This window comes from Foliimonas ilicis (assembly GCF_039939195.1).
Taxonomy (GTDB): domain Bacteria; phylum Pseudomonadota; class Alphaproteobacteria; order Rhizobiales; family Rhizobiaceae; genus Foliimonas; species Foliimonas ilicis.
In genome coordinates this window covers 337,559-395,229 of the sequence record NZ_JBDUUH010000004.1, presented here as the reverse complement: position 1 = coordinate 395,229, position 57,671 = coordinate 337,559, and the positions used below count along the sequence as shown (strand labels likewise).

At 59.5% G+C, this 57,671-nt stretch carries 42 protein-coding genes and 2 pseudogenes (2 of these 44 running past the window's edge); 28 read left to right on the top strand and 16 right to left on the bottom strand.

What is annotated here, in order from left to right:
* Positions 1 to 1,254, bottom strand: the 5' portion of a protein-coding gene (gene lpdA, locus ABFT80_RS12220) for a dihydrolipoyl dehydrogenase (RefSeq protein ID WP_347972179.1). It extends 144 nt beyond the left edge of the window; the window shows 1,254 of its 1,398 coding nt (coding positions 1-1,254); it begins with the start codon at positions 1,252 to 1,254; its stop codon lies beyond the left edge, outside the window.
* A 42-nt stretch (positions 1,255 to 1,296) separates the two neighbouring features.
* On the opposite strand from lpdA, the pseudogene ABFT80_RS28070 reads away from it, so the two are divergent.
* A pseudogene (locus tag ABFT80_RS28070) lies at positions 1,297 to 1,419 on the top strand (propionyl-coenzyme A carboxylase alpha polypeptide); the annotation flags it as partial.
* Positions 1,420 to 1,439: 20 nt separating this feature from the next.
* Here the strand turns inward: ABFT80_RS28070 and ABFT80_RS12215 are convergent.
* From ABFT80_RS12215 to ABFT80_RS12205, 3 genes are all read right to left on the bottom strand, one after another.
* Positions 1,440 to 2,738 carry a dihydrolipoamide acetyltransferase family protein gene (locus ABFT80_RS12215; protein WP_347972178.1) on the bottom strand — a complete coding sequence of 433 codons (1,299 nt, stop codon included), beginning with the start codon at positions 2,736 to 2,738 and terminating at the stop codon, positions 1,440 to 1,442.
* 2 nt (positions 2,739 to 2,740) lie between these two features.
* Positions 2,741 to 3,754: an alpha-ketoacid dehydrogenase subunit beta gene (locus ABFT80_RS12210; RefSeq protein WP_347972177.1), complete on the bottom strand. Its 1,014-nt coding sequence runs from the start codon at positions 3,752 to 3,754 to the stop codon at positions 2,741 to 2,743.
* 181 nt (positions 3,755 to 3,935) lie between these two features.
* Positions 3,936 to 5,168, bottom strand: a complete 1,233-nt coding sequence (locus tag ABFT80_RS12205) for a 3-methyl-2-oxobutanoate dehydrogenase (2-methylpropanoyl-transferring) subunit alpha (protein ID WP_347972176.1) — start codon at positions 5,166 to 5,168, stop codon at positions 3,936 to 3,938.
* Between the two features lie 300 nt (positions 5,169 to 5,468).
* Here ABFT80_RS12205 and ABFT80_RS12200 point away from each other — a divergent pair, with 300 nt between their 5' ends.
* From ABFT80_RS12200 to ABFT80_RS12190, 3 genes are all read left to right on the top strand, one after another.
* Positions 5,469 to 5,795, top strand: a complete 327-nt coding sequence (locus tag ABFT80_RS12200; protein ID WP_347972175.1) for a BRA0787 family protein — start codon at positions 5,469 to 5,471, stop codon at positions 5,793 to 5,795.
* 147 nt (positions 5,796 to 5,942) lie between these two features.
* Positions 5,943 to 6,092, top strand: a complete 150-nt coding sequence (locus ABFT80_RS12195) for a hypothetical protein (RefSeq protein ID WP_347972174.1) — start codon at positions 5,943 to 5,945, stop codon at positions 6,090 to 6,092.
* Between the two features lie 106 nt (positions 6,093 to 6,198).
* Positions 6,199 to 7,170 carry an LLM class flavin-dependent oxidoreductase gene (locus tag ABFT80_RS12190; protein WP_347972173.1) on the top strand — a complete coding sequence of 324 codons (972 nt, stop codon included), beginning with the start codon at positions 6,199 to 6,201 and terminating at the stop codon, positions 7,168 to 7,170.
* Here the strand turns inward: ABFT80_RS12190 and ABFT80_RS12185 are convergent.
* From ABFT80_RS12185 to ABFT80_RS12165, 5 genes are all read right to left on the bottom strand, one after another.
* Positions 7,120 to 7,620, bottom strand: a complete 501-nt coding sequence (locus ABFT80_RS12185) for an RrF2 family transcriptional regulator (protein WP_347972172.1) — start codon at positions 7,618 to 7,620, stop codon at positions 7,120 to 7,122. The genes ABFT80_RS12190 and ABFT80_RS12185 overlap by 51 nt on opposite strands.
* 163 nt (positions 7,621 to 7,783) lie before the next feature.
* On the bottom strand, positions 7,784 to 8,806 hold the full coding sequence (locus ABFT80_RS12180; RefSeq protein ID WP_347972171.1) for a sulfate/molybdate ABC transporter ATP-binding protein: 1,023 nt from the start codon (positions 8,804 to 8,806) through the stop codon (positions 7,784 to 7,786).
* Complete coding sequence (gene cysW / locus ABFT80_RS12175; protein ID WP_455189921.1) at positions 8,803 to 9,693, bottom strand: sulfate ABC transporter permease subunit CysW; 891 nt, start codon at positions 9,691 to 9,693, stop codon at positions 8,803 to 8,805. Before cysW (ABFT80_RS12175) ends, ABFT80_RS12180 begins: the two co-directional genes overlap by 4 nt.
* Before the next feature lie 2 nt (positions 9,694 to 9,695).
* Positions 9,696 to 10,517 carry a sulfate ABC transporter permease subunit CysT gene (gene cysT, locus ABFT80_RS12170; protein ID WP_347972170.1) on the bottom strand — a complete coding sequence of 274 codons (822 nt, stop codon included), beginning with the start codon at positions 10,515 to 10,517 and terminating at the stop codon, positions 9,696 to 9,698.
* 78 nt (positions 10,518 to 10,595) lie between these two features.
* On the bottom strand, positions 10,596 to 11,582 hold the full coding sequence (locus ABFT80_RS12165) for a sulfate ABC transporter substrate-binding protein (protein WP_347972169.1): 987 nt from the start codon (positions 11,580 to 11,582) through the stop codon (positions 10,596 to 10,598).
* A gap of 340 nt (positions 11,583 to 11,922) precedes the next feature.
* Between ABFT80_RS12165 and ABFT80_RS12160 the strand changes: the two genes are divergently transcribed.
* Positions 11,923 to 12,483: an RBBP9/YdeN family alpha/beta hydrolase gene (locus ABFT80_RS12160; RefSeq protein WP_347972168.1), complete on the top strand. Its 561-nt coding sequence runs from the start codon at positions 11,923 to 11,925 to the stop codon at positions 12,481 to 12,483.
* A 207-nt stretch (positions 12,484 to 12,690) separates the two neighbouring features.
* Here ABFT80_RS12160 and ABFT80_RS12155 read toward each other — a convergent pair whose 3' ends face one another.
* The 6 genes from ABFT80_RS12155 to ABFT80_RS12130 form a co-directional block, all read right to left on the bottom strand.
* Positions 12,691 to 13,734 (bottom strand): sulfate/molybdate ABC transporter ATP-binding protein, encoded by a 1,044-nt coding sequence (locus ABFT80_RS12155; protein ID WP_347972167.1) that lies wholly within the window; start codon positions 13,732 to 13,734, stop codon positions 12,691 to 12,693.
* An 11-nt stretch (positions 13,735 to 13,745) separates the two neighbouring features.
* The gene (gene cysW, locus ABFT80_RS12150) at positions 13,746 to 14,657 is read right to left on the bottom strand and encodes a sulfate ABC transporter permease subunit CysW (protein WP_347972166.1); all 912 of its coding nucleotides are present in this window, start codon (positions 14,655 to 14,657) and stop codon (positions 13,746 to 13,748) included.
* Complete coding sequence (cysT, locus tag ABFT80_RS12145; RefSeq protein WP_347972165.1) at positions 14,647 to 15,507, bottom strand: sulfate ABC transporter permease subunit CysT; 861 nt, start codon at positions 15,505 to 15,507, stop codon at positions 14,647 to 14,649. Before cysT (ABFT80_RS12145) ends, cysW (ABFT80_RS12150) begins: the two co-directional genes overlap by 11 nt.
* A gap of 2 nt (positions 15,508 to 15,509) precedes the next feature.
* Positions 15,510 to 16,538, bottom strand: coding sequence for a sulfate ABC transporter substrate-binding protein (locus ABFT80_RS12140; RefSeq protein ID WP_347972164.1), 1,029 nt, complete (start codon positions 16,536 to 16,538; stop codon positions 15,510 to 15,512).
* Positions 16,539 to 16,719: 181 nt separating this feature from the next.
* Positions 16,720 to 18,801 (bottom strand): penicillin-binding protein 1C, encoded by a 2,082-nt coding sequence (gene pbpC, locus ABFT80_RS12135; protein ID WP_455189920.1) that lies wholly within the window; start codon positions 18,799 to 18,801, stop codon positions 16,720 to 16,722.
* 1 nt (position 18,802) lies between these two features.
* A complete protein-coding gene (locus ABFT80_RS12130) occupies positions 18,803 to 24,268 on the bottom strand; it encodes an alpha-2-macroglobulin family protein (protein WP_347972163.1) in 5,466 nt (1,821 codons plus the stop codon).
* Between the two features lie 279 nt (positions 24,269 to 24,547).
* On the opposite strand from ABFT80_RS12130, the gene ABFT80_RS12125 reads away from it, so the two are divergent.
* From ABFT80_RS12125 to ABFT80_RS12060, 14 genes and pseudogenes are all read left to right on the top strand, one after another.
* Complete coding sequence (locus ABFT80_RS12125; RefSeq protein WP_347972162.1) at positions 24,548 to 26,494, top strand: autotransporter assembly complex protein TamA; 1,947 nt, start codon at positions 24,548 to 24,550, stop codon at positions 26,492 to 26,494.
* A 21-nt stretch (positions 26,495 to 26,515) separates the two neighbouring features.
* Positions 26,516 to 30,709, top strand: a complete 4,194-nt coding sequence (locus ABFT80_RS12120) for a translocation/assembly module TamB domain-containing protein (protein ID WP_347972161.1) — start codon at positions 26,516 to 26,518, stop codon at positions 30,707 to 30,709.
* 387 nt (positions 30,710 to 31,096) lie between these two features.
* Positions 31,097 to 32,752: an ABC transporter substrate-binding protein gene (locus ABFT80_RS12115; protein ID WP_347972160.1), complete on the top strand. Its 1,656-nt coding sequence runs from the start codon at positions 31,097 to 31,099 to the stop codon at positions 32,750 to 32,752.
* Between the two features lie 144 nt (positions 32,753 to 32,896).
* On the top strand, positions 32,897 to 33,934 hold the full coding sequence (locus ABFT80_RS12110) for an ABC transporter permease (RefSeq protein ID WP_347972159.1): 1,038 nt from the start codon (positions 32,897 to 32,899) through the stop codon (positions 33,932 to 33,934).
* Between the two features lie 12 nt (positions 33,935 to 33,946).
* Complete coding sequence (locus ABFT80_RS12105) at positions 33,947 to 35,104, top strand: ABC transporter permease (RefSeq protein ID WP_347972158.1); 1,158 nt, start codon at positions 33,947 to 33,949, stop codon at positions 35,102 to 35,104.
* A gap of 55 nt (positions 35,105 to 35,159) precedes the next feature.
* A pseudogene (locus ABFT80_RS12100) lies at positions 35,160 to 37,301 on the top strand (dipeptide ABC transporter ATP-binding protein); the annotation flags it as partial.
* Between the two features lie 763 nt (positions 37,302 to 38,064).
* The gene (locus ABFT80_RS12095; RefSeq protein ID WP_347972157.1) at positions 38,065 to 39,606 is read left to right on the top strand and encodes a trimethylamine methyltransferase family protein; all 1,542 of its coding nucleotides are present in this window, start codon (positions 38,065 to 38,067) and stop codon (positions 39,604 to 39,606) included.
* 234 nt (positions 39,607 to 39,840) lie between these two features.
* Positions 39,841 to 42,267 carry a GcvT family protein gene (locus tag ABFT80_RS12090; RefSeq protein ID WP_347972156.1) on the top strand — a complete coding sequence of 809 codons (2,427 nt, stop codon included), beginning with the start codon at positions 39,841 to 39,843 and terminating at the stop codon, positions 42,265 to 42,267.
* Between the two features lie 952 nt (positions 42,268 to 43,219).
* The gene (locus ABFT80_RS12085) at positions 43,220 to 44,584 is read left to right on the top strand and encodes an NAD(P)-dependent oxidoreductase (protein WP_347972155.1); all 1,365 of its coding nucleotides are present in this window, start codon (positions 43,220 to 43,222) and stop codon (positions 44,582 to 44,584) included.
* Positions 44,585 to 44,586: 2 nt separating this feature from the next.
* Positions 44,587 to 45,921, top strand: coding sequence for an NAD-dependent dihydropyrimidine dehydrogenase subunit PreA (gene preA, locus ABFT80_RS12080; protein WP_347972154.1), 1,335 nt, complete (start codon positions 44,587 to 44,589; stop codon positions 45,919 to 45,921).
* Between the two features lie 63 nt (positions 45,922 to 45,984).
* On the top strand, positions 45,985 to 46,383 hold the full coding sequence (locus ABFT80_RS12075; RefSeq protein WP_347972153.1) for a PaaI family thioesterase: 399 nt from the start codon (positions 45,985 to 45,987) through the stop codon (positions 46,381 to 46,383).
* Between the two features lie 92 nt (positions 46,384 to 46,475).
* The gene (locus ABFT80_RS12070) at positions 46,476 to 46,973 is read left to right on the top strand and encodes an RrF2 family transcriptional regulator (RefSeq protein ID WP_347972222.1); all 498 of its coding nucleotides are present in this window, start codon (positions 46,476 to 46,478) and stop codon (positions 46,971 to 46,973) included.
* Between the two features lie 28 nt (positions 46,974 to 47,001).
* A complete protein-coding gene (locus ABFT80_RS12065; RefSeq protein ID WP_347972152.1) occupies positions 47,002 to 47,460 on the top strand; it encodes a carboxymuconolactone decarboxylase family protein in 459 nt (152 codons plus the stop codon).
* Positions 47,461 to 47,620: 160 nt separating this feature from the next.
* Positions 47,621 to 47,998: a DoxX family membrane protein gene (locus ABFT80_RS12060; protein ID WP_347972151.1), complete on the top strand. Its 378-nt coding sequence runs from the start codon at positions 47,621 to 47,623 to the stop codon at positions 47,996 to 47,998.
* Positions 47,999 to 48,048: 50 nt separating this feature from the next.
* Here ABFT80_RS12060 and ABFT80_RS12055 read toward each other — a convergent pair whose 3' ends face one another.
* Positions 48,049 to 48,687, bottom strand: a complete 639-nt coding sequence (locus tag ABFT80_RS12055) for a TetR family transcriptional regulator C-terminal domain-containing protein (protein WP_347972150.1) — start codon at positions 48,685 to 48,687, stop codon at positions 48,049 to 48,051.
* Between the two features lie 223 nt (positions 48,688 to 48,910).
* Between ABFT80_RS12055 and ABFT80_RS12050 the strand changes: the two genes are divergently transcribed.
* The 9 genes from ABFT80_RS12050 to ABFT80_RS12010 form a co-directional block, all read left to right on the top strand.
* Entirely contained in the window at positions 48,911 to 50,239 is a 1,329-nt protein-coding gene (locus ABFT80_RS12050; RefSeq protein WP_347972149.1) for an aspartate aminotransferase family protein, read from the top strand.
* Between the two features lie 5 nt (positions 50,240 to 50,244).
* Positions 50,245 to 50,535 (top strand): cupin domain-containing protein, encoded by a 291-nt coding sequence (locus ABFT80_RS12045; protein WP_347972148.1) that lies wholly within the window; start codon positions 50,245 to 50,247, stop codon positions 50,533 to 50,535.
* An 8-nt stretch (positions 50,536 to 50,543) separates the two neighbouring features.
* Positions 50,544 to 51,794, top strand: a complete 1,251-nt coding sequence (locus tag ABFT80_RS12040) for a Zn-dependent hydrolase (RefSeq protein ID WP_347972147.1) — start codon at positions 50,544 to 50,546, stop codon at positions 51,792 to 51,794.
* Between the two features lie 67 nt (positions 51,795 to 51,861).
* Positions 51,862 to 53,313, top strand: coding sequence for a dihydropyrimidinase (gene hydA, locus ABFT80_RS12035; RefSeq protein ID WP_347972146.1), 1,452 nt, complete (start codon positions 51,862 to 51,864; stop codon positions 53,311 to 53,313).
* Between the two features lie 227 nt (positions 53,314 to 53,540).
* Positions 53,541 to 54,341 carry an ABC transporter ATP-binding protein gene (locus tag ABFT80_RS12030; protein WP_347972221.1) on the top strand — a complete coding sequence of 267 codons (801 nt, stop codon included), beginning with the start codon at positions 53,541 to 53,543 and terminating at the stop codon, positions 54,339 to 54,341.
* A gap of 36 nt (positions 54,342 to 54,377) precedes the next feature.
* Positions 54,378 to 55,256, top strand: a complete 879-nt coding sequence (locus ABFT80_RS12025; RefSeq protein WP_347972145.1) for an ABC transporter permease — start codon at positions 54,378 to 54,380, stop codon at positions 55,254 to 55,256.
* Positions 55,253 to 56,389, top strand: a complete 1,137-nt coding sequence (locus ABFT80_RS12020; RefSeq protein WP_347972144.1) for an ABC transporter permease — start codon at positions 55,253 to 55,255, stop codon at positions 56,387 to 56,389. Before ABFT80_RS12025 ends, ABFT80_RS12020 begins: the two co-directional genes overlap by 4 nt.
* A 50-nt stretch (positions 56,390 to 56,439) precedes the next feature.
* Positions 56,440 to 57,405: an ABC transporter substrate-binding protein gene (locus ABFT80_RS12015; protein ID WP_347972143.1), complete on the top strand. Its 966-nt coding sequence runs from the start codon at positions 56,440 to 56,442 to the stop codon at positions 57,403 to 57,405.
* A gap of 162 nt (positions 57,406 to 57,567) precedes the next feature.
* Positions 57,568 to 57,671: the start of a cystathionine gamma-synthase family protein gene (locus ABFT80_RS12010; protein ID WP_347972142.1), read on the top strand. The gene runs 1,180 nt beyond the window's last position; 104 of the gene's 1,284 nt are visible here — the first part of the coding sequence; the start codon lies at positions 57,568 to 57,570; the stop codon falls past the right edge of the window.

Genomic DNA, 57,671 nt, shown 5'->3' with positions numbered 1-57,671 from the left:
CGAAATGCCTTGGCCGACCGCCTGAATGCCAAGCACGAGATGGTTGTCGGCGCGCGCTACCACGCGAACGAAGCCTTCCTCGCCCTGTTTCGTCATGGCGCGGCCATTGGCGGCAAAGGGGAACTGGCCGATCTTGATTTCGCGGCCAGCAGCCCGCGCCTGTTCCGGCGACAGGCCGATGGAGACGATTTCCGGGTCGGTGAAGCAGACCGCAGGAATGCCAGCCTTGTCCCATGAACGCGGATTTCCGGCGACGATCTCGGCCACCATTTCACCTTGCGCCATCGCACAATGCGCAAGCATCGGCTCGCCCGTCACGTCGCCGATTGCATAGATGCCGCGCATCGACGTGCGGCACTGATCGTCGATGCGGATGAATTTGCCGTCCAGTGTGAGGTCCAGTTCCTCCAGCCCCCAGCCTTCCGTTTTGGGGCGGCGACCGACTGTTACCAGCACCTTGTCGGCGGGCAGGCTTTTTTCGACGCCTTGCGCGTCGGTCACGACAAGCGCGTTGCCCTTTGACGACAATCCCTTGGCTTTTGTTTCCAGCAGGATTTCGATGCCGAGTTCGCCGAGGCGTTTCGCAACCGGGCGCGTGAGGTCGGCATCGTAAAGAGGCAGGATGCGGTCCTGCGTTTCAACGACCGTCACCTTCGCGCCCAGCTTGGCGAAAGCGGTGCCGAGTTCGAGGCCGATATAGCCCGCGCCGACAACGACCAGCTTTTCGGGAACGGTGGTGAGCGCCAGCGCCTCGGTCGAGGAAATCACCGTGCCGCCGAAGGGCAGGGAGGGCAGTTCGACCGGTGCAGAACCCGTCGCGATGACAATCGTTTCAGCGCGGATGATCTGGTTGCCGATCTCGGTCGCAACTTCGACGGTCTTGCCGTCACGGAACTTCGCCTTGCCGTTGACGATCTTGACCTTCGACTTTTTCAGAAGCCCGCTGACGCCGCTGGTCAGGCGTCCGACGATGGCGTCTTTCCACGCGATTGTTTTCGCGAGGTCGAGTTTTGGTGCTTCGAGCGATATGCCGAGCGGGCTTTTGCCGCCTGAAAAATGCGAAACCTTTTCATATTCTTCGGCTGCGTGGATCAGCGCTTTCGAGGGGATACAGCCGACCGTCAGACATGTGCCGCCGGGCTTCTTTTCCTCGACGATGACCGTGTCGATGCCCAATTGCCCGGCGCGGATCGCACAGACATAGCCGCCCGGACCCGCACCGATGATGAGGAGCTTGCAGGAAATGTCTTTCATAGAAGGTAGCCCTCTTTTTCAAGGAGGCGCAGGCGCTCGACGTTGCCCCCCTCTGTCCTGCCGGACATCTCCCCCACAGGTGGGGAGATTGGATAATCTCCAAGGTTGAAGCTGCTGATCTCCCCCCTCGTGGGGGAGATGGCTGGCAAGCCAGAGGGGGGCGCGAAGAAACTCGACATTTTTTGTTATCCCTCGATGAAAATCAGCGCAGGCGTTTCCAGCAGCGTCTTTATGCGCTGGATAAACACCGCAGCGTCCCAGCCATCGACCACGCGATGATCGAAGCTGGACGACAGATTCATCATCTTGCGCGGGATGAATTGCGTGCCATCCCATACGGGGCGGGTCATGATCTTGTTGACACCGACGATCGCGACTTCGGGGTGGTTTATGACCGGCGTCGTCACCACGCCACCCATCGCGCCGAGCGAGGTTATGGTGATCGTCGAGCCCGACAATTCCTCGCGTGTCGCGGTGCCGTTTTTCGCGGCTTCCGCCAGCCGGTTGATCTCGGCGGCGCTGTCCCAGATGTCGCGCGCCTCGGCATGGCGCACGACCGGAACCATCAGGCCGGTCGGCGTCTGCGCGGCGATGCCGACATGAACGCCGCCATATTGATGCACGATGCCAGCTTCGTCGTCGAAATTGGCATTCACATTCGGCTGGTCGCCGATCGCCTTCACCATGGCGCGCATAAGGAAGGGCAGCACGGTGAGCTTTGGCCGATCAGTGCGCTTCTGCGCATTCAGCGTCGCGCGCAAATCTTCCAATGCGGTGACGTCGATTTCCTCGACATAGGTGATGTGCGGGATGCGCGATTTCGAAATCGTCATCTTTTCCGCGATCTTGCGGCGCAGTCCGACGATCTTGATATCCTCAACTGCCGTGTTGCGCATCAAGCCCGAAGGCTTCGCGCTCGTCGCACCCGCCGCAGCAAAAGCGTCCAGATCCTCATGGGATATACGCCCGGCTGGGCCGCTGCCTGCCACTTGCCGCAAATCGATGCCCGCTTCCTTCGCGCGCAGCCGTACTGCAGGTGACGCCAGCGGCTTTTCGCCTTCGTGCCGTGGCGCGCCGGTTGAGGCGGCAACGGCCTTTGCGGGCTTCTCCGTAGATTTTGCAGGCTGTGCTTTTACCGGTTCGGGTTTTTCCGGTGGTGGCGGAAGCTTTTCGCCTTCTTCGGCCAAGCCATCCGCGATGGGTGCCTCCGCCTCGCCATCATCCATCGGCGCATCGGAATCGCCCGCAGTCTTCAGCCGGATCAATGGCGAGCCGACGGCGACCACATCGCCGATTTCGGCGCCCAGCCAGATGATTTCGCCATCGACGGGCGAGGGGATTTCGACAGTCGCCTTATCGGTCATGACGGCGGCGAGCAGGGCGTCTTCACGCACCAGATCGCCGATCTTGACGTGCCATTCGACGAGTTCGGCCTCTGCTACGCCTTCGCCGACATCGGGAAGCTTGATGACATGTTCAGACATCTTCACGCCTCCATCGTTTCGCGCAGCGCCTGCGCCAGCCGTGCCGGGCCGGGGAAATAATCCCATTCCTGCGCATGCGGGTAGGGCGTATCCCAACCGGTCACGCGGGCAACTGGTGCTTCAAGATGGAAGAAGCAGTTTTCCTGGACGAGGGCTGCGAGTTCCGCGCCGAAACCTGAGGTAAGCGTTGCCTCATGAACGATCACGCAGCGGCCGGTTTTCTTCACAGAGGCTACGATTGCATCGAGGTCGAGGGGCAGAAGCGTGCGCAGATCGAGGATTTCGGCGTCGATACCGGTTTCCTGAGCTGCGGCTTCGGCAACATAGACCATCGTGCCATAGGCCAGAACGGTGACATCGGCACCTTCGCGGCGAAGGGCTGCCTTGCCGAGCGGCACGGTGAAATGCCCATCCGGCACGTCGCCCAGCTCGTGCTTCGACCAGGGTGTGACCGGCTTGTCGTGATGGCCGTCGAAGGGGCCATTGTAGAGGCGTTTCGGTTCGAGGAAGATCACCGGGTCCGGGTCTTCGATGGATGAAATCAGAAGGCCCTTCGCGTCATACGGATTGGAAGGAACGACGACTTTCAGGCCCGAAACATGGGTGAACAGCGCTTCCGGGCTCTGGCTGTGCGTCTGGCCACCGAAAATACCGCCGCCGGTCGGCATACGTATGACGATGGGGCAGGTGAATTCGCCAGCGGAACGATAGCGCAGGCGTGCGGCTTCCGAGACGATCTGGTCGTAGGCCGGATAGACATAGTCTGCGAATTGCACTTCGACGCAGGGTTTCAGGCCGTAGGCGGCCATGCCGATAGCAGCGCCAACGATGCCCAGTTCGCTGATCGGTGCGTCGAAGCAGCGGGTTTTGCCGTATTTCTGCTGAAGCCCCTGCGTACAGCGAAAAACGCCGCCGAAATAGCCGACATCCTCGCCGAAAACCACGACGTCGTCATCCCTGCCCATGGAGACATCCATGGCGCTGCGGATCGCCTCGATCATCGTCATGCGCGGCATGGGAAAGCTCCTTTATGGGAGACGGGATTTGCCAGGCTGGAGCACCCCTCATCCGACCCTTCGGGCCACCTTCTCCCACAAGGGGAGAAGGAAAGGCGCTCTCCCTTCTCCCCTTGTGGGAGAAGGTGGCCGAGCGAAGCGAGGTCGGATGAGGGGTGTTGGAAGAAATGCGACACAACCATCATACCCCCGCCTTCTGGCGCTGGCGTCTGATATGCGGCGGCATTTCCGCGTAGACGCCTTCGAACATGTCGCGCGCGGAAGGCTTGCCGCCCGCATGAAGCGTGCCGTGTTTTTCGGCTTCCTTCTGGGCGGCGATCACCGTGTCGAGCACTTCGGCCTCGGCCTGCTTATGGCGGTCGTCGGACCACAGGCCGCGCTTGATGAGGTGGTTCTTGAGGCGGATGACCGGATCGCCGAGCGGCCATGCGTCCGATTCCGTCTTGGGCCGATAAGCGGAAGGGTCGTCCGATGTCGAATGCGCGCCGACGCGGTAGGTGACATATTCGACCAGCGTCGGCCCGAGATTGCGCCGCGCGCGTTCGGCTGCCCATTTCGCAACGGCATGAACGGCCAGATAATCATTGCCATCGACGCGCAGGGCCGGAATGCCGAAGCCCAATCCGCGTGCCGCAAAGGTGCCGGAACCGCCGCGCGCTATGCCCTGAAACGTCGAAATCGCCCATTGATTGTTGACGATGTTGAGAATGACCGGCGCGCGATAGGTCGAGGCGAAGACGAGGGCTGCGTGGAAATCGCTTTCCGCTGTCGCGCCGTCGCCTACCCAGGCTGCGGCAATCTTCGTGTCGTTCTTGATCGCGGAGGCCATCGCCCAGCCGACAGCCTGAATATATTGCGTGGTCAAATTGCCGGAGATCGAAAAGAAGCCGTGCTCTTTCGAGGCATACATGACCGGCAATTGCCGTCCTTTAAGCGGATCGCGCTCATTGGAGAAAATCTGGTTCATCATATCGACCATGGGATAGCCGCCCGCAATCAGCAGACCGGCTTGCCGGTAGGTCGGGAAATTCATGTCGCCCTGTTCGAGCGCCTTGCGAAAGGCGCAGCTCACGGCTTCCTCGCCCATATGCTGCATATAGAAGGAGGTCTTGCCCTGCCGCTGCGCCATCTGCATACGTGCATCGAAGGCGCGCAGCGTCATCATGTGGCGCAGGCCGTCCTTCAATTCGTCGTCGGTCAGCGTGCCAGCCCAGGGGCCGACAGCCTCGCCGTCGCGGTTCAGCACGCGGATGATCGAGTAGGCGAGATCGCGAATCGATTTCGGGTCGGCGTCGATCTCCGGGCGCGGCACAGAGCCAGCCTTCGGGATCGGAACATTGGAAAAATCGGGCGTGCCGCCGGGCCGCACCTCCGGTTCCGGCACATGCAGGGTCAGTGGGGTCTTTGAAGTCATTCCGAGGCCTCCCGATCCTGAAAAAACGTTCTGACTGCAATTCATTCCATTGTTGGAAGGGTTGGGCAAGCCCGGCCCGAAGGTGAAGCCGGCAATGCGGCGCAGCGGCCGGAGGCGGCTTTTCGCGCATATGAAATTTTATGATCAAGGGCGATCTTGAAAGGATAATTCCTTTCGTGCTGGACATTTGGAGCGACGTTTCCGATCTTTTGCGTGTATGCTTGTCGAGCGGAAAGAGGTGGAAATTTATTTTTACAGGCCCGCAAAATCGCGAAAACCGGCTCAGGTGAGGAGACACAAATGCCACGTTTGCTGCCCCCCCTTCATGAAGGTCACGCACCTTTCATCTTACACCAGGCGTTCCACGATGCGCTCGACGCTTATGAGGACTGGTCGCTCGCTGCGCCCGAACCGAAGGTCGAGTTCGAAGGCCAGACTGTTGCGATCAGCGCGGTTTTCGGACGTATGCGCACCTGCACGGATGCGCTGCCGCTGCGCACGCTGGAAGCCGTGCGCGATATTGCCGGTTCTGCAGCCGACGAATTGTCGGAAGAGCAGGTCAGTTATGCCCATGCGGCACTTGTTCTGCGCGCGCTTTGCGTGGAAAGGCTGAAAGACGGCGGCTGAAACAGGCGTCCCGATTTCACTGAAATCGGGATCGTTTTTTCGGCGATTTCTCAATCTTGAGATTTTTTTGCCAGAAATTCGACAAAATTAGCAATCGACATTGTCTATAAAATACATAGACTAACTCCCGAAAGAAGGAGATTGTCCTTGTCGAATTCTCACCAGACCGAACAGCGCCGGAACCCGGCGCAACTCATTTCGGACTACATTCCCGGTGTGCGGGCAGCCGTAGAAGGCCTGTTCATCGTGTTGGCATTCGGCTTCACAGCCGCTTTCGTAGTCGGGCTCATTCACTGAGTACGCATCACTCAACGCATATATGACCGCATCAGGTTTCGATTGCATCGAGTAGACGCAACTCCACAAAGGAGTGTGTCTCCGGGAGACGATGGAGGAGATTACCATGCCCCTTACGTTCACTTGCCATGTCGAATCTCAGGATTCGGATTTCGAAGACAGCGAATCGGTCGCCTGTCTCAATGCCCGCCGCCAAACGCATGAACTAATGCGGGCATGTTCAACAGCCGGCATCGATCGCATCCTTGTAGATCGCGACCCCGAGGACCGGCTGGCCTCTTTCGCATTGCGCGATCTGCCGAATGTTTCAGTCATTATTGCGCATAAGGTTGGAACGACCACGCCTGCTTTAGCGGCTCAAAACCTTGCCAGGCTCGATCAGTTCGGAAATGGCCGTCTTTCGATTGCTGTTTCACCGCCGGATGAAGGCTTGAAGGGGCAGGGGTTTAATCACGAGGCCAGTTTTGCGCTTCTCGACGAATATCTCGTTCTGATGAAGCGTCTTTGGGCGAATGATGCGCCTTTCGATCATGAAGGGCCGTTCTACAGTCTCGAATCGGCTTATTGCGAGGCCAAACCCTTCAATGGCCGCAACATTCCGTTGATACTTGGCGGGTTGTCGGGAACAGCCGTGAAAATCGCCGCAAAACATGCGGATGGCTTTTCGCTTGGCGGTTCGGAGAAGGCGCAGGCGCGTCAGACGATCTCGCGGGTTCGGGCGGCTGCGCAATCCTATGGCCGCTTCGACAAGATCCGCTTTTCGATCGACGTGCGCCCGGTTCTCGGTGTCACGCATGCAGACGCGATGCAGAGGGCCAAGCAGATCGACAAGCAGGAGGGCGTCGTCATTCTCGCCGGTACTGCCGAAGAGATCAGCACGGCGCTTCTCGATTATCGCGCGCTCGGCGTTTCCGAGTTCGTGCTGCGCGGCATGAATGATCCGCGCGACATCGAAGCTTTTGGAAAAACGGTCATCGCGTCCTTCAAGCGCTCGTCAGACGCGCAGAACGAGGCTTCGAAATCCGGTTCAGCCTATTTCATGCCGTTCGGTCGTTTTTCTCGCCGCACTCTCCAGTGAGTTCGGGTCCTGCCGGATGCTGTGAAGAATATCGTCATTCGCAGCATCCTGCATCGAGGCGAGGCTGCGATTGTCGAGAACTTCTGAGATTGCGTGGCGGACTTCCAGCATCATCCGGCGGACTTCGCAATTCGTCTCGTCGCAATCCTCGCAGCGCTGATATTGCGTCTGGCTGGCGCAGGAAAGCGGGGCAAGCGGCCCGTCCAGAACGCGCACGACATGGCCGATCTTGATCTCGGAGGCCGGGCGCGCGAGGCGATAACCGCCGTCCTTGCCCTTTCGGCTCTGAACGAAACCGGCGTTTCTGAGTTCGCCGAGAATGGCATCCAGAAATTTTTTCGGAATGTTGTTTGAAACCGCGATCTCATTGACGAAGACGAGTTCACCGACCGGCATTTTGGCAAGATGAACAAGCGCCTTGAGGCCGTATTTCCCCTTTTTCGTCAACATGAACCGCAGAAGTCTCCGATATCGATAACTGCGTTTGAAGGGCTTTTGTGCGGAAATGAAGGCACATTGCGACGCAGTCTTATGAACAGGCTTTAATCTACAGAATTAATCCTGCGAATCTCCCATTTTCGCGACAGATGGCCGGAAAAACTGCGCAAATTGGCTAGTTTTTCGCGAAAATCTGCCCGCGCCGGACGACTATGAAGCCTTTGTCGTTGGCTTTGGCTATAATTTCGGGCGCGACATCGAGTTCGAGCGGCTTGCCTTCGGCCGTCTCGGCAAGGATTCGGCGTCCCTCCGGTCGATCGATAACGCGCAGAATGGTGGCCGGAATGCCGTTTCCATCGTGGCGCCAGTCGAGGTCGCTGGGGCGCACGAAAATCTCGGCATCGCCATCGGCGACATTGGGTGCGGAAATGCGCGCGTCGCCGATTTCCGCAGCGCCGCTTTCGACCTTCACCGGCAGGCGATAGCCGTCGCCGAGAAAGCCCATGACGAAGGGCGAGTTCGGCTTGCGGCAGACTTCCTCGGGTGTCCCCTCCTGAACGATCTTGCCTTCATTCAAGATCACCACGCGGTCGGCGAGATCGAGTGCTTCTTCCTGATCATGCGTCACGAAAATAGTCGTGATGCCGAGTTCTTCATGAATTTCGCGCAGCCAGCGGCGTAGGTCGCGTCGCACATTGGCGTCGAGCGCGCCAAAGGGTTCGTCGAGAAGCAGAACTTTAGGATCGACGGCCAGGGCGCGGGCGAGTGCGACGCGCTGGCGCTGACCGCCGGAAATCTGCGTTGGGAACCGGTTCCCAAGACCTTCCAGCCGGACCAGTCGAAGCAGTTCTTCAACGCGCGTGGCGATCTCCTGTTTCGGTCGTTTGACCTTGGAGACCTTCATGCCGAAGGCGACGTTTTCGGCCACCGTCATATGCGGGAAAAGCGCGTAATGCTGGAAGACAAAACCGACGCCGCGGTCGCGCACGGAAATCGACGTCGCATCGATGTCGCCGAAGTGGATCTGGCCGCTGTCGACGAATTCGAGGCCCGCGACCATACGCAATATTGTCGTTTTGCCGGAGCCAGATGGCCCGAGGAGCGCTACGAGTTCGCCGCTTCCGATTTCCATTGAAACGCCGCGCACGGCACGAAAAGTGTCGAAGGTCTTTTCGACCTGTTCCAGGCGAATTTTCACGATTTCTTCTCCGCAGAAAATGCGACGGGGGCGACAAGGGTAGGGCGTCCGGCGCGGCCAGCGCCTTGGCGCTCAAGCAGAACCTTGGCGATGAGCGTGACGACTGCGAGGGCTGCCAGAATGGATGCGGCCGCGAATGCGCCGACGGTCTGATAGTCGTGGTAAAGCAATTCTATGTGCAGCGGCAGCGTGTTGGTCTGCCCGCGAATATTGCCCGAGACGATGGAGACCGCGCCGAACTCGCCCATGACGCGGGCGTTGCACAGCACCACGCCGTAAAGCATCGCCCAGCGAATATTGGGTAGGGTGACAGACATGAATGTGCGCCAGCCGGAAGCGCCGAGCGATGTGGCGGCCTCTTCCAGATCGCGGCCCTGCGCCTGCATCAGCGGTATCAGTTCGCGGGCGACGAAGGGCGCGGTGACGAACATCGACGCCAGAACGATGCCCGGCAATGCAAACAGGACTTTGATGTCGGCGGATTGCAGCGCGGGGCCAAAAAGCCCCTGCAGGCCATAGACGAACAGATAGGCGACGCCAGCGACGATAGGCGAGATCGAGAAGGGAATTTCGATGATGATCAGAAGGAAGCGTCTGCCCCAAAAATCGAATTTGGTGATTGCCCACGCGGCGGCCACGCCGAACGCCGTATTGATCGGCACGGCAATCAGCGCCGTGATCGCCGTCAGCATGATTGCGTGAAGCGTGTCGGGGTGAGCGATGGCGGTGCCGAAGGCGGCGATGCCGCGCGAGAATGCCTGAAACCCGATCACAGCCAGAGGCGCGACGATGAAGATTGCGGTCACGAAAAGCACGATGCCGATCAGCGTGCGTCTGAAAATCGGCTGGTCGCCTATGCGTGGCGGCTTTTTATGTTTGGCGGTCATGGTCAGTTTCTCGCCGTATAGCGCAGCGCGCGCGCTTGCAGGATGTTCGTCACGGCCAGCATAACGAAGGCGGTAATCAACAGTACCGAGGCGATGGCCGCCGCCGCCTGATAATCATATTCCTCAAGCCGGATGAAGGTCAGGAGCGCGGTGATCTCGGTCTGGAAAGGCTGGTTTCCGGCGATGAAGATGATCGCGCCGAATTCGCCGAGGCTTCGGGCGAAGGACAGGGATACACCGGCCAGAATTGCAGGCGTCAGCAGTGGAAGTACGACGCGGCGGAAAATCGAGATGTCGCTTGCGCCTAGCGATTGCGCGGCTTCTTCAAGCGCAGGATCGAGGTCTTCCAGAACCGGCTGCACCGTGCGCACGATGAAGGGAATGCTGGTGAAGGCCATGGCCACCATGATGCCGAGCGGCGTGTAGGCGACCTTAATTCCGAAGTTGCTGAGGAACGAGCCGAACCATCCGTTTTGTGCGAACAGCGTGGTCAGCGCGATGCCTGCGACCGCGGTCGGCAGGGCAAAGGGCAAATCCACCAGCGCGTCGATGAGGCGCCGTCCGGGGAATTTATAGCGAACCAGAACCCATGCGAGCGCCAGGCCGAAAATCGTATTGAAGATCGTCGCGACCAGCGCGGAAAGCATCGTTACGCGATAGCTGGCGAGCGCGCGGCCAGATGTGACGATGCGCCAATAATCCTCGAAGCCTAGGCTGGCGGCTTTGAAGATCAGCGCGCCGAGCGGCAGGGCAATGATGATCGATACGTAGACGAGGGTTATCCCGAGCGCCAATGGCAAACCCGGCAGGACGCGACGTGCCACGGAAGACCCTTCCAAAAAACTTCAAAGCGGAAAGCTGGTTATCAGCTTTCCGCCTTGAACATCAAAGATTCTATCGGGTCAACGTTCGCCGTAGATCTGGTCGAGTAGGGCGCCGGATGCGAAATGGTCCTTCTGGGTCTTTTCCCAGCCGCCGAACACGTCCTCAACGGTTACGAGACGCACTTCCGGGAAGGAGTCCTTGAACTCGGCCGCAACTGCCTCGTCATGGACGCGGTGGCCGTAATCGGCGGCAATGCGCTGGCCTTCCGGCGTGTAGAGGAAGTCGAGATAGGTCTTGGCCAGATCGCGGGATTCGCGCTTGTCCACCACCTTGTCGACGATCGCGACCGGGAATTCGGCAAGCAGGCTGACCGAAGGTGTCACCAGTTCGAATTTGTCGTCGCCGTAAAGCTTCACCATCGAACGCGTTTCGGATTCGAAGGTGATCAGGACGTCGCCGATTTCGCGCTCAACGAAGGTGGTCGTAGCACCTCGTCCGCCTGTGTCGAAAACCGGCACGTTGTCGAACAGCTTGGTGATGAATTCCTTCACCTTCGCATCGTCATTGTTGAAGGCTTCCTTGGCGTAGGCGGTCGCTGCCAGATAGGTGTAGCGCGCATTGCCGGAGGTCTTCGGGTTCGGGAAGATGACCTTCACGTCATGGCGAACCAGATCGCCCCAATCCTTGACGTTTTTAGGGTTTCCGGCGCGCACGAGGAACGAAGGCAGGGAATAGAAAGGCGATGATTCATTGGCGAAATCGCTCTTCCAATCTTCGGAAACGAAGCCGTTCTGCACCAGAAAATCGATGTCGGTGACCTGGTTGAAGGTCACGACGTCGGCTTCAAGACCCTCGACGATTGCACGGGCCTGCTTCGACGTGCCGGCATGCGACTGGTCGACGGACTTGCCCGGATTGGCCTTCACGAACGCTTCGTTGACGGCCGTGAACAGCTCGCGGGCAACGTCATAAGAGGCGTTCAGGATCTTGTCGGCTGCGGATGCAGAGACAGGTGCGGCGAGAAGGCTGGCGAGTGCCACGCCGACAAGCAAAAGACGTTTCATGAGAAGGCTCCATTCCGGAAGTTGTCTGAGACTGACAGTGACAATATCCAGCGGCTTTCATGCAGGCGAGGCAAAGCCCTTCGCTTGCGCTTCGCGCAGAGAAAAAAATAATTCTAAAAAATGTCGATATTAGTATTTTGTACCTGTTGAGGTTTTTTAACGCCATAAAATGAATGGTTTTCCGGATTTTTAGAAAACCTTTTCTATGCAGGCGATGATCTCCAGAAAAGGTTGGAGGCGAAAGATTCTTCCGCGTCGCGTTGACGAAACGGAAATGCATGCCTCCAGCCTTGCGCGTTAACCGGGTAATTTGCAGCGATATTCAACATGGATATCGACAATGACCGCAACGCTCATTCTGCCCGGCCTGAATGGCTCCGGCGAAACGCATTGGCAGCGTCACTGGCTGGACGACCATGACGACGCGATCCTCGTTCAGCAGGAGCACTGGTCGCATCCGGTGCTCGAAGACTGGCTTTACAATCTGGAGAGCCAGCTTCTGGCGCATCCCGGCGCGATACTCGTTGCCCATAGTCTGGGCTGCATTCTTGCCGCAAGCCTGGCTGGCAGGGAAGCGGCGGAGCATGTGGCGGGCGCTATTCTCGTTGCGCCCTGCGACATCCCGCCGACCAGGGAAAAGCATCCGGGCCGCATTCAGTTCAGCGACATGCCGCGGGCGCGGCTGCCGTTTCCATCCATTCTGGTCGCCAGCCGAGATGATCCGTATATGAGTTTCGACACTGCGCGGAAGTATTCGAATATCTGGGGAAGCGGGTTGGTCGATCTCGGCAATGCCGGACATATCAACGTCGCCAGCGGTTTTGGGCGCTGGGAGGATGGATATGCGCTTGCGTCTAGCTTCAAGGCGGGACGTGTTGAGGTGAATTCGCGGGCGGCTTGATAGTCGAAGTTTTTGACGGTTGCGTTCCTTCGCGCCCCCCTCTGGCCTGCCGGCCATCTCCCCCACAGGTGGGGAGATTAGCTTTCATCTATGATTTCGCCAGTCGTTGAAGGATTAGCGCCATCGACAAATACAGCCAATCTCCCCACCTGTGGGGGAGATGGCCGGCAGGCCAGAGGGGGGCAACGTAGGGCTGAAATCGGGCCGTTAAGCCTTATCCGGGAAAACCTTCCAACGCTTCGGACGAAACGCGATGCGGCTTTTCTGGCCAGCGGGATGGTCGACCGGAAGTTCGATTTCCACAGTCTTGCGTTGACCGCCGATTTCGAGCTCGACGCGGCGCGTTCCCGCAACGCGCCTTGAGTTGATGACGGTACCGGCGATGCAGCCACCGCAATTTTCCAGAAGCTCGATGTCGTGCGGACGGAAATAAAGTTCACCCGGACCTTCCGGGACATCATCGACTGTCAGCCCGATCGGACGGTCGTCGATCCAGACCTGGCCGCCTTCGACCTTTACGGGAAGGGCGCTTGAATCGCCGATGAATCCGTAAACGAAGGGCGAGTTCGGGGTGTCGTAGACCTCGTCGGCCGTTCCGATCTGCTCGATATTGCCCTGGCTCATGACAACGACGCGGTCGGCAAGTTCCAGTGCCTCTTCCTGATCGTGCGTGACGAAAACGGTGGTGTGGCCCGTCGTGTCGTGCACGTCGCGAAGCCAATGGCGCAGTTCGCGGCGCACCTGCGCATCGAGCGCGCCGAAGGGTTCGTCAAGCAGCAACACGCGAGGCTCGATGGCCAATGCCCGCGCCAGTGCAACGCGCTGGCGCTGACCGCCCGAAAGCTGCGTCGGATAGCGGTTTTCAAGGCCCGAAAGCTGCACGAAATCCAGAAGTTCAGACGCCCGGCGGCGAATTTCCGCCTTTTCCGGGCGTGTCGCGCTTGGACGCACCTTGAGGCCGAAGCCGATATTCTCGCCGACCGTCATATGCCGGAACAGGGCATAATGCTGGAAGACGAAGCCGACATTGCGCTCCTGAACCGTTTTCAGCGATGCATCTTCATCGCCGAAATAGATCGCGCCTGCGGTCGGGCGTTCCAGCCCGGCAATCAGACGCAGCAGCGTTGTTTTGCCCGAACCTGACGGCCCGAGCAGGGCGATCAGCTCGCCGGACTGAATGTCCAGCGAGACGTTGTGAAGTGCGGGAAAGCGGTCGAATTCCTTGCGCACTTGTGCGACGCGAACTTCCATTAACTTGATTCCTAATGCTTTTTGGTGGCCGCGAGTTCGTCGCCGTAGCGGTACTCGAGAAAGGATTTCAGGACGAGCGTCACGAGAGCGAGCAGGGCCAGCAGCGAGGCGACGGCGAATGCGCCAACTGCGTTGTACTCGTTGTAGAGGATCTCGACATGCAGCGGCATCGTGTTGGTGAAGCCGCGAATGTGGCCCGATACGACTGAAACCGCACCGAACTCGCCCATTGCGCGCGCATTGCAAAGCAGAACGCCGTAGAGCAGCGCCCATTTCACATTGGGCAATGTCACATACCAGAATGTCTGCAAGCCGGATGCGCCGAGCGAAAGTGCCGCTTCCTCATCGCCCGTGCCTTGCTCCTGCATGAGCGGGATCAACTCGCGCGCGACGAAGGGGAAGGTCACGAAGATGGTTGCCAAAACGATGCCTGGAACCGCGAACAGGATTTCTATGCCGTAGCTTTTGAGCCATGGGCTGAGCACGCTGCCCGCACCGAAGAGCAGGACATAGACGAGACCGGAAATGACCGGCGACACCGAAAAGGGCAGGTCGATCAGCGTGATCAGGAAGGCTTTTCCCTTGAACTCGAACTTGGCGATGGCCCAGGCCGCCGCGATGCCGAAGACGAGATTGAGCGGCACGGCGATCACCGCGACGAGCAAGGTCAGCCTGATGGCGGCAAGCGCGTCCGGTTCGAAAAGCGAGTTCAGAAAAGGCTCGACGCCTTTCGCAAATGCCTGCGTGAAAACCGCGACCAGCGGGATGACGAGGAAGATGCCGAGGAACAGGAAGGCAAAAGCCATGAGAACGGCGCGGATAAGCGGCGTTTCGGTCGTGGCGTTTTGATGACGGCGTGCCAGGCTGTCGTCTCCCTCACTGGGAAAAGCGTAAGCCGAAGCCGATTGTGTTTCAAGTGCCATAGCCGTACCGCCTCCTGCTCCAAGCCTGAATGAGATTGATGACCAGCAGCATGAGGAACGATATGCCGAGCATGATGGCGCCGATGGCGGTTGCCGCCGGATAGTTGAATTCTTCGAGCTTGATGACGATCAGAAGAGGCGCGATTTCGGAAACGTAGGGAATGTTTCCGGCAATGAAGATGACCGACCCATATTCACCAACCGCGCGCGCAAAGGCGAGCGAGAAGCCGGTGAGGATTGCAGGGGTCAAGCTTGGGAGGAGGACCCTGCTGACTGTCTGGAAGCGCGATGCGCCGAGCGTGGCAGCAGCTTCTTCGACTTCCTTGTCGATCTCTTCCATGATCGGCTGCACCGTGCGCACCACGAATGGCAGGCCGATGAAAACGAGCGCGATGACGATGCCGAGCGGCGTATAGGCGACCTTGATGCCGAGCGGGACCAGAAGGCTGCCGATCCAGCCCTTCGGTGCGTAAAGCGTGGTCAGGGCGATGCCCGCGACCGCGGTCGGAAGCGCGAAGGGCAGGTCGACGATTGCGTCCACGATGCGCCTTCCGGGGAAACGATAACGAACCAGAACCCAGGCAACGATGGTGCCGAACACGACATTTATAAGTGCGGCGATCAGCGAGGTGCCGAAACTCACTTTCAGCGCGTTAAGCGTCCGCGGATCGGTGGCCAGGGCTGCAAAATCGCTCCAGCCGAGTGCTGCCGAGCGCCACAATAGGCCCGCCAGCGGTATGAGAATGATGAGGGTGAGATAGGTCAGCGTAAATCCGAGCGTCAATCCGAAACCCGGAATGACGCTCGGATGTTTAAGCCGCCACGATTTGCGAGCGGACGACAAAGCCATGCTTATTGGGCCGGCTTGTAGATCTGGTCGAAGATGCCGCCATCGCCGAAATGCTCAGGCTGTGCCTTGCGCCATCCGCCGAAGATCGGGTCGTCGATCGAGATCAGCTTGAGTTCCGGCAGCTTCTGAAGCTCCTCTGCAGGCACCAGTTCCGGCTTGGACGGACGGTAATGGTGCCTTGCAGCGATGCGCTGGCCTTCTTCCGAATAAAGGTAGTTGAGATAGGCTTCCGCTGCCTTGCGTGTTCCCTTGGTGTCCACATTGCCATCGACGACGGCTACCGGAGGTTCTGCGAGGATCGAGGATGGCGGGATGACGATGTCGAAGGAATCCGCGCCGAATTCATCGATTGCCAGATAGGCTTCGTTTTCCCATGCGAGAAGAACGTCGCCGAGTTCGCGCTGTGCGAAAGTCACGGTCGAGCCGCGCGCGCCGGTGTCGAGCACTGGCACATGGCGGAAGAGTTCGCCGATATATTCGCGGATTTTGGCGTCGTCGCCATTATATTCATTATGCGCCCAGGCCCATGCAGCGAGGTAGTTCCAGCGCGCACCGCCGGAGGTTTTCGGGTTCGGCGTGATGACTTCGACGCCGTCCTTGACCAGATCGCCCCAATCCTTGATTTCCTTAGGATTGTCCTTGCGAACCAGGAAAACGATGGTGGAGGTGTAGGGCGACGAGTTGTTCGGAAGCTTGGTGCGCCAATCTTCGGGGATTTTCTTGGTCGCATCCGCAATCGCGTTGATGTCGCTTTCGAGCGCCAGCGTCACCACATCGGCGTCGAGGCCGTCGATCACCGAGCGGGCCTGCTTGCCCGAGCCGCCATGCGACGTCTGGATAGTGATCGTTTCGCCTGTGTCGGCCTTCCACTTGGTGGCGAAGGCCGCATTGTATTCGCGATAAAGCTCGCGGGTCGGGTCGTAGGATACGTTGATGATGGTCGTATCCGCGAATGCGAAACCAAAAACGCCGAACTGAACTGCACCGGCGAGGAGGCCGGCAAGCAAGCTTCGGGACTTAATGCTGTTCATGTCTACCTCCGTTGAGCGAGACTGGAGTCTATCAACTTTGTAGAAATAGGATGCGGCCGGACGTGCCAAATTTACCGCGTCAGGCGCAATTCTATGACGCTTTGGGGCTTCTGTGAGAAAAAATTTTCGTCTTCTCGATTTTTCAGAATCTGCTTCCAACTTCTGAAGGGTCGAAAAAGCGCTATTCGACGTAGACGCGTACGCTTGCTGCGCGGCCCGCGGCATCGATTACCGTCAGCGTGGAAAAGCCGGTTCCATCAGGCTGCCAGGCGGCAGTTCGGCGGCGCTCGATGCCCGACAGCGGCTTGCCATTGGCCAGCCACCGGAAGGGCGCTCGGCCACCCTGAAGTTTCAGGACGAGTGGGGAAGCTGCGTTCGATGCAGCGGCAAGTTCGATGTGCGCGCCATTCGGCGGAAAGACGATCTGCGGCGCGGGTTCGCTTGGTGCGGCAGCGGGCAGACCACTGGATTCGGAGGTGAAGCGCGCCAGCGTAAACGGCAGATCGTCGCGCTTCTGGCGCAATGCGCCGGCGGGTGCGCGGGGAAGCGGGACGGTTGCAAGGCCGGATCGCGCAAATCCATCAAACAATATGGGTGCTGCCGAGACATAGCCTGAAAGGCCGGGGACCGATCCGCCATCCGGGCGGCCGACCCATACGCCCAGAACGTAGCGTCCGTCGAAGCCGATCGACCATGCATCGCGATAGCCGTAGGAGGTGCCGGTCTTGTAGGCGATGCCGCGCGGTGCGGCACCTTCCGGCGGCATTACACCCGAAAGCATATCCGCGATCTGCCATGTCGCCCGCGCATCCAGCAACTCGCCCGTATCGGGCACTTCCATGCCATCGGGTTCGGTGCCGTCGCGCAATATGCTCGGCGAACCGCTGTTGGCGAGGCCTGTGTAAAGCTGCACCAGATCGTGCAGCGACAGGCCGACGCCGCCAAGGCCGATCGCCAATCCGGGCGCTTCGCCCTTCGGCAATCGAAGATTGATGCCCGCCTGCCTGAACCGCGCCGCAAGACGGGCAGGGCCGACTGCATCCAGAAGCCTGATTGCCGGAACATTCAGCGACAATTGCAGCGCCTGCCTTATGCTGACATCGCCCTGATAGCTCATGTCGAAATTGCGCGGGCGGTATCCTGCAAAATCGGCGGGCCGATCCTCAATCAGTGTTTCCTGCGCAATCAGCCCCTGTTCGATGGCGAGCCCATAAATGAAAGGTTTCAGTGTCGAACCGGGCGAGCGCGAAACGCGCGTCATGTCGATCCAGCCGGAACGCCTTGCGTCGAAATAGTTCGCGGACCCGACCTCGCCGAGAATATCGCCGGTTCGTGCATCGGCAAGGATCATCGCGACGGAAATGCGCGGGCCGAGCTTCGACGCGGCATTGCGGGCAACGGCTTCCAGCCCTTGCTGAACCGGCCTGCTGAGCGTGAGTTTATGATGCTGAACGTCCGGGGCTTTGCGTATTGCCGCCTGCGCAACATGCGGCGCTAAGGCGGGCAGCGCCAGCCGTCCCGCTATCTCGTCGCGGCCTGCGCGTGTCGCTTCCTGTTCGCCCAGAACTCCTGCGGCAATCATGCGGGTCAACACGCGGTCGCGCGCGGTTTTTGCGGTTTCCGGGTTGCGGTCGGGCCGTCGTCTTTCGGGCAATTGCGGCAGGGCGACGAGAAGGGCTGCCTCCGAAACGCTCAGCCGTCGCGGCTCTTTGCCGAAATAGGCAAGCGAGGCGGCGCGCACACCTTCGAGATTTCCGCCATAGGGGGCCAGCGTCAGATAGCGTTCGAGAATATCGTGCTTGCTCAGCCGCCGCTCGATCTGGATGGCGCGCAGAAGCTGGCGGAATTTGGATCCAAGGCTGCGGCTTTCGCGCGGCTCGATCAGCCGGGCAAGCTGCATGGAAATGGTGGAACCGCCCGAAACGATGCGCCCGTTTCCAGCAAATTGGCCCGCCGCGCGCGCCAAAGCGAGAAAATCGATGCCGGAATGGTCGAGAAACCGCTTGTCTTCATAGGCAAGCAGCATCTCGACGAACTGGCCGTCCACCTGATCGAGAACGACCGGCAGCCGCCATCTTCCGTCTGGCGTTGCAAAGGCTCGCAAGAGCAGGCCGTCGCGGTCCACGACTTCGGTCGAGATGGTGAGTTTTTCCGGCAGTGGCGGCGGGAAAGCCCGGTCAGCAGCATCAAGCCCCCATAGGCATGCCCCACCAACGCCAACGCCGATGACGCTCCACAGCGCAATTCTGCGGAGCGTTTTCACATCACGGCTCCTTGACCACCATCATGCCGGTCGAAGTGCGCGCCGAATATTGCGGGCGGTACATGTCTTCGACATTGGCGGCGGGATGGGCATAGGTGCCGGGCGTCACCGCACGCACGACATAAGCCAGCGTGATCGGCTCATTGTTTCCCGATGTCCGGTCGAACGCGGCAATGAAGCGGTCGTTGCGGAATTCGAGATGCGCAGCCTCGGTGCGGCCCAGCCATTCGAAATTGGACAGGTCTGCGCTGCTGACCAGGCCGGGATTGTCGATTTCGAAACCGGCGGGCAGAAGATCGGCAACCAGCACGCGCGATGGCCAACTGTTCCACTCATTCACCCGCAGGACGACCACGAAGCGCTCATTCTGCTGCACTTCGGTAACATTGGCCTCGCTGCCGTCGAGACGGTAGTAGGTCCGCTCGATCTCGAAGCCGTCGCCACCGGCTGGCAGCGGATCGACCGGCGCTGCAACCGTTGTGACCACGGCCTGCACAGGCTCCGAGCCGCGATTGGTGACGAGCATCGGATTGTCCATAAGTTCCGTACCGCTCATCTCCTCTGAAAACGCGCCGCTATGCGATTGGCCGTTTATGTCGAGGCTGAGCGCATTCGTGCTGTCTTTCAGGGCGCGAGCGGCAAGCAGCATCCAGGCCTGATCCTGTGTGCTCATATATTTTTTGGTTTCGCGCTCCGACGATACGAGCTTCACCAGTTCCGGCATCACGGAAGGCGCGGGGCGGCTTTCGGCGGCAAGCGCCAGCATCGCCGCGCCGTCGCGCAGCCGCGAACCGTAATCCGAGCGGTTGTAGTCGTAGGCCGGATTTGCCTGCGCGAGCCGCAACGCGGCACTGAAAGTTCGTTCCGAGCGCTGGTTGTCGCCATAAAGCGCGAGGCTGGCCGCGAGTTGTGCGACCGCCATCGGGCTGGTGAAGGCTTCGATCTGGGTGTCCGAATAGTAGCGTAGATCGCCAACGGACGCTTTCTTGTTGCGGGCAAGAACATAGAGCGCATAAGCGATCTGGCTGCCGCGGCCCTGAACGTCTTGATCGTAGCCCAGCGAATTCTGCAGATTGTTCAGCGCCTGCAGAAGCGATTTTTCCGGCACGTCGTAATTCTGCTCGCGGGCGCGGCTCAGGAAGTCCGTGACGTAGGAATCGAGCCACAGATCGCCGGAACCCGGCGACCAGAGGCCGAAACTGCCCGACGACGACTGGTAGTTGAGCACGCGGTAGATCGCCTGTTGCACACGATCGCGCAGGGTTGGATCGTCGTTCATGCCCAGGCCCTTTGAAAGCTCGCTGACATAGAGCAAGGGCAGGGCGCGGCTCGTCGTCTGCTCCGCGCAGCCATAGGGATAGCGGTCGAGCGTCATCAGCAGCGAGGGCACGTCGAAGGCAGCGGTGGGCGATATGCCGACGCTGACCGATGCGCCTTCCAGCATGGAGGCGGCCAGAAGCTCGCGATCGATGCGCAATGCGCCGCCATTGGCCGAGAGATCGACCACCATGCGGGTCGTGATGGGAAGTGCTGCCGGGCGCACCGGCAGATAAAGCACTTGCTCGACGTTCAAACCATCCGCGTTTGCAAGCCGGACAGTGAGACTCGTATCGCCGACCGTCTGCGCGACCAGCGGTACGCTGAGCGTCTGGCGCTTGCCCGCAGTCAGGGTGACTTTTTCAGGCAGCGGCGCGGTGCCGGTCGAAAGGTCGCCGGTCGTTTCAACCGTGAAATCATAGTCGCCATCCGGCGCATCGGTGTTTGCGATATCGAGGCGCATGGTGGCTTCGTCGCCCGGTGCCATGAAGCGCGGCAGGCCTGCCGTGACGACGATCGGATCGCGCACGATCACGTCCGATGTCGCATGCCCGACCGCTTCCTTCGTCCAGGCAACCGCCATGACGCGGGCGGTTCCGTTGAATTGCGGGATGTCGAACGCGATGTTTGCCTTGCCCTCAGCGTCGAGTTTTACGATGCCGGAGAAGAAGGCGACGAGCTTTTCGGTGGGCGCGCTGCCCTGGGTTGCCATGGAGCCGCCATCGCCGCCGGTGCGCAGCCTGCCGGTCGTGCCGAGCGAACCGTCGATCAGGCGTCCGTATAGATCGCGCAATTCGAGGCCCAGCATACGTTGGCCAAAGAACCAGTTTTCCGGGTCCGGGGCAGTATAGTTGGTCAGGTTCAGAATGCCGACATCGACTGCGGCGACCATGACGTAAGCATCGGTCGCGGCGTCTATGCCTGCAACCTGAATGGGAACGGAGAGCGGCTTGCGCGGCTCGGTCTTCTCGACCGTATCGAGCTTCACGTCGAGTTTGCGGCTGCCCGGATCGACGGCCAGCCATTTGACGCCGATGGCGCGCGCGGGCATGCGCGTTTCCTGCGCATCGCCGGGGCGATAGAGCGTGGCTGTGATGTAGGCACCCGCGCCCATCTCGGCATCAACCGGCACATCGACGGTCGAGCCGCCTTCGGGAACGCTGACATTGATCGTCTTGAGCAGGCGCTCCGAGCCGACAGTCACCATCAACTCGCCCGCGAAACGCGGCGAGATTTTCAGTTTCGCGACCTCGCCGACCGCATATTTGTCCTTGTCGAGCGCGATTTCGAGACCGTCCGGCGTTTCCGTAGAACTTGCCGCGACATACCATCCGGCGTCGAACTCGACGCTGGTGGCGGGACCTGTCGGGTCGGCACTGGTGATTTCGAGCCGGTAGCGGCCCCAATCCACCGGCATGGAAATCGTTGCCTCGCTGTCGGCGGAAGCGTCTATCGCCCCGTTGGAAACGGCCTTCGTGTAAGTTACCGGCTCATAATTCCAGGAATTGCCGCTGCGATACCATTGGTAATTGCGCTCGACCTTTACCAGCGACCATTGCAGGCCATTCGACGCGTGCCGCGTACCTGTATTGTCGGTGGCGATGACGCTGAATTTCGCGGTGCCGCCCTGTGGGACGGAATCGCCGGTGAAATCGGGGCGAATACCGATCATCTCGCCTTCGGGGCGGATGGCAATATCGAGTTTGCGTTCGACGGCCCTGCCGCCCGTTTCCTTCATGCGCACGGTGACGCCCGCATTCAAAAGGCGCGTGGTCGATGGCAGTTGATCGATTTCGACCGGGAAGCGCGCCTTGCCGTCATCGCCGATCAACGGAAGATTGGTCAGCGGAATGCGTGTTGCTTCGCCCTGATCCTCATCGGCAAGGCCGAAGAAATAGCCTTTGAAGCGATCCCATTCGCGGCGGGTCGAGAGCGTCACTTCGCCTTCGAGCGCCAGACCGGCAGCGGGCGCGCCATAAAGGAAGCGGCCATCGACGGTAACTTCCGCGCTCTCACCCGCGGCGATTTCCTCACGGTCGCTGGTCAGGTCGAACTCGATCCGATCGGGCACGAAGTCTTCGACAAGAAAGTTCTGGCTGACGATTGCCGCTTCCTTCGGGTCGGTGTGGATGCGGGCCGTCCACGTGCCGCGCATGGCGTTGGCGGAAAGCGGCAGCTCGACCGCATAACCGCCAGCCGATACGCCTTCGGCGACGATGCGCCGATCCTCGACGCCATCGGGCCGTGTGAAAATGAAAGTCAGCGGCAGGTTTTCGACGCCGCTGGCCTTGTCGTCTCTTGCCAGAGCCGCGACATGAACCGTTTCGCCGACGCGGTAGATGCCGCGTTCCGTCCATGCATAGAGATCCAGTGCGCCGGGTGCGGCACGACCCGTCACGCCACGGTCCGAAAGGTCGAAACCGGCGCGGGTCATGTCGAGGAACACGAAATCCTCATCGCCTTTGCTCGCCATCAGCACGGCAGGCACCATGCTGTTTTCGCCGCGTGTCAGGCCCGGATTGAATGTTGCGCGACCTTCGGAATCCGTCGTCGCCTTGCCCAGAATTTCATTGTTCTTGGCAAGCAGCGTCAGTTCCACGCCGTCCATCGACTTGGCCGAGCCAAGCGATCTGGCAAACACGTTCAGGCCGTCTTCGCCCGTATAGGTCGAGAGGCCGATGTCGGAGACGACGAACCATTGCGTCGCGCGCGAATTCCATTCGTCGCTGGTGTCGTTGGCCGGCTGTGCGGTCATGACATAGACGCCGGGCTTGCGCTCCGGCAGTGCTTCATCGATCGGGAAGCTGGTGGTGACTTCCTTGTTGAGATCGTTGGCAATTTCGATCTGGCCTTCCCAGACCGGTGCGCCCATCTGGTCCGAAACGTTGGTTACGTCGTAACCGTCCAATTGCCGCAGGAACTGGTAGCCTGACAAAAGCTGCGCCAGCGAGCGGTCGCCGATGCGGTAAACCTTGATATCGGCGGCTTCCATGTTGATCGTGACGAGGGGTATGCCGCGGCGCGCGCCCGAAGGCAGCACGAAGCTGTCACCGGTGAAGCGGGCCGATGCACCGCGATCCTGCACATAGACATTGAGCGTGACCGGCGCTTCGAGTACTTCGCCGATTGCGGCTGGAATGCCGGGACGGAACGCGACACGGTAACGCTCGCCGTGCTCCAGACCTTCGACGCAGATTTGCTTGTCCTTGGCCTCTACGGCTTTCGGGGCAGCACCGTCGACAGTCACGAAGGGTGCGTAATCCACGCCGGTCTTGACCAGATCCTCGGAAAACTGGGCGCAGACGCGCGGTGACGCGCTGTCGGCATCGATGGAATGGTCGACGATGCGGAAACCTTTGCGTGCCTTCAAATCCTCGTAGCGGGATTGGACTTCCGCCGAACTCACCAGAGCGAGGCTTGCCTGATAGGCCTGAATGGCGGGGCGGGAAATGTCGCGTCCGTCGAGGCTGTCGCCGAGGAATGCGAGCGCTTCGGCGCGGGTCGCTGCCGTTCGCGAAATCAGATAGCCGTTCAGCGCCGCGGAGGTCGCGTTCTGTCGCATCCTTGCGCGCTCATTATCGCTCGGCGAGATTTTGAGGATCGCTTCGCTGAGGGAATTCCACAGCCGCGCGTCGTCCGGCGAAATCGCGATTGCGGCGCGGAATTTCTGCTCCGCGTCGCGCGGATCGTTGGAAAGATTGGCGAAATCGCCAGCCTCGATAAGCGCTGCAAGGCCGTCGCTGCCTTCCGGTACGGCCTGCCCGGTCAAGAACCGGCGGAATTCGCGCGTTTCCACATTGATGAAGGCCGGTACGAAGGACAGTTCATCCGGTGCGCCGATGTCGGGATCGCCGCTATTGGTCACGACTTTGCCAGCGATCGCGCCGGAAAACGGCTTCAGCGTGCTGAAATCCGATTTCAGAAAACACCATTTGGCCTTTGGGTTGTAGGTAAAGGCGCGGCAACCGGAATCGCCCAGGCAGATGGATTTGCACTGGTCGATGGAGACGTTCTGCTCGGATCGCAGGTCGAATCCGAAATAATCGCTGTCATTCTTCGTGACGATACTTTTCGTCTCGGCACCGAAAGCCTGGCCGGCAAGAGACAACAGGCTGAAGGTCAGCAGGCAGAAAACACGAAGCGCGCGCATTTTAGATTCCTCCACAGGCATCCACCTTGCCCGGAGGGTATGATCCGAAAGAGCGGAGCGTTGTCAACATGCCACAGTCGTTGGTTGTAAGACCGCTGGGGGCCACAAATGTTGGCCTCGCCCGGCGCGACATGGTACTCGAATCCATCCGGGATTGTTGATGAGTACGGAAATGGCGCTCACTCTTTGTTCACCACTTCATGAAAAATCACTGTCTAACCGTTTAGAAGCGGTTGAAAACTTCATTCCAATTTTAGCTTTTGGCGTTAGCTTGAAATAATGCAGTTGAAAAAGTCGCAGGGTTTTGGGGGCAAAACGACTGACGATGCTTTCCTACGCGTCGCGATGTCTGCCCTGCTTTGCTCGGCGGTCATGCTCGTGGGGGCGCCGAAGGCGTCTGCATTAGAGATATTCGGTTTCAAGATTTTCGAGTCCGCTGAGGACGAAGACGCCGATATCGTCGATCCGCTCCGCTATTCCGTGACGATCAATGTCGTTGGCGACGACGAAATAAAAGAGACGATTGAAAACGCTTCCGGCCTGAAGGCGGACGAAGAGCGTCCCGTTTCGGGCTCTCTCGGCCTCATGGCTAAGGCGCGCAGCGAGCGCGAATTGCTGGTCGCGGCACTTTACGAGCAGGCGCGCTATGAAGGCGTCGTCACGGTTTCGATTGCCGGGCAATCCATCGATGATCTGCCGCCCGATGCCGAATTCACGCAGGCGCAGCCCATACCGGTCACGGTGACGGTCGAGCCGGGGCCTGTCTTCACGCTCGGCGACATAAGGCTGGCAGGCGATGCTGCCAATCTGTCAGCGGTCGATTACGGCCTGGTTTCCGGCGGCAATGCCGGTTCGCTCGAAATCCTGAAGGCCGAAGGGCTGATCGTGCGCGCGCTGAAGGACGAGGGCCGTCCGCTGGCGAAGATTGCCGGTCGTGAAGTCGTTGCAGACCACAACACCAGCACGCTCGACGTGACGCTGAATGTCGCTGCCGGGCCGATTGCCGGATATGGACCGACCACGGTTCAGGGCACCGAAACGGTCGATCGCGATTTCACAGAATATATGACGGGCCTCGAGCGTGGCCGCACCTATTCGCCGGAAGAAGTCGAGGATGCCCGCGAAAGGCTGACGGGGCTCGGCGTGTTCAACAGCGTTTCGCTTCGCGAAGCCGAAAGCCTCGATGCGAACGGGCAGATCCCCATCGCTGTGACAGTAACGGAGCGCAAACTGCGCTATTTCGGTGCCGGTGCGACCTTTTCCAACACCGAAGGCTTCGGCATCGAAGGCTATTGGGGCCACCGCAATCTCTTCGGGCGCGCAGAAAAACTGCGTATCGAAGGTGCCATCAGCAGGATTGGCGCGGCGGAAGCCATCGACAAGCTCAACTATAATGCCGGTATTCTGTTCGAGAAGCCGGGCGTTATCGGGCCTGCATCCAAATTCTTTGCCGGGCTCAGGACCGTTTACGAGCATCCCGACGCCTATGACCGTTTTTCGGTGAAGGCCAGCACCGGCGTTTCCTATGAACTGACCAAGACGCAGACGGTTTCTGCCGAACTTGCGGTGGATTATTCGCGCATCGAGGATGTTTTTACGCGTCTTGCCGGTACGGGGCCGAAGAAATTCCTGCTCGTCAGCACGCCTCTCCAGTATATTTACGACAATCGCGACAACCGTCTTAACCCGACCAAGGGTTTCCGCGTTCTGGCTTATGGCGAGCCGACCTACGATATTCTGACGGGCGCTGCCTTCGTGAAACTTCGCGGCGAAGCGTCTGCCTACCAGTCCTTCGACACGAATGCGCGTTTCGTGGCGGCAGGGCGTGTTGCCGTCGGGTCGATATTCGGTGCGGGTCTGGATGCAGTTCCGGCAGACCGGCGGTTCTATTCGGGCGGCGGCGGCTCGGTTCGCGGCTATGCCTATCAAGGCATCGGACCCAAAGGGCCAGACGGAGAACCGACAGGCGGTCTCTCCTATGCTGAAGCTTCCGCCGAACTGCGCATCGGCATAACCGAGACGATCGGTATCGTGCCTTTCGTCGATGTCGGCACCGTGTCCACCAAGCAGACGCCCGACTTTTCCGATGTAAAAGCTGGCGCAGGCGTCGGACTGCGCTATCTCACACCGTTCGGACCGTTGCGCGTTGACGCAGCCGTTCCGCTCAATCCGGGGCCGGACGATCCAAGCTTCGGCTTTTACGCTGGCATTGGCCAGTCTTTCTGACACGGGCCAGATCGAACGCTTATGGTTTTGCTAAAAAAACTCTTCCGGATTCTGGGTTACGCGCTTCTCGTCGTGGTGGCTTTTGCCATTGGCGCGGTTGCCGTGCTGACCTTGACCGGAAAAGGCCGCGAAAACCTGGCCGGGATCATCTCCGATCTTGCCTCGACACCGGATCAAAAGATTGCACTCAGCGGCATCGACGGTATCTGGTCGGGCAATCTGAGGCTCGATCAACTCGTCATCGAAGATGCGAAAGGGCCGTGGCTTGTCGTACGCGGCGCGGAGATCGACTGGTCGCCGCTTGCACTTCTCTCGAAGACGTTCAGTGCGGACCGTATTTTCGCGCAGCGCATCGAAATGGCCCGCACGCCGGAGAGCAAACCGGCGGAAACCGAGACGAGCGGCTCGTTTTCACTGCCTGTGTCGCTGGCGCTTCGCGACATCGATCTGCCGGAAATCGCGCTCGGCCCCGACATTGCAGGCGGCGTTGCGGAACTCGGCGCGAAGGGTTCGGCCATGGTCGATGCCTCGCCGATGCGCATCCAGACCGACCTCAATATTGCGCGCAAGGACGGCACCGAAGGCAGTGTTCAGGCCAAGGTGACTTTTGCGCCGGACGACAACAAGCTGGACGTAGATGTAACCGGCTCCGAGCCTGCGGGTGGCATTCTGGCGAATCTGCTTAAACTTCCGGGACAGCCTTCCGTCGATGTTGCCTTGAAAGGCTCCGGCCCGCTGGCCGATTGGGCTGGCGAGGGCAGTTTTTCGGTCGATGGAAATGTCATCACTAGCCTTTCGGGCCGTCACAGGCTGACTGAAGCGGGCAGGGCGATCGAAGCGCAGGGCAAGGGCGATTTCATGCGCTTCGTGCCTGCGCAGTTCCAGCCTCTGCTTGCCGGGCAGACCGCCTTTGACGCTGCTGCGACGCTGACGCCTTCGGGCGGCGTTTCCATCGAACGCGCGAATATTTCGAGCGACGGGCTGGAAGGAACGGCATCCGGCACGGTCAACCCGGAAGGTGCCAGCGATTTCAAGCTTGAGTTCAATGCCAAGGGCAATTCGGTGCCGCTTTCGCTCGGCAGTGATGAAAGCCCGCTCGACATCGAAATCGGCTCCGGCTCGCTCAGAGCTTTCGGCGCAGGAAACGAACCGGCACTCGATGTCTCGCTGACGCTGCCTTCGGTCGCGACGAACGACACCAAGGTCGAAAATATCGAAGTGAAGTTCCATTCGGACGCCTTCAATATCGAAAACCGGACAGGCCCGATTTCCGGCTCCGCAACGGCAACCCGTATCGGCTTCGACAATCCAACGATCGCTCCGCTGATTGCAGGGCGTATCGCTACGGAATTCAGCGGCAGCCTCTCGGCAAGTTCATCCGACAGCCCGATCTCCGACACGGTGGTCATCGACAGCGGCTCGCTCCGCAGCGATGCACTTCAAGGTGCATTCGACGGTCGCGTTTCTTTGGCGGACGGCTCGATCACGCTTAACGTCAAAGCCGATGCGGCGTCCGCCGCGCTGCCTGCCGCCGCACGCGGCGTGCTGGGCGAGCGCACGGTCATTTCCACGTCGCTCAATCGTGACGCGCAAGGCAACATCGCCGCAGACTCGCTCGAACTGTCCTCCGGCCAGCTTTCGGCGAGCGGTCAGGCGAAGCTTGCCGATGGCGCGCTCGACGCTGAAATTCAGGGCGCGCTCGCCGATGTCGGACTTCTGGCACCGGATGCGACGGGCGCAATCGCTTTTCAGGCGAGCGCGAAGGGCGCGCTTGCAGCACCGGACGTCGCCCTGACGGTGACCAGCGATACGATCGAGGCGGCGCAGCGCGAAATCCGCAACCTGAAGCTCACCGCGTCCGGCAAGGCTGATCTTGCGAACCCGGCTGCGGATGTCGCGCTTTCCGGCACTGTCGGCGGCGAAACGCTCGATGGCCGCGCCATTTTGAAAACCACGGATGGCAGGCGCGAAATCAACGGACTGACGCTTTCGCTCGGTCAGAACCGCATCGCTGGCGATCTCGTTCTCGACGACAGTTTCGTGCCTCTCGGCGAGGTCAATTTCGAGCTTCCCGACATTGGCCCGCTGGCCGCACTTGCGCTGGAAACGGCGGAAGGTGACGTTCGCGGCAAGATCAATTTCACGCGCAATGGCGAAACGCCGGAAGTGAAGGTTACGGCCAACACCGCCAAAATCACGCGCGGTGAACTCAGCGTCCAGAATGTCGCGATCGATGCGCTCGTTTCGAATTTCATGGCGTCGCCCGCAATTTCCGGAACGATCAAGGCTGCCACGGTCAATTCCGGCGGGACCATCGTGAAGAATGTCGATGTCGCATTGCGCCAGGACGGTTCGTGGACCGGCTTCAATGGCGGCGCGACCGTCAACGATATTCCCGCAAAAGCGGCGGGACGCGTTCAGCTTGCAGACAGCACGACGACAATCGAACTCGCATCTGCGGAAGCCACCGTTAAAGGTATCAGGGCTGCATTGGCACGGGCGTCCACCATTCGCATCAAGGATGGGCGCACCGCGCTCGAAGGGCTGGCGCTCAATCTCGGCGGCGGCACGGCAACCGTTTCTGGTACCGCAGGCGAAACGCTCAATCTCGATGTGGCTCTCTCCAATCTTCCCGTCGCGCTGGCAAATGCATTTGCACCCGGTCTCGACGCGGGCGGCAATCTTTCCGGCACGGTCAAGGTAACGGGGCAGGCGAGCGCGCCTTCGGTGGCCTATGATGCCAACTGGAGCGGGGCTGCCACATCGCAGACGCGGGCTGCCGGTATCGGTGCTCTGGGCATCGTGTCTAAAGGCACATTCGCATCCAACCGCCTGTCCTTCAACGCGACGGCCAGCGACGCATCGGGTCTGAACATCACTGGCGGCGGCGCAGTGCAAATTGCGGGTACACCGCAGCTTGACCTTAGATTCACCGGCAGGGTGCCGTTCGGCTTCCTCGGACGCCAGTTGGCAGCACAGGGCATGGCATTGACCGGCAATGCCGATGTCAATGTGACCGTCAGCGGCCCGGCCACTGCGCCCGTCATCGGCGGCACTATACAATCGTCCGGTGCGCGGTTCGTCTCGGCGGCCAACGGCATTGCCGTCAACGATCTGGCGCTGGATGTGGCAATCAATAACGGCGTTGCGACGATCCGCAGGTTGACCGGCACGATCTCCAGCGGCGGAACGATCACTGCAGGCGGCACGGTCGGTATCGACGCGGCGCAGGGTTTCCCGGCGGACATTACCATCCGTGTCGTCGAAGGCCGCTATACGGATGGGCGGGTCGTTACCGTCAATTTCGGCGCCGATCTCAAGATAAGTGGCCCGCTGGTATCCGCCCCGGCAATTTCCGGTGCGATCAATCTCGGAAAAACGATCGTCACCGTCCCGGACAGGCTGCCCGCATCGCTGCAGGCGCTGGATGTGCAGCACAAGAATGCACCCGCCGCGGTGCGTGCGCAGGACCGCGCGTTGAACCCGGCCGAAGCGACCGGCAGCAATGGCGGCGGGCTGAGTCTGGATATTGCGATCAATGCTCCGCAGCAGATTTTCGTGCAGGGACGCGGCCTCGATGCCGAGCTTGGCGGCAATCTCCGGCTCACCGGGCCTGTCTCGTCACCTGAGGCTGTCGGCCAGTTCACGCTGCGTCGCGGACGCCTGTCGATCCTCGGCAAGCGGCTGGACTTCACCGAAGGAACGCTCGGATTCTCCGGTTCGCTGGTGCCTTACCTCGACATGACGGCGGAATCGTCGGCCACCGACGCGACGGTGACGGTTCTCGTCACCGGTCCGGCCAACAATCCGAAATTCTCCTTCCAGTCGATCCCGGTTCTGCCGGAAGACGAGGTTCTGGCACGTCTCATCTTCGGACGCTCCATGTCGAATTTGTCGCCATTGCAGATCGCGCAACTGGCCGATGCCGCCGCACAGCTAACCGGCGTCGGCGGCTCAAGTTCGCTTCTCACCACGCTTCGCAACCAGCTCGGGGTCGATGATCTGGACGTCAAGACCGACGAGACGGGAGCGGCCTCCGTTGCGGCAGGCAAATATCTCAACGATCGCACTTATATAACGCTCGAAAAGGGTGAGAAGCCCGGCTCCGGCAAGGCGACCATCGACCTCAATGTCGGGCGCGGCGTGAAGCTCAGAGGGCAGGCGGCCGACGATGGCGAAGCCAAAGGTGGTATATTCTATGAGCGGGAATATTAGACCTTTGAACTAAGCATGTCTCCCAAAAGTGGGAACCGGTTTTGGGATAAAGACATGCGTGAAAACAAAGACCTAAAGCGTAGGAAGCGAATCTGAAAGATCGCAACACGCTTTAGATCCAAGTATCTTCGGCCAGGATTGCGTGGCCTTACAGTCTTCGTCTTCTGGCGCTGTGTGGCCAGACGGAATTGTATCAATATAATCTAGGCGGTATTTTTATTGCTTTTCGCGGGCATTGTCGATTTTGCGTCAAGCTTGTCGCTATCGCGCATGTTGCCCTCCCATCAAAGTTGCACATTTCCTCCACCTTCTATGTTCTGCGCGTTTTGACAACGCCTGCGGGATACGGAATGTTAAACGGCGGAAAGCCAACAATGGGAGATTGCGATGACGTTCTACAAGAGCAACGGAGATAGTGTCCCGGACCATATTCTGGAGATGGCCGAGCAGGCCAGGGCCGGAAAGGTGGACCGCCGCGAATTTCTCGCTTTGGCCAGCGCATTCGGTGCGACGACGGCCATGGCTTACGGCATGATCGGACTTGCCGCCCCAACGCCTGCGATGGCGCAGGAAGAGGGCAAGAAGGGCGGCGTCATCAAGATCGCCATGTTCATCAAGGCTCCAAAAGATCCGCGCATGGCGGACTGGTCCGAAATCGCGAACTCCCAGCGCCAGTCGCTCGAGCCTTTGGTCAAGTACACCCGCGAATACACGTTCGAGCCATATCTTCTCGAAGCCTGGGAAGTGAATGACGATGCGACGGAATATGTCTTGAAACTTCGCCAGAACGTCACCTGGACGAATGGCGACGCCTTCACCGCGGAAGATGTCATCTTCAACCTGACCCGTTGGTGCGACAGCAAGGCCGAGGGCAATTCGATGGCCGCCCGCATGGGCACGCTGGTCGACAAGGACACCGGCAAGGCGCGCGACGGCGCGATCACCAAGGTCGATGACCACACCGTAAAAGTCACGCTCACCGCTTCCGACATCTCCTTCGTTCCCAATCTCGCAGACTATCCCGGCCTTGTCGTTCACCGCAGCTTTGATGAAACCGGCGCCGATTTCACCCGCAATCCGATCGGTACCGGCCCGTTCGAACTCGTCTCGTTCGATGTCGGCCAGAGCGTCGTCTACAAGCGTCGCGAAGACGGCAAGTGGTGGGGAGGCGAAGCGCTGCTCGACGGCGTCGAATTCATCGATTACGGCACCGATCCGGCAGCCACGGTCAGCGCGTTCGAAGCCGGCGAAATCCATTCCAACTACGAAACCACGGCAGATTATGTGTCGATCCTCGACGGTCTCGGCCTGGTGAAGTCGGAAGTCGTGACGGCGACGACGCTCGTTGCGCGCACCAACGTCACCAACAAGCCTTATGACGACCAGAAGGTCCGTCAGGCATTGCAGCTTGCGGTCGACAATGCGACCATCCTTCAGCTTGGCTATGGCGGTGCCGGCACCGTTGCCGAAAACCACCATGTCTGCCAGATCCACCCGGAATATTTCGAGCTTCCGAAGATCACCCGCGACATGGAAAAGGCCAAGGCGCTGATGGCCGAAGCCGGTCAGGCCGATTACGAGCACGACCTCATCACCGTGGATGAGGACTGGCACAAGAACACCGGTGACGCGATCGCAGCCCAGCTTCGCGAGGCGGGCATCAAGGTCAAGCGTACGGTTCTTCCGGGGTCGACCTTCTGGAACGACTGGACGAAATATCCTTACTCGATGACCAACTGGAACATGCGCCCGCTCGGCGTGCAGGTTCTGTCGCTCGCCTATCGCACCGGCGAGGCGTGGAACGAAAGCGGCTGGTCCAACCCCGACTTCGACAAGAAGCTCGGAGAGGCGCTCGCCGTTGCAGACGTCGATAAGCGCAAAGCGATGATGGAAGAGATCGAAAAGATGATCCAGGATTCCGGCATCATCATCCAGCCTTACTGGCGCAAGCTCTACAATCACTCCGTGGAGGCCGTTAAAAACCATGGAATGCACCCGACGTTCGAGATCGATCTCGGCAAGGTCTGGCTCGACGAAGCTTAATGTCTTGAAACTGAAAGAGGGGCCTTGGCGCCCCTCTTTCATTAGATGAGCGTCGGGATCAGCCGAATACCGGATACCGTCTTCGGTCTGATGCTTGGAAATGTCCGTTGCGACTGACCCCAACCGGGAAGGCAGGGGGACCTCATGCTTTCATTTGTATTGCGTCGGCTCGGCATCATGACCTTGACCATGTTGTGCCTGACGCTTGTCGTCTTTTTTCTCATCAATCTTGAGCCCAATCTCAAGAAGCTGGCGATCAGCCAGACGGAGCAACGTGCGACAGCCGAGCAGCTCGAAAGCTGGCTGGTCAAGAACGGCTACCGGCAGAATTTCTTCGTGCGCTACGGCCAGTGGCTGGGCGTCATGCCCAAGCAGCCGAATATCGATGCGACGACTGGCCAGGCGACACCGCGCTTCCGCTTTTGCGACGAGCCGGACGTTCCGACCTATTCGGGGGTGATCCAGGGCGATTTCGGTTGCTCGACCAAGTTTCGAACCACCGTTTCCGCCAAGCTTTTCCCGGCGCTCGGTGCAACGGGCATTTTGATGTTCTGGGTGATGGTGACGATGGTCCCCATCGCGCTTTTGATCGGCATCGTGGCAGGCATGCGCGAAGGCACGCGCACCGATCGCACGCTGTCCGTCGCTTCTATCGCAACCACCGCGACGCCGGAATATGTGTCGGGCGTCATCTTCACCGTCATCTTCGCCTCATGGCTCGGCTGGCTGAACGGGTCGGCGGCGAGCGCTACCAATCAGGGCATCAGTTTCTATAATTTCACGCTGCCGGTGATGACGATGGCAATCTACGGCATCGGCTACATCGCCCGCATGACGCGCGCCTCGATGATCGAGGTCATGACGCAGCAATATATCCGCACGGCGCGGCTGAAAGGTCTGAGTTTCAGAAGCGTTGTGATGAAGCACGCGCTGCGCAACGCGCTTATCGCGCCGTTCACGGTCATCATGCTGCAGTTTCCGTGGCTTTTGACTGGCGTCGTCATCGTGGAAACGATGTTCCGCTATCAGGGTTTTGGCTACACGCTGGTCGAGGCCGCAGGCAATAATGACATCGACCTTTTGCTGGGATGCTCGCTGGTTTCGGTTTTCGTGGTGCTGTTCACGCAGCTCATCTCGGACATCGGCTACGCATATCTCAATCCACGCATCAGAGTTCAGTAGGGGGATGGGCTGATGCAGTTGGAATTTGTCGGCGCTTTTCAGATTTTTCTCGGCGTACTCGTGCGCTTCTGGCCGGTCTGGATCGCGTTGGCCATCGTGCTTGCCGCCAGTCTGATATTCAAGAAACGACTCGGACTTTACGGCCAGCTTTTCGATACGGGCGTCGGCATCACCGGTGTCGTGATCTGCTTTTTCTGGCTGTTCACAGCCATATTCGCCAGCACCGTTTCACCCTTCGACCCGCTCGGGCAAATCCCGATCATGAAGGATGCGCTGCCGGGTGCTGTCGTTCCAGATACCGGTGCGGTCTATCTCTTCGGCGGTGACAAGCTGGCGCGCGATATTTTCAGCCGCATGGTTTTCGGCAGCCAGATCGTCTTGATCATCGCGCCTGCGGCCACGGCCTTCGCAATTATGGTCGGTGTGACGCTCGGCCTGCCTGCGGGATATTATGGCGGGCGTATTGATGCCTTCCTGTCCTTTCTTGCCAATCTCGTTCTGGCATTCCCGGTCATCCTGCTTTTCTACCTGCTGGTTACGCCGGGCATCATGGACACGCCGATCCCTTACGGCATGGCTGGCCTGTTCTTCTTGTTTCCGATCATCTTTTTCGCGGTGTTGTTCTACACACGGTACAAAAACCGTCCGCAGCTCGTATTCGTTCAGCTTGCGCTGACCTTCATCATCGGCGGCTGGATTTATGCGGGGCTGGTTTTCAATGCCGATCCGCTGGGCATCGTCCGCATCGATCCGAACCAGCTCAACATCTTTGTGGCGGTGGTTTTCGCGTCCAGTCCGGGCGTGTTCCGCATCGTGCGCGGTTTGGTGATGGACATCAAAACCCGCGATTACGTGGCGGCGGCGCAGACGCGCGGCGAGACGCCCTGGTACATCATGCTTTGGGAAATCCTGCCCAATGCGCGCGGTCCGTTGATCGTCGATGCGTGCCTGCGCATCGGCTACACGACGATCCTGCTCGGCACGCTCGGTTATTTCGGTCTTGGTCTGGCGCCTGAAAGCCCGGATTGGGGAACCGCGATCAAGGATGCCAGCCGTCTGCTGCGCTCCTTCATCCACCCCGCGCTGCCGCCGACAATCGCGCTCATGTCCTTCGTGCTCGGCCTCAATCTTCTGGCCGATGCGCTTCGCGAACAGTCGATGAAGGATTGATGCGGATGAGCGTTTATTCATCCGAGGATCACACATTTTGGAGAAGGAGCACGCCGTGAACGAAGCCGTCACAGCCACGCCAGGCGCCCAGCCCATCCTCGAAATCGAAAACCTGTCGATCTCCTTCTTCACGCGGCGCGGGGAAATCCCCGCCGTCATGGACTTTTCCTGCTCCGTCGCGCCCGGTGAGGCGATGGGCATTGTCGGTGAATCCGGCTGCGGCAAATCCACCGTCTCGCTTGGCATCATGCGCGACCTGTCCAATGTCGGCAAAATCGTCGGCGGGCGCATCAAGTTCCAGGGCAAGGACATGGGCGAATTGTCCGAGGAGGAGCTCCGCTCGATCCGCGGCAATAAGATCGCGATGATCTATCAGGAGCCGATGGCCAGCCTCAATCCGGCGATGAAGGTCGGTCGGCAATTGATGGAAGTCCCGCTGATCCACGAAAAAGTGTCGAAGGGAGAGGCTTACAACCGCTCGCTCGAAATGCTGAAGGCCGTGCGCCTTCCCGACCCCGAACGCATGATGAAATCTTACCCGCACCAGCTTTCCGGCGGTCAGCAGCAGCGCATCGTCATCGCGATGGCGCTGCTTTCGAAGCCAGCGCTGCTTCTGCTCGACGAGCCGACGACCGCACTGGACGTGACGGTCGAGGCGGGCATCGTCGATCTGGTGAAGGGCCTTGGCAAGCAGTTCGGCACGTCGATGATCTTCGTGTCGCACAATCTCGGATTGATCCTCGAAACCTGCGACCGTATCACGGTCATGTATTCGGGCGAGGCGGTCGAGACGGGTACTGTCAAAGACGTGTTCGACCGCATGCGCCACCCCTACACGCAAGGTCTTTTCCGCTCGATCCCGCTGCCCGGAGCCGACAAGAATTCGCGCCCGCTCATCGCAATTCCTGGCCAGTTGCCGCTGCCGCATGAGCGGCCGAAGGGCTGCAATTTCGGCCCGCGCTGCCACCATTTTGTGGAAGGCGTGTGTGATGCGGCCGAAATCCCGATGATAAGCGTCGAGGGTCACGACAATCATAACAGCCGCTGCGTGCGGTTCGACCAGATCGACTGGACAGCACTTCCCGAAGGCACGAAGACCAAGAAAGAGGCCGTCAAACCGGGCGCGACCGTTCTCAAGATCGACAATTTGAAAAAATACTATCGCGTCGCGGCAAACGAAGTGTTCGGCGGCGGCGAGGGCCGGGTCGTCAAGGCCAATGAAACGATCAGCTTCGAGGCGCGCGAATCCGAGACTGTCGCCATCGTCGGCGAATCCGGCTGCGGAAAATCCACGCTTGCAAAGGTTCTTCTCGGTCTTGAAACAGCGAGTTCCGGCGAGATCAAGCTTGGAAATCGAAATATTCAATCGACAGCCATCGAAAATCGCGATGTCGATACGGTGTCGTCGATCCAGATGGTGTTTCAAAATCCGTTTGACACGTTGAACCCAAGCCATTCGGTCGGGTCGCAGATCATCAGGACGCTGGAAAAATTCAAGATCGGCAAGACCGTTCTCGAACGGCGCAACCGGATGCTGGAACTGCTCGATCTGGTGAAGCTGCCGCGCGCTTTCGCCGAGCGCATGCCGCGTCAGCTTTCCGGCGGTCAGAAGCAGCGCATCGGCGTTGCCCGTGCCTTCGCCGGACGCGCACGCGTCGTGGTGGCGGACGAGCCGGTGTCGGCGCTCGACGTTTCGGTGCAGGCGGCAGTCACTGAACTGCTGATGGATATTCAGCGCGAATCCGGCACGACCATGCTGTTCATCAGCCACGATCTCTCGGTCGTGCGCTACATCGCCGACCGCGTGGTGGTCATGTATCTCGGCTACATCGTGGAGCAGGGGACGACTGATCAGATTTTCGCGCCGCCTTACCACCCCTATACCGAGGCGCTTTTGTCCGCGATTCCGATTGCCGATACGAGCGTGGTGAAGAAGCACATCGTGCTTGAGGGCGACATTCCCTCGGCAATGAACCCGCCAAGCGGTTGCCCGTTCCAGACGCGCTGCCGCTACAAGCACCTCGTTCCCGACAATCTCTGCGAGACGCAGGTGCCGCCACTGAAGGAACTCGGCGGCGGGCACAAAAGTCTTTGCTGGCTGTCGGATGATGTTCTGCAAGGGATGGAGCCGGTGATCAGCTTCGACAAGCCGAAGGTCGAAGATGTTGCCGCCGCCCCGCCTCCTGCGAATGCGCCGCGCAAATCGACCAGGGCTGCAAGCTCCGCCACGTCTAACGATGCGCCGGAAACGCCCGCCGAGGCATTGAAAAAGCAGGCCCGCCCGAAAGTTGCGGCCTCGAAGAAAATCTCTGCGATTCCGGGCGAATCCGCGTCGGAAAAAACGCTCACCGAAAGCGGCGAAGGCAGGCAGGCGGTGAGCAGCGAGGTGAAGCCCGCTCTCGCCGCCACGCCAAAGGAAGAAGCCGAGCAGAAGGGCAAGCGCGGGCAAAAGCCGCGTGCGGTGAAGACAGCGCCTTCCCCGGCAGCGGCGCGTGCCGCCATCGGAGCGAAACCGGCGAAGAAAGTGCCATCGCCAGCCGCCGAAAAGGGCAGGCCGCAAAGTATCGCACGCCCGGCAACCCCGGATGATCTCAAGATGATTTCGGGGGTCGGCCCGAAGATTGAGGGCATCCTGCATTCGCTGGGCATCTACAGCTTTGCGCAAGTCGCCTCCTGGAAAAAAGCCGAGCGCGAATGGGTCGATGACCATCTGCGCTTCCACGGCCGTATCGAGCGCGAAGACTGGGTAAAGCAGGCCAAGGCGCTCGCCAGAGGTGGTGAGGCCGAATACATCAAAGTGTTCGGCAAGAAGCCCAGATAGCTGAATCTGTTTTTGAAATACCGGCGTAAAATGCCGCTATTTTATTATTCGAAATCCGAAATGACGCCTGAGTTAAAATCTCGCCGTTAAGTGACGGTTTTCTGACAGTAAGACGAGGCAAGCGGCGTAGTCTGCGTCGATGAACGCTGAACCTCGCCGCCGACGCTCCGCCTCCCGCGCCCAATCCAAAGGGCCGAGCGTCATCCCGCAACTGCCATTGCGGCAGGTGCGAAACCCTTATCCGCCCATGCAGCTTTTGTCGGCGGATCAGGTCGAGGCGATCCATGAAGCCTCGATGCATATTCTGGAAAATTTCGGCATCGAGATGATGAGCCCGAAGGCGCTCGATGTGTTCGAGAAGGCCGGTGCGAAGGTTGATCACGCGACGCAAACCGTGTGGCTGGACCGCGGGCTGATCGATGAGGCATTGAAAACCGCACCATCGACATTCGATCTCACGCCGCGCAACCCTGACCATCGTGTCACCATCGGTGGCAATACGATCAACTTCACCCTCGTTGCCGGGCCGCCGAATGTCCATGATTTCGAACGCGGTCGGCGGTCTGGAAACCACCGCGACTATTGCGATCTCGTGCGCCTAGCGCAGCATTTCAACTGCATCCACATGCTCGGCAATCAGGTCTGCGCGCCGGTCGAAATGCCTGCGAATTCGCGCCATCTCGATACCTATCTGGCGAACCTCACACTCACCGACAAAAGCTTTCACGTCTCGGCAATCGGTTCCGGTCGCGCGCTGGACGGCATCAACATGATGGCGATTTCGCGTGGGCTGACTTTGGATGAAATGAAATCCAGCCCCGGCGTCACCACGATCATCTCCGTCAATTCGCCGCGCCGCTACGACGATTCCATGTCCGACGGGTTGATGACGATGGCCGAACACGGCCAGTCTGTCGCGATCACGCCTTTTACGCTCATGGGTGCGATGAGCCCGGTCACGCTGGCAGGCGCGCTGGCGCAGCAGAACGCGGAAGCGCTTTTCGGCATCGTGCTCACGCAGCTTATCAATCCCGGCACGCCGGTCATCTACGGCGCGTTCACCTCGAATGTGGACATGCGCTCCGGCGCGCCCGCTTTCGGAACCCCCGAAAATTCAAAGGCCAATGTCGCGTCCGGCCAGCTCGCGCGGCGCTACAATCTGCCTTATCGCACGACGCCGGGCAGCGCTTCCAATGCGGCGGATGCGCAAGGTGCATACGAGACCATGATGGGGCTGTGGGGCGCGGTGCTTGGCCACGGAAATCTCGTCTATCACGCTGCTGGCTGGCAAGAAGGCGGGCTCACCGCCTCGTTCGAAAAGCTAATTCTCGACGTGGAAATGATCCAGCACGTCATGGAGTTCCTGCGCCCGATCGAGGTGAATGAGGGCGAGCTTGCGCTGGATGCTCTGGGTCGCGTGCCGACCGGCGGCCATTTCTTCGGCGAGCCGCACACGCTGGAGCGCTATTCGACCGCCTTCTATCAGCCGCTTGTTTCGAACTGGCAGAATTACGAAAGCTGGCAGGAAGCTGGCGCGCTAGACGCCACGCAGCGCGCCACGCGGCTTTGGAAGAAGGCGCTGGATGAGTATGAGGAGCCGGTGATGGACGCGGCGATCCGCGAAGAACTCGACGCTTATGTGGCGAAACGCAAGGAAGATATTGGGGTGGGGGAGCCTTGAGGTTTTTGTGTCGCATTCCGTCCAACACCCCTCATCCGCCCCTTCGGGGCGCCTTCTCCCACAGGGGGAGAAGGCAGGGCGCATTTCCTTCTCCCCTTGCGGGAGAAGGTGGCCGAGCGAAGCGAGGTCGGATGAGGGGTGTTGGACGGAGCGCTACGCCTCACAAATCGATTCAACTCCTTCCCATCCTGAATCCCAAACCCCATCCAACCCATTGAAAAAACGGACAATCTCATGAAGTCGCATGCAAAGGTCGTGGTCATTGGCGGAGGTGTGGTCGGGTGTTCCGTCCTGTTCCATCTGGCGCGGGCCGGGTGGAAGGACGTCGTTCTGCTCGAACGTGACGAGCTGACATCCGGCTCGACCTGGCATGCGGCAGGCGGCATGCATACGGTGAACGGCGATCCTAACGTCGCCAAATTGCAGAAATATACAATCAATCTTTACAAGGAAATCGAGGAGCTTTCGGGGCAGGCGACGGGCGTGCATCTGACTGGTGGCGTGATGCTGGCAGCGACCACCGCGCGCATGGACTGGCTGCGCAATCTTGTCGCCAAGGGCAGGTATCTCGGTATCGAACTGGAAGAAATTTCGGCCAAGGAAGCGGGCGAAATCATGCCGCTTCTCGATCCCAACGAATTCGTCGGCGCGGTGCGCACGGTGGTCGATGGGCATCTGGACCCGTCCGGCGTCACTCATGCCTATGCGAAAGCCGCGCGCGTTCTGGGGGCGGAGGTCGAACGCTTCAATAAGGTGGAAGACATCGTGCGGCGCGAAGACGGCATGTGGCGCGTCATCACCAACAAGGGTGAAATCGTTACCGAGCATGTCGTGAATGCGGGCGGCCTGTGGGCGCGCGAAGTGGGCCGCATGGTTGGGCTGGAACTGCCGGTTCTGGCGATGGAGCATATGTATCTCATCACCGAGGACATGCCCGAAGTCGCCGAGTGGAACCGCAAGACCGGCACGGAAATCATCCACGCGATTGATTTCGACGGCGAGCTTTATTTGCGTCAGGAACGCGGCGGCATGCTCATGGGCACCTATGAGAAGGCCAATAAGCCGTGGTCAGAATATCAGACGCCTTGGAACTTCGGCCACGAACTTCTGGAGCCGGATATCGACCGTATCGCGCCTTCTCTGGAAGTCGGCTTCCGCCATTTCCCGGCGTTCCAGAATACGGGCATCAAGCAGATCATCAACGGGCCTTTCACCTTCGCGCCGGATGGCAACCCGCTGGTCGGGCCGGTGCGCGGCCTGCCGGGCTTCTGGGTCGCGTGCGGCGTGATGGCCGGGTTCAGCCAGGGCGGCGGTGTCGGGCTGGCGCTCGCAAACTGGATGATCGAGGGCGATCCGGGCGCGGATATCTGGGCAATGGATGTTGCGCGTTATGGTGACTGGGCGAGCATGGCCTACACGAACGCCAAGGTCCGCGAGAATTATTCGCGCCGCTTTTCTATCCGCTTCCCGAATGAGGAATTGCCTGCCGGGCGTCCGCTGAAGACGACGCCGGTTTACGATCTTCTTTCGCAAAAAGGTGCGCAATGGGGCGCTGCCTATGGGCTGGAGGTGCCGCTCTGGTTCGCGCCGGAAGGCGTCAAGGACGAGTTCTCATGGCGTCGCTCGAGCGATTTCGAGCATGTCGCAGGCGAGGTGAAAACGGTTCGCGAAGCCGTTGGATTGTCCGAGATTTCGGGCTTTGCGAAATACAGCGTCAAGGGCACGGGCGCTGCCGCGTGGCTTGACAGGCTGCTTGCCTGCAAACTGCCGCAGCCCGGTCATATGACACTAGCACCAATGCTGAAGGAAGACGGCAAGCTGATCGGCGATTTCACGCTTGCCAATCTGGGCAACGATGAGTGGTATATCGCCGGTTCCGGCATTGCCGAGCAGTATCATATGCGCTGGTTCGAGAAGCACCTTCCGGCAGATGGTTCAGTGACGCTCGACGGCTTGGGACAGCGCATGACCGGCCTGTCGATTGCCGGACCGAAGGCGAGGGAGGTGCTGGCGAAAGTCACTCGCGCGGGTGTCTCCAATTCGGCCTTTCCCTTCATGGCCATTCAGCGCATCGATATCGGAATGTCGCCATGCCTCGTCGGGCGCGTCAGCTATACCGGCGATCTCGGCTACGAAATCTGGGTCGCGCCGGAATATCAGCGTGCGGTCTATGCCGCCCTTATGGCAGCAGGCGAGGAGTTCGGCATCGGCCTGTTCGGCTCGCGCGCCTTGAATGCGCTGCGGCTTGAGAAGAACTACGGTTCGTGGGCACGCGAATACCGCCCGATCTACGGCCCGCTGGAAGCAGGGCTGGACCGCTTCGTCGCCTATGCCAAGGAGGCCGATTTCATCGGAAAAGCCGCCGCTGCTGCCGAGCGCAAGGAAGGCGGCAAGCTTCGCCTTCGCGCCTTTGTCGTCGATGCAATCGATGCCGATGTGATCGGCGACGAGCCGATCTGGTTCAACGGAGACGTGCGCGGCTGGGTCACATCGGGCGGCTATGCACATGGCTCAAAGAAGTCCGTCGCGATCGGCTATGTGCCGAAGGAAATCGCCGAGGAAAGCGACGGCTTCGAAATAGAATTCCTCGGCCGCCGCCACGCCGCGACGATGCAGCCGACGCCGCTGTTCGATGCGAATTTCGAGCGGTTGCGGGGTTAAAGGTGCGTCCTTCGAGGCTCGCTTTGGCTCGAGCCCTTCGCTATGGCTCCGGGCGGTCGTCATTCGTTTATAGTTTTGACTTCAAAGGCTTGGATCATTTCAGGCTTTGATGGAAAGAGCCCCTCACCCTTACCCTCTCCCCGTGAAGAACGGGGAGAGGGGGACGTGAACGTTGCGGTCAGCCTCCTTCTCCCCGTCCTTAACGGGGAGAAGGTCGCGGCAGCGGGATGAGGGGCAGCTCTACCCGAGCCGGAAAGGCTCTAGCCAAATTTCTACACCCCCTCTCATCTGCCACCCGGTGCGTGAATAAAAACCTCCAATTTCATGTTTTTTATCCACCCCCTCACACCCCGCACCTATCATTCTCCCACTGTCTGAGCGGGAAGCCGGTGCGCACCGGGTATCGGTTCAGACAGCGGTGACCTCCCGCCAACAGCTACGGTAGCTGTTGGACCCGAGGGCATCCGACAGGTCGGCGCGTCGAAGATGCGTTCATGGCGGGAAGTGACAAACCCCGCCGATGAAACATCCCAAAGCGTGCGGAGAAACCGCGATGTTTGCCTGCATTATTGAATGCAGGAAACATTGTGCCCGACCGACTGGGTAGCAGGTGAGGAGCGGTCCGCGCAGCGGGCGAGAAGCCAACAACTTGGCTTTTCGAGCTCCGACCGGCGGGGTGCGGACGTCGCGCCACGTATACAAACTACTAGGAAGGCACGGGCAAGCGCCCCGCTCCCGGTTCTTTGACAATGGCCAGACGCGGAAAGCGGGCGTGGCGATGGTGAAATGTTCCTGCGTGCTTCGAAGGACGCGCCACCACTTCACATAAACATGACTATATTTGTCATGTTTTTATCTCGTAAATTCAACTGCTTATCCAGAAATTTGACCGATTGATAAAAAAATAATCTGTGCTAGCCTTTCCTCAAAATGAAAATAATGGGGAACTTGAATGGCAGAAGGACTTTTCAAGGGAGGTATTGTCGGCGGACGTCTGTCGCCCACGCAATATGCCGAAAATTTCTCGGACCTTCATCCGCCGCTGGATCATCATGAGGCGCTGGTCGAATCCGATCGTTGCTATTTCTGCTACGATGCGCCCTGCATGCAGGCGTGCCCGACCTCGATCGATATTCCGCTGTTCATAAGGCAGATTTCGACCGGCAATCCCATCGGTTCGGCCAAGACGATCTTCGATCAGAACATTCTTGGCGGCATGTGCGCCCGCGTTTGCCCGACTGAGACGCTTTGCGAAGAGGTCTGCGTGCGCGAGGTCGCGGAAGGCAAGCCGGTTCAGATCGGACGTCTCCAGCGCTATGCGACTGACATCGCGATGGAGCAGGACAAGCAATTTTACGAACGCGAAGCGACAAGCGGCAAAAAAATCGCCGTAGTCGGCGCTGGCCCGGCGGGCCTTGCGGCAGCGCATCGTCTTGCAAAGCACGGTCACGAAGTGACGATCCTCGAGGCCCGCTCCAAGGCTGGCGGTCTCAACGAATACGGCATCGCGGCCTACAAAAGCACCGAGGATTTCGCGCAGGCCGAGGTCGATTATGTGACCGGCATCGGCGGCATCAAGATCGAGAACGATACGGCGCTCGGTCGCGATTATCACCTCTCGGATCTGGTCGGCAGCTATGATGCGGTTTTCCTCGGCATGGGGCTGAGCGGCGTCAACGCGTTGCGCGCCGATGGTGAAGATGCGGACGGCGTCGACAATGCGGTCGCGTTCATTTCCGTTCTTCGGCAGTCGCATGATCTGGGGTCGTTGCCGGTTGGGCGGCGCGTCGTCGTCATTGGCGGCGGCATGACGGCCATCGATGCGGCCGTGCAGTCCAAGCTGCTTGGCGCGGAGGAGGTCACGATCTGCTACCGTCGCGGGCAGGAGCATATGAACGCTTCCGAATATGAGCAGGATCTGGCCGCCGCCAACGGCGTGATGATCCGCCATTGGCTGCAGCCCAGCCGTGTCATCGCGGATGGCGGGCGCGTCAGCGCGATCGAACTCGAATACACAAAGCTCGACGGTGAACGCCTTGTCGGAACGGGCGAGAAAATCACTCTGCCAGCCGATCAGGTGTTCAAGGCGATCGGCCAGAGCTTCGAGCCCGCAGCACTCAACGGCAGCGGCGCATCGCTCGACATGGAAGCAGGCCGCATCAAGGTCGATGATGAAGGTCGCACGTCTATGACCAAGGTCTGGGCCGGTGGCGACTGCATTTTCGGCGGTGACGATCTGACGGTTTCCGCTGTCGCCCAAGGGCGCGATGCAGCCGAAAGCATTCACAAAGCACTCACCTCGAATGGGAGGGCATGAGCATGGCAGACATCCGCAATAATTTCGTCGGCATCAAGTCGCCAAATCCGTTCTGGCTTGCGTCCGCGCCGCCGACCGACAAGGCCTACAATGTCATCCGCGCCTTCAAGGCGGGGTGGGGCGGGGTCGTCTGGAAGACGCTTGGCGAGGAAGGTCCGCCGGTCGTAAACGTCAACGGTCCGCGCTACGGCGCGATCTGGGGGGCGGATCGCCGCTTGCTCGGCCTCAACAATATCGAGCTCATCACCGACCGTCAGCTTCAGGTCAATCTTCAGGAAATGAAGCAGGTCAAAATGGATTGGCCGGATCGCGCGCTGATCGCGTCGATCATGGTGCCTTGCGAGGAAAATGCCTGGAAGGCCATTCTGCCGCTGGTCGAAGAAACGGGTGCGGATGGCATCGAGCTCAATTTCGGCTGCCCGCATGGCATGTCGGAACGCGGCATGGGTGCGGCGGTCGGGCAGGTGCCGGAATATATCGAAATGGTCGTGCGCTGGTGCAAGCAGTACACGCGCATGCCCGTCATCACCAAGCTGACGCCGAACATTGCCGACATCCGCAAGCCGGCGCGCGCGGCCCATGCGGGCGGCACGGATGCCGTGTCGCTCATCAACACGATCAACTCGATCACCTCGGTCAATCTCGACACGTTCTCGCCCGAGCCGATGATCGACGGCAAAGGCACGCATGGCGGCTATTGCGGCCCGGCGGTCAAGCCGATCGCGCTCAACATGGTGGCGGAAATCGCCCGAGACCCCGAAACGCGCGGCTTGCCGATTTCAGGCATTGGCGGCATCACCACATGGCGCGATGCGGCGGAATTCATGGCGCTGGGCGCGGGCAATGTTCAAGTCTGCACCGCAGCTATGACTTACGGCTTCAAGATCGTTGAGGAAATGATCGAAGGCCTGAAAAACTGGATGGACGAGAAGGGCCACGCCTCGCTGGACGATGTTATCGGTCGCGCGACGCCCAACGTCACCGACTGGCAATATCTCAACCTCAATTATGTTGCGAAGGCGCATATCGATCAGGACGCATGCATCAAATGCGGTCGCTGCCACATCGCCTGCGAAGACACATCGCATCAGGCGATCACCAGCATGGTCGACGGCCTTCGCCATTTCGAGGTCATGGAAGACGAGTGCGTCGGCTGCAATCTCTGCGTCAATGTCTGCCCGGTCGAAGGCTGCATCACGTTGGATGCATTACCGGTGGGCGCAATGGATGAACGGACCCACAAGCCGGTGTCGCCTATCTATGCGAACTGGACGCAGCACCCGAACAATCCGATGGCCAAGCCTGCACCAGCGCCGGTTCCGGAGCCTGCGGAATAGGCTTTCCAAACACGATGGCCGCTGGATGTTTGGCGGCCATCAGTAGAAATGTTAAGTGACTGAATGTTGAAAATCGGACGACAGGTTCTAGCCGCGCAACCTTTCAGTGCCTTACTGGGCACAGAACTTCTGGCATTCGAAGAAGGGCATGCAGAGCTTGCGCTGGATTTGAAGCCGGAGCATCTGCAGCAAAATGGCTTCGCCCATGGCGGCATACTCAGCTATCTCGCGGATAACGCTCTGACCTTCGCGGGCGGTTCCGTCCTCGGCATCAAAGTGCTGACGCTGGAGTTCAAGATAAACTATCTGCGCCCGGCCAAAGGCGCGCGGCTTGTCGCCCGTGCCAGGGTTATCGGAAATGGCGCGAACCAGGCCGTCTGCGCTTGCGATATTTTCGTCATCGACGATGGCGTGGAAAAAGTCTGCGCTGCGGCGCAAGGGACAATCTGGAAAATCGCTTAGGAAACGCGGCATGTCGCATGCCGTGTTTTCGATTTCATTATTGTGGATAAAAAATATCCATGATAAGAATTATCTGAAATAGGAGATGTATGATGAAACTCGGTGATGGGGTCGAAGCAGCAATCCATTGCGCGACGATGCTGGCTGGTCTGGAGCAGGGGCGAACGCTGCCAGCGAGTGCCTTGGCCGAGTATCACGGCGTGTCACCGAGCTACCTTCTCAAGCATTTGAAGGAACTTGCCGGCGCAAAGATTTTCGAATCCGTCTCCGGTCCGCATGGCGGCTATCGCCTTGCGCGTACGCCCGAGCGCATCAGTCTTCTGGATATCGTGCTTGCAGTGGAGGGACCGGCTCCGGCTTTTCGCTGTGCCGAAATCCGGCAGCGCGGGCCGGGCAGGCTCGAAGCGTCTTCCTATGTGAAGCCATGCGGCATCAACACCGCCATGCTGCGGGCCGAACGAGCCTACCGCGCTGTTCTGGCCGAAACGAAGCTTTCGGACATCGTTGCCGGATACCAGGCCGAAGCCGATCCACGCGCTATCACCTTCGCGTGCAGCTTCGTGTCGCGCAACCAGCGGCCGCAAGCCTGATTTTCATCGAAAAAGAAAGGAAAAGATCATGAAACCACGTCTCGAATTCTTCAAAGCGGATACTGAATTGCTGAAAGCAGTGCAAGCGATGAATGCCACTGTCGATCAATGCGGCCTTGAAAAAGAATTGCTGCATCTGATCAAGCTTCGGGCTTCACAGATCAATGGCTGCTCATATTGCATCGACATGCACACACGCGAAGCGCGCCATGATGGCGAGAGTGAACAGCGCCTCTATCTCGTCTCCGCCTGGCGTGAATCGCCGCTCTATTCCGAGCGCGAGCGCGCCGCATTCGAATGGACGGAAACGCTGACGCGGATCGCCGACAAGCCGGTGACGGATGGCCTTTATGCTGAAATGCTGAACCATTTCAGCGAGCAGGAACTGGTGCAGCTTTCGGTCGCTATTGGCATGATCAATGTCTGGAACCGGCTGTGTGTCTCTTTTCACGCTGTTCATCCCGTAGCCAGAGCCAAGGCGGCGTAGTCTTTGATCGGTTGTTGTGCGTCCTCGAAGGACGCACAACGCCAGCCTTCCTCAAGTCACCCTTTAGAACAATGTTGGCACAGGCGGCTCTTTACCATGCCGCCGACTTCCCATCGCGCAGCCGATCGTCTAATCCCGTTGCCAACAAATGGAGGGGACAATGACGACAGCGGCAATTTTGATGATCCTGGGACGCGCGATTTTCGGCGCATTCTTTGTCATCGCTGGAATTCGCAATTTCATCCATTTCAGTGAGCGAAAGGTTCTCGCCACGAACTATGGATGGCCTTTGCCCGCCCCATTGCTGGCGCTCGGTTTCGCCGCGCAATTGCTGGGCGGCCTGTTGCTGATTTTCGGAGTGTGGGTTGTTGCCGCTGCGCTCGTCTTGATTGTGTTTTTGCTGGCCGCGACGCCGCTCTATCACAATCTCTTCCTGTTTCACGGCAAGGAACGCGACCCGCATCTTTATCTGACGTTGGTCAACATCACGCTGGTTGGCGGATTGTTTCTGATAATCGCAAACGCGCTAACATTTTAGTTGAGCATCGGAGTGTCCGAAAACCGGATTCCACTTTTCGGTCCGATGCTTTAGGTCTTCGGCCTCAAGCCGTCGAGGAAAAGACCTTCCAGAAAGCGCGCGGCGTCTTCGAACCGGCCTTCGCCGCCTCGATCGATGCCAAGCACTGCGCGCACCTGCACGTCGAAATCGGCATAATGCTGCGTGGTTGCCCAGATCGAAAAGATCAGATGCCAAGGGTCTGTCTGCACGATCTGGCCCTTGCGCATCCAGCTTTTGATGATCGCTGCCTTCTCGTCGCATAGTGATTTCAACTCGCCTTCCAGCATCGGCATGATGCGCGGTGCGCCTTGAAGGATTTCATTGGCGAACAGGCGGCTTTCACGCGGAAAATCACGCGCCATTTCCAGCTTTCGGCGAATGTAGGAGCGGATTTCGGTGATCGGATCGCCGACATCGTCGATCTCGCGCAGAGGCGCCAGCCAGGTATCGAGAAGGCGTTGCATCAGCGTGGTGTGGATGTCTTCCTTGCGCCGGAAATAGTAGAGCAGATTGGGCTTCGACATGCCTGCGGCTTCGGCTATCTGGTCGATCGTGGCCCCGCGAAACCCATGTGTGGAAAACACATCGAGTGCGGCTTCAAGGATGATTTCGCGCTTTTCCTGCTGGATGCGCGTCGTGCGGCGCTGTGGCTTTACGTCGATGTTCATGCTGGGCTTTCCGTGAAATCGCCGCGCCTGTGGACCAATCCGCTGGACCAGTTTTTCCCGACCTGTGGAGCGCGCTCTCTTTGGGGCATTTCCGGTACTATTTCCTTGACCGCCTCTCTGGCGGTGCTAACGTTTGTCCAAACGGTCAAAAATCGTAGCACGACTACGAGCGTTGAACCAAGCGTTGGCCGTATCAAACAGACTACAAGGGGAATGCTTGGTTATGTCAAACAGGCTCAAGGTTGCGCCTAACGATCTCAGTGCGTTTTGGATGCCGTTCACGTCGAACAGGCAGTTCAAGCAAGCGCCGCGTATGCTGGTCGCTGCTAAGGATATGCATTACACGGCCTCCGATGGCCGCCAGATTCTCGATGGAACGGCTGGCCTCTGGTGCGTAAACGCCGGTCATTGCCGCCCGAAAATCACCGAGGCGATCCAGAAGCAGGCCGCCGAGCTCGATTATGCGCCGGCCTTCCAGATGGGCCACCCGATCGTGTTCGAACTGGCCAACAGGCTGGTCGACATCGCCCCGAAGGGCATGGACCATGTTTTCTTCACCAATTCCGGTTCGGAATCGGTCGATACCGCGCTGAAGATGGCGCTGGCCTATCATCGCGTGAAGGGCGAGGGTGCGCGCACCCGTCTCATCGGTCGCGAACGCGGCTATCACGGCGTTAATTTCGGCGGCATTTCGGTCGGCGGCATCGTCACCAATCGCAAGATGTTCGGCACGCTGCTTGCAGGCGTCGACCACATGCCGCACACGCATCTGCCGGGCAAGAATGCCTTTACGAAGGGCGTGCCGGAGCACGGCGCGGAACTCGCGGACGAGCTTGAGCGCATCGTCACTTTGCATGACGCATCGACCATCGCTGCGGTCATCGTGGAGCCGGTTGCCGGTTCGACCGGCGTTCTGATCCCGCCGCAGGGCTATTTGCAGCGTCTGCGCGACATCTGCACCAAGCATGGCATCCTGCTGATTTTCGACGAAGTCATCACCGGTTTCGGCCGTCTCGGCACGCCATTCGCATCGGATTATTTCGGCGTCGTTCCCGACATCATGGTGACCGCCAAGGGCGTTTCCAACGGCGTGATCCCGATGGGCGCGGTGTTCGTGAAGAAGGAAATCCACGACGCCTTCATGAACGGACCGGAACATCTGATCGAGTTTTTCCACGGCTACACCTATTCCGGCAGCCCGATCGCGTCCGCTGCCGCACTCGCAACGCTCGACACCTACAAGGAAGAGGGCCTGCTGACGCGCGGCGAGGAAATCGGACCGTATTGGGAAGAGGCGCTGCATTCGCTGAAGGGCGAGCCGCATGTGATCGACATCCGCAATATCGGCCTGATCGGCGCGATCGAGCTGGAATCGATCCCCGGAAGCCCGACCAAGCGGGCATTCCAGGCATTCGTGAAGGCATTCGAACGTGGTGCGCTGATCCGCACAACCGGCGACATCATCGCTTTGTCGCCGCCGCTCATCATCACCAAGGGCCAGATCGATGAGTTGATCGATCATGTCCGTGAAGTTTTGAGGGCTGTGGATTAACAGGCATGAGCCGGGCGCAGGCACATCATGAAGTCCTGATCGATGACGAGAAAGTACGCGTCACACGATGGGATTTCCTGCCTGGTGCCGAAACCGGCTGGCATCGTCACGGCATGGATTATGTCGTGACGACGCTGACGCCCTGTGCGTTTCTGCTGGAAGAGCCCGGCGGCGGAAGCCGGCGGGTGGACATGGAGGCAGGCGTCGCTTACAGGCGCCAGGAAGGTGTCGAGCACAATGTCATCAATGCTGGTGGCGAGCCGATGTCTTTCGTTGAAGTTGAACTGAAAGTTTGAGGTCGTTAATGGCTGCTCCCGGCGAAAATCTGCGCATCAACTCGGATCGTCTCTGGGATTCGTTGATGGAAATGGCGAAGATCGGACCCGGCATCGCGAATGGAAACAACCGCCAGACGCTGACGGACGAAGACGGCGAAGGCCGCAAGCTTTTCCAGAAATGGTGCGACGAGGCCGGACTGAAAATGGGCGTCGATCAGATGGGCACGATGTTCGCGCGCCGCGAGGGAACCGACCCGGAAGCGCTGCCGGTCTATGTTGGCAGCCACCTCGACACACAGCCGACCGGCGGCAATTTCGATGGCGTGCTTGGCGTGCTTGGCGGCCTCGAAGTCATCCGCTCGCTCAATGATCTCGGCATCAAGACCAAGCATCCCATCGTCGTCACCAACTGGACGAATGAGGAAGGCGCGCGCTTCGCGCCCGCAATGCTGGCCTCCGGTGTTTTCGCTGGGGTGCTGAAGCAGGATTGGGCTTACGACCGCACCGACGCCAAGGGCAAGCGCTTCGGCGACGAGCTGGAGCGCATCGGCTGGAAGGGCGGGGAAGAAGTCGGCACCCGCAAGATGAAGGCGTTTTTCGAACTTCACATCGAGCAGGGACCGATCCTTGAAGACGAAAATATCGACATCGGCGTCGTCACTCACGGGCAGGGGCTTTACTGGCTGCAGGTAACGCTCACCGGCACCGAGGCACACACCGGCTCGACGCCCATGTACAAGCGGCGCAACGCCGGTCTCGGCATGGCGCGCATCACCGAGCTCGTTCATGAAGTCGCGATGGATTACCAGCCCGATGCGGTCGGTACGGTCGGTCATATGGAAATCTATCCAAACTCGCGCAACATCATCGCGGGCAGGACGGTCTTCACCATCGACATCCGCTCGCCCGACAAGGAAACGCTGGACGAGATGCGCGCGCGCATCGAAGACGGCATCGGCACGGTCTGCGAAGCGCTCGACATCGAACATGAGATCGAGGAAGTCGGCCATTTCGATCCGGTCGCCTTCGATGAAGGCTGCATCAAGGCGGTTCGCGATGCAGCGGAACGCCTTGGCTACACGCATCGCGACATCGTTTCCGGTGCTGGCCACGATTCCTGCTGGATCAACCGCGTCGCGCCGACATCGATGATTTTCTGCCCATGCGTCGATGGCCTGTCGCACAATGAAGACGAAGACATCTACCCGGAATGGGCCGCTGCTGGCTGCAACGTTCTGTTCCATGCCGTGGTCGAGACGGCGGAGATTGTGGAGTGATGTGAATCGCTTAGACTGAAATCTTCACCGCTCGCCAGAAGCCGGAAGAACTAAGGGGAACTGCTATATGTCGAAAGTCATCAAGAACGGCACGATCGTCACCGCCGACCGTACCTATAAGGCCGATCTACTGATCGAAAATGGAACGATTACCCAGATCGGGCCTGACCTTAAAGGCGACGAGACGTTCGATGCGACGGGCTGCTATGTAATGCCGGGCGGCATTGACCCGCACACGCATCTCGAAATGCCGTTCATGGGTACTTATTCCGCCGACGATTTCGAAAGCGGCACGCGCGCCGCACTTGCTGGCGGCACCACGATGGTCGTCGATTTCTGCCTGCCGTCCCCCGGCCAGTCCTTGCTGGAAGCGATCCAGATGTGGGACAACAAATCGGTCAAGGCGTGCTGCGACTATACTTTCCACATGGCGATCACCTGGTGGGGCGAGCAGGTGTTCAACGAGATGGCGCAGGTCGTCGACCGCGGCATCAACACGTTCAAGCACTTCATGGCCTATAAGGGCGCGCTGATGGTCGATGACGACGAGATGTATTCGTCGTTCCAGCGCTGCGCGGAACTCGGCGCTTTGCCGCTGGTTCATGCCGAAAATGGCGATGTCGTTGCCCAGCTTTCCAGAAAACTGCTCGATGAAGGCAATAATGGCCCGGAAGGCCACGCCTATTCGCGCCCGCCCGAAGTGGAAGGCGAGGCGACCAACCGCGCGATCATGATTGCCGATATGGCCGGTGCGCCGCTCTATGTCGTGCATGTGTCGTGCGAGCAGAGCCATGAAGCGATCCGCCGCGCGCGCCAGAAGGGAATGCGTGTTTTCGGCGAGCCGCTGATCCAGCATCTGACGCTCGATGAGAGCGAGTATTTCGACAAGGATTGGGACCATGCCGCGCGCCGTGTCATGAGCCCGCCTTTCCGCAACAAGCTGCATCAGGATTCGCTTTGGGCCGGTCTTCAGGCAGGCAGTTTGCAAGTGGTCGCAACCGACCATTGCGCCTTCACGACCAAGCAGAAGCGCACCGGCGTCGGCGATTTCACGAAAATCCCGAACGGAACGGGCGGTCTGGAAGACCGCATGCCGGTTCTGTGGACGCGCGGCGTCAACACCGGCCGCCTGACGATGAACGAATTCGTCGCCGTCACCTCCACGAACATCGCCAAGATATTGAATGTTTATCCGAAAAAAGGCGCGATCATCGAAGGCGCGGATGCCGACATCGTGGTCTGGGACCCGAAGCGTTCGAAGACGATCACCTCGAAAAAGCAGCAGTCGGTCATCGATTACAATGTGTTCGAAGGCTTCGAAGTCACCGGCCTGCCGCGCTTCGTGTTTACGCGTGGCGAGTTGGCGATCGAAGAAGACAAGGTAGACGTGAAGCCCGGCCACGGTCAGTTCGTGGCGCGCGAGGCCAACGCGCCGGTCAACCGCGCGCTTTCGAAATGGAAGGAAATCACCGCCCCGCGCAAGGTCGAGCGCAGCGGTATTCCGGTTAGTGGGGTTTGATTGAGCGTGGCAATCGTCATCACCCCCCTCTGGGCTGCCGCCCATCTCCCCCTCAAGGGGGGAGATCAGATTTCAGAACTGTTTTCGCTTTTCGCTGAAGAACAAGCTGGTAGGCAAAATCTGCTGATCTCCCCCCTTGAGGGGGAGATGCCCGGCAGGGCAGAGGGGGGTATCTCAGCGCCGCCCGGTAAGGGGCTTTCACTACAATGAACACCTTAGCCAGCCCCATGAAGCCAGCCACGAAAATCTCAAGCCCCGTAATCGAGGCGCGAAATCTCAGCCTTACCTTCGAGACCAATGACGGACCGGTGCGGGCGCTGGCCGATGTTGATCTCACCATAAACAAGGGCGAGTTCGTTTCCTTTATCGGCCCTTCGGGTTGCGGCAAGACGACGTTTCTGCGCGTCATCGCCGATCTCGAAAAGCCGACTTCCGGCACGATTTCCATCAATGGCATGACGCCCGAACAGGCGCGCGAAAAACGTGCCTATGGCTATGTCTTTCAGGCCGCAGCCCTGTATCCGTGGCGCACCATCGAGCGCAATGTCGCGCTTCCTTTGGAAATCATGGGATTGTCGCGCAAGGAGCAGAAGGAGCGGATCGAACGCACGCTCGATCTCGTCAATCTCGGCGGCTTTGCCAAGAAATACCCGTGGCAGCTTTCCGGCGGCATGCAGCAGCGCGCGTCGATTGCCCGCGCGCTGGCATTCGATGCCGATCTGCTGTTGATGGATGAGCCTTTCGGTGCGCTGGACGAGATTGTGCGCGATCATCTGAACGAGCAATTGCTGGAGCTTTGGTCGCGCACCAACAAGACGATCTGCTTCGTCACGCACTCGATCCCGGAAGCCGTTTATCTCTCGACACGCATCGTCGTCATGTCGCCGCGTCCCGGCCGCGTAACGGATGTGATCGAGTCCACGCTTCCACATGAACGCCCGCTCGACATTCGCGAGTCACCGGAATTCCTTGAAATCGCCGCGCGGGTGCGTGATGGGCTGAGGGCGGGGCATTCCTATGAGGATTGAGATGGACGCACAACCCCTAAGCCGGGGGCGCTGAAAATGGATCGCGCCAGCCAAAAAATCGTCCCCGTCCTGTCGCTTCTGGCAGGCCTCGTCGTGCTTTGGTACATCTTCGCCGTGATCCTCAACGCCCCGTTCCAGCGCGATCTCGACCGGCGCGCCGGTGAAACCCCCACAACGATGGAATTCATCGCTAAGACGCTATCCCAGCCGAAGCCGACCATGCCGACTCCGGCGCAGGTCGCTTCCAACTTTTTCGAGAACACGTTCCTGCGTAAGCCCACCAGCAATCGCAGCCTCGTCTATCACGCATGGGTCACGCTTTCCTCGACGCTGCTCGGCTTCGCGTTCGGCACCGCGCTCGGCATTCTGATTGCCGTCGGCATCGTTCATGTCATCACGCTCGACCGCAGCCTGATGCCGTGGATCATCGCGTCGCAGACGATCCCGATCCTTGCTGTCGCACCGATGATCGTCGTCGTGCTTGCGGCAATCGGCATTACGGGTCTGATCCCGAAGGCTTTCATCTCGACCTATCTGTCGTTCTTCCCGGTCGCGGTCGGCATGGTGAAGGGGCTGCGCTCGCCCGAGATCATGCATCTCGACCTCATGCACACCTACCATGCCAGCCCGTCGCAAATTTTCTGGAAGCTGCGCCTGCCTGCATCCGTGCCGTTCCTGTTTGCCTCGATGAAGGTCGCGGTCGCTGCAAGCCTTGTTGGCGCAATCGTCGGTGAATTGCCAACGGGTGCGGTCGCTGGCATCGGCTCGAAATTGCTCGCGGGCTCCTATTACAGCCAGACCATCGACATATGGGCCGCACTCGTCGCTGGCTCTGTCGTCGCGGTCATTCTCGTCACGCTTGTCGGTTTCGTCGGGCGCGTCGTCGAGCGGTCGATGGGAGCACGCCCGGTATGAGTGCGTTTCGTCCCTCCTGGCAGGCTATGTTGGCAGCGGTACTTACCGTCATCGCGGCATTTCTGCTACCTATCTCAACTGCTGAGGTAAGTCTGGATGCACCAGCCGCGTCAGCCTTCATGGCGTTCCTGATCTTCGCCGTTCTTGCCGGTGCGATTGTGGTCGACGGAACGCGACTAGCTGTCGGCATACGCGCGATTACGCTTTTCATATGCGCGCATCTGGCGGTCTATTTGCTCCTCGCGGAAATCGGTAGCCAGAATGGCTCGGCGAGAATGCCATTCTATCTCCTTCTAGCCGCCGCGTGGCTGCTGGCATGGCGTCTGGTGACGATTTTGTCTCTCATGAAGCTGTCTTCGCGAGCAGCCAGAATTGCAATCCGGCTCGTTATCCCGACGCTTTTCGGCGCGTGGATTTTGATCATCTGGGAAGCTTTAACCCGTGGAGCGGGCGTTCCGTTCGTGCTTTTGCCGCCGCCAAGTGCGGTAGGCGTACGCTTCATGAATTCGCTGCCGACGCTTGCCGCAGACGTCAATCAGACCATCTTCAAGGCGGTTCTGATCGGCTATGCCATCGGCTGCGCGGCTGGTTTCATAACGGCAATCCTTGCCGACCGCGTCGAGTTCCTGCGGCGCGGCCTGCTGCCCATCGGCAATATGGTTTCTGCGCTGCCGATCATCGGCGTCGCGCCCATCATGGTCATGTGGTTCGGGTTCGACTGGCAGTCGAAGGCAGCCGTCGTCGTCATCATGACCTTCTTCCCCATGCTGGTGAACACGGTGGCGGGGCTTTCGGCATCCGGCCATATGGAGCGCGATCTGATGCGCACCTATGCGTCGAGTTATTGGCAGACGCTGTGGAAACTGCGCCTGCCGGCGGCTGCACCTTTCATTTTCAACGCGCTGAAAATCAACTCGACGCTGGCGCTGATCGGCGCGATCGTCGCCGAGTTTTTCGGTACGCCGGTGGTAGGAATGGGCTTTCGCATATCGACCGAAGTGGGGAGGATGAATATCGATATGGTATGGGCGGAAATCGCTGTTGCAGCCATCGCGGGTTCCGTCTTTTATGGGGTGATCGCTCTCGCAGAAAGGGCAACCACATTCTGGCATCCGTCTATGCGCAACGGGTAAGGCCGGAATTGCGAAAACAAGAACAACGACAACAACAGAGGGTAACAGCAATGAAAAAACTGATCGTTTCCATGCTGGCAGGCGCAATGTCGCTTGCAGCCGTACAGGCCTGGGCAGCCGACAAGGTTACGCTCCAGCTCAAATGGGTGGCACAGGGCCAGTTCGGCGGCTATTTCGTCGCCAAGGACAAGGGCTTCTACGAGGAAGAAGGCCTCGACGTCGAAATCAAGCCGGGCGGACCGGATATCGCGCCGGAACAGATCATCGCGGGCGGTGGTGCCGATGTGGTGGTTACATGGATGGCGGCCGCACTTTCGGCCCGCGACAAGGGCGTGCCGCTGGTCAACATCGCGCAGCCTTTCCAGAAATCAGGCCTGCAGCTCATCTGCCCGAAGGATGGCCCGGTCAGGACCGAAGCCGACTTCAAGGGCCACACGCTGGGCGTCTGGTTCTTCGGCAATGAATATCCGTTCTACGCCTGGATGAACAAGCTCGGCCTGCCGACCGAAGGCGGCGCGGATGGCGTGACCGTTCTGAAACAGAGCTTCGACGTGCAGCCGCTGATCCAGAAGCAGGCGGATTGCATTTCGGTCATGACTTACAATGAATATTGGCAGGCGATCGATGCAGGCTTCAAGCCGGAAGATCTGGTCGTGTTCAACTACACCGAACTCGGCAACGATCTGCTGGAAGACGGGCTTTATGTCATGGAAGACAAGCTCCAGGACCCGGCCTTCGACGACAAGATGGTTCGTTTCGTCCGCGCTTCGATGAAGGGCTGGAAATACGCCATCGACAATCCTGACGAGGCAGCCGAAATCGTCATGGAAAATGGCGGCCAGGACGAAAACCACCAGAAGCGCATGATGGGCGAAGTGGCCAAGCTGGTTGGCGACGGCAAGCTCGATCCGGCACTTTACGAGCGCACCACCAAGGCGCTGCTCGACCAGAAGATTATCACCAAGGAGCCGGAAGGCGCGTTCACGACCGCAATCACGGACAAGGCTATTCAGTAGCTTTTGAGAGAAAATTTGAGAAAGGGGCGGGCGACCGCCCCTTTTTTATGAGTTTCCGGGTGTTTTCGGAAAATATTCGGGCATTTTTCGCACAAAAATTGCCGGGATTGGCTGCTTTTTTCCTGTAGATTGACGGTTTGAAATCATTCTGGAGGATTGCCCGTGACCGCTCCGCGACCATACAAGACCCATATCGGCAATCATCGCCTGCATCCCGAAACCTTGATGCTGAGCTATGGCTTCGACCCGCTGCTTTCGGAGGGTGC

Bases quoted from the DNA above. Each gene is read 5' to 3' on its own strand.
- ABFT80_RS12105 (WP_347972158.1), top strand. From the start codon at position 33,947: ATGCAGTTGGAATTTGTCGGCGCTTTTCAGATTTTTCTCGGCGTACTC.
- ABFT80_RS12210 (WP_347972177.1), bottom strand. From the start codon at position 3,754: ATGCCGCGCATGACGATGATCGAGGCGATCCGCAGCGCCATGGATGTC.
- ABFT80_RS12140 (WP_347972164.1), bottom strand. From the start codon at position 16,538: ATGAACAGCATTAAGTCCCGAAGCTTGCTTGCCGGCCTCCTCGCCGGT.
- ABFT80_RS12155 (WP_347972167.1), bottom strand. From the start codon at position 13,734: ATGGAAGTTCGCGTCGCACAAGTGCGCAAGGAATTCGACCGCTTTCCC.
- ABFT80_RS12040 (WP_347972147.1), top strand. From the start codon at position 50,544: ATGGCTGCTCCCGGCGAAAATCTGCGCATCAACTCGGATCGTCTCTGG.
- preA (WP_347972154.1), top strand. From the start codon at position 44,587: ATGGCAGACATCCGCAATAATTTCGTCGGCATCAAGTCGCCAAATCCG.
- ABFT80_RS12190 (WP_347972173.1), top strand. From the start codon at position 6,199: ATGCCCCTTACGTTCACTTGCCATGTCGAATCTCAGGATTCGGATTTC.
- cysT (WP_347972165.1), bottom strand. From the start codon at position 15,507: ATGGCTTTGTCGTCCGCTCGCAAATCGTGGCGGCTTAAACATCCGAGC.
- ABFT80_RS12110 (WP_347972159.1), top strand. From the start codon at position 32,897: ATGCTTTCATTTGTATTGCGTCGGCTCGGCATCATGACCTTGACCATG.
- ABFT80_RS12085 (WP_347972155.1), top strand. From the start codon at position 43,220: ATGGCAGAAGGACTTTTCAAGGGAGGTATTGTCGGCGGACGTCTGTCG.
- cysW (WP_455189921.1), bottom strand. From the start codon at position 9,693: ATGACCGCCAAACATAAAAAGCCGCCACGCATAGGCGACCAGCCGATT.
- ABFT80_RS12095 (WP_347972157.1), top strand. From the start codon at position 38,065: ATGAACGCTGAACCTCGCCGCCGACGCTCCGCCTCCCGCGCCCAATCC.
- ABFT80_RS12045 (WP_347972148.1), top strand. From the start codon at position 50,245: ATGAGCCGGGCGCAGGCACATCATGAAGTCCTGATCGATGACGAGAAA.
- ABFT80_RS12015 (WP_347972143.1), top strand. From the start codon at position 56,440: ATGAAAAAACTGATCGTTTCCATGCTGGCAGGCGCAATGTCGCTTGCA.
- ABFT80_RS12090 (WP_347972156.1), top strand. From the start codon at position 39,841: ATGAAGTCGCATGCAAAGGTCGTGGTCATTGGCGGAGGTGTGGTCGGG.
- ABFT80_RS12055 (WP_347972150.1), bottom strand. From the start codon at position 48,687: ATGAACATCGACGTAAAGCCACAGCGCCGCACGACGCGCATCCAGCAG.
- ABFT80_RS12020 (WP_347972144.1), top strand. From the start codon at position 55,253: ATGAGTGCGTTTCGTCCCTCCTGGCAGGCTATGTTGGCAGCGGTACTT.
- ABFT80_RS12165 (WP_347972169.1), bottom strand. From the start codon at position 11,582: ATGAAACGTCTTTTGCTTGTCGGCGTGGCACTCGCCAGCCTTCTCGCC.
- ABFT80_RS12025 (WP_347972145.1), top strand. From the start codon at position 54,378: ATGGATCGCGCCAGCCAAAAAATCGTCCCCGTCCTGTCGCTTCTGGCA.
- cysW (WP_347972166.1), bottom strand. From the start codon at position 14,657: ATGGCACTTGAAACACAATCGGCTTCGGCTTACGCTTTTCCCAGTGAG.
- ABFT80_RS12200 (WP_347972175.1), top strand. From the start codon at position 5,469: ATGCCACGTTTGCTGCCCCCCCTTCATGAAGGTCACGCACCTTTCATC.
- ABFT80_RS12060 (WP_347972151.1), top strand. From the start codon at position 47,621: ATGACGACAGCGGCAATTTTGATGATCCTGGGACGCGCGATTTTCGGC.
- ABFT80_RS12215 (WP_347972178.1), bottom strand. From the start codon at position 2,738: ATGTCTGAACATGTCATCAAGCTTCCCGATGTCGGCGAAGGCGTAGCA.
- ABFT80_RS12050 (WP_347972149.1), top strand. From the start codon at position 48,911: ATGTCAAACAGGCTCAAGGTTGCGCCTAACGATCTCAGTGCGTTTTGG.
- ABFT80_RS12065 (WP_347972152.1), top strand. From the start codon at position 47,002: ATGAAACCACGTCTCGAATTCTTCAAAGCGGATACTGAATTGCTGAAA.
- ABFT80_RS12030 (WP_347972221.1), top strand. From the start codon at position 53,541: ATGAAGCCAGCCACGAAAATCTCAAGCCCCGTAATCGAGGCGCGAAAT.
- ABFT80_RS12115 (WP_347972160.1), top strand. From the start codon at position 31,097: ATGACGTTCTACAAGAGCAACGGAGATAGTGTCCCGGACCATATTCTG.
- ABFT80_RS12130 (WP_347972163.1), bottom strand. From the start codon at position 24,268: ATGCGCGCGCTTCGTGTTTTCTGCCTGCTGACCTTCAGCCTGTTGTCT.
- ABFT80_RS12160 (WP_347972168.1), top strand. From the start codon at position 11,923: ATGACCGCAACGCTCATTCTGCCCGGCCTGAATGGCTCCGGCGAAACG.
- ABFT80_RS12075 (WP_347972153.1), top strand. From the start codon at position 45,985: ATGTTGAAAATCGGACGACAGGTTCTAGCCGCGCAACCTTTCAGTGCC.
- ABFT80_RS12070 (WP_347972222.1), top strand. From the start codon at position 46,476: ATGAAACTCGGTGATGGGGTCGAAGCAGCAATCCATTGCGCGACGATG.
- hydA (WP_347972146.1), top strand. From the start codon at position 51,862: ATGTCGAAAGTCATCAAGAACGGCACGATCGTCACCGCCGACCGTACC.
- ABFT80_RS12120 (WP_347972161.1), top strand. From the start codon at position 26,516: ATGGTTTTGCTAAAAAAACTCTTCCGGATTCTGGGTTACGCGCTTCTC.
- ABFT80_RS12205 (WP_347972176.1), bottom strand. From the start codon at position 5,168: ATGACTTCAAAGACCCCACTGACCCTGCATGTGCCGGAACCGGAGGTG.
- ABFT80_RS12185 (WP_347972172.1), bottom strand. From the start codon at position 7,620: ATGTTGACGAAAAAGGGGAAATACGGCCTCAAGGCGCTTGTTCATCTT.
- ABFT80_RS12125 (WP_347972162.1), top strand. From the start codon at position 24,548: ATGCAGTTGAAAAAGTCGCAGGGTTTTGGGGGCAAAACGACTGACGAT.